54 protein-coding genes and 1 pseudogene are annotated in these 56,887 nt (G+C 63.1%); 31 read left to right on the top strand and 24 right to left on the bottom strand.

Features of this window, described 5'->3' with window-relative positions; all coding sequences use genetic code 11:
* Positions 1-39: 39 nt before the first annotated feature.
* The 9 genes from AC1TQG_RS25550 (at position 40) to AC1TQG_RS25510 (ending at position 9,052) form a co-directional block, all read left to right on the top strand.
* A complete protein-coding gene (locus AC1TQG_RS25550) occupies positions 40-1,089 on the top strand; it encodes an ABC transporter substrate-binding protein (protein WP_482141605.1) in 1,050 nt (349 codons plus the stop codon).
* A complete protein-coding gene (locus tag AC1TQG_RS25545; protein WP_482141603.1) occupies positions 1,089-2,012 on the top strand; it encodes an ABC transporter permease in 924 nt (307 codons plus the stop codon). The genes AC1TQG_RS25550 and AC1TQG_RS25545 overlap by 1 nt, the downstream gene beginning before the upstream one ends.
* Entirely contained in the window at positions 2,009-2,821 is an 813-nt protein-coding gene (locus AC1TQG_RS25540) for an ABC transporter permease (protein WP_482141601.1), read from the top strand. The genes AC1TQG_RS25545 and AC1TQG_RS25540 overlap by 4 nt, the downstream gene beginning before the upstream one ends.
* On the top strand, positions 2,818-3,918 hold the full coding sequence (locus AC1TQG_RS25535) for an ABC transporter ATP-binding protein (protein WP_482141599.1): 1,101 nt from the start codon (positions 2,818-2,820) through the stop codon (positions 3,916-3,918). Before AC1TQG_RS25540 ends, AC1TQG_RS25535 begins: the two co-directional genes overlap by 4 nt.
* Complete coding sequence (locus tag AC1TQG_RS25530) at positions 3,915-4,601, top strand: DUF1028 domain-containing protein (RefSeq protein ID WP_482141597.1); 687 nt, start codon at positions 3,915-3,917, stop codon at positions 4,599-4,601. The genes AC1TQG_RS25535 and AC1TQG_RS25530 overlap by 4 nt, the downstream gene beginning before the upstream one ends.
* A complete protein-coding gene (locus AC1TQG_RS25525) occupies positions 4,594-5,811 on the top strand; it encodes a M20/M25/M40 family metallo-hydrolase (RefSeq protein WP_482141595.1) in 1,218 nt (405 codons plus the stop codon). The genes AC1TQG_RS25530 and AC1TQG_RS25525 overlap by 8 nt, the downstream gene beginning before the upstream one ends.
* A gap of 38 nt (positions 5,812-5,849) precedes the next feature.
* Positions 5,850-7,226, top strand: a complete 1,377-nt coding sequence (locus tag AC1TQG_RS25520) for an MmgE/PrpD family protein (protein ID WP_482141593.1) — start codon at positions 5,850-5,852, stop codon at positions 7,224-7,226.
* A gap of 86 nt (positions 7,227-7,312) precedes the next feature.
* Positions 7,313-8,488, top strand: a complete 1,176-nt coding sequence (locus tag AC1TQG_RS25515; protein ID WP_482141591.1) for an acyl-CoA dehydrogenase family protein — start codon at positions 7,313-7,315, stop codon at positions 8,486-8,488.
* Between the two features lie 51 nt (positions 8,489-8,539).
* Positions 8,540-9,052, top strand: coding sequence for a flavin reductase family protein (locus tag AC1TQG_RS25510; protein ID WP_482141589.1), 513 nt, complete (start codon positions 8,540-8,542; stop codon positions 9,050-9,052).
* 62 nt (positions 9,053-9,114) lie between these two features.
* Here the strand turns inward: AC1TQG_RS25510 and AC1TQG_RS25505 are convergent, their stop codons facing one another.
* Together AC1TQG_RS25505 and AC1TQG_RS25500 are read right to left on the bottom strand one after the other, a co-directional pair.
* Positions 9,115-10,305, bottom strand: a complete 1,191-nt coding sequence (locus tag AC1TQG_RS25505; protein WP_482141587.1) for an NAD(P)/FAD-dependent oxidoreductase — start codon at positions 10,303-10,305, stop codon at positions 9,115-9,117.
* A 46-nt stretch (positions 10,306-10,351) separates the two neighbouring features.
* Entirely contained in the window at positions 10,352-11,587 is a 1,236-nt protein-coding gene (locus AC1TQG_RS25500) for an allantoate amidohydrolase (RefSeq protein WP_482141585.1), read from the bottom strand.
* Between the two features lie 146 nt (positions 11,588-11,733).
* Here AC1TQG_RS25500 and AC1TQG_RS25495 point away from each other — a divergent pair, with 146 nt between their 5' ends.
* A complete protein-coding gene (locus AC1TQG_RS25495; RefSeq protein ID WP_482141583.1) occupies positions 11,734-12,627 on the top strand; it encodes a LysR family transcriptional regulator in 894 nt (297 codons plus the stop codon).
* On the opposite strand, the gene AC1TQG_RS25490 is transcribed toward AC1TQG_RS25495, so the two are convergent.
* Positions 12,624-13,373, bottom strand: coding sequence for a glycoside hydrolase family 16 protein (locus tag AC1TQG_RS25490; RefSeq protein WP_482141581.1), 750 nt, complete (start codon positions 13,371-13,373; stop codon positions 12,624-12,626). The two genes, AC1TQG_RS25495 and AC1TQG_RS25490, sit on opposite strands and share 4 nt — an antisense overlap.
* Positions 13,374-13,623: 250 nt before the next feature.
* Between AC1TQG_RS25490 and AC1TQG_RS25485 the strand changes: the two genes are divergently transcribed.
* The 5 genes from AC1TQG_RS25485 to AC1TQG_RS25465 all read left to right on the top strand — a co-directional run bounded on the left by AC1TQG_RS25485 (position 13,624) and on the right by AC1TQG_RS25465 (position 18,541).
* A complete protein-coding gene (locus AC1TQG_RS25485) occupies positions 13,624-14,397 on the top strand; it encodes an SGNH/GDSL hydrolase family protein (RefSeq protein WP_482141579.1) in 774 nt (257 codons plus the stop codon).
* Between the two features lie 303 nt (positions 14,398-14,700).
* Positions 14,701-15,219 carry a hypothetical protein gene (locus AC1TQG_RS25480; RefSeq protein ID WP_482141577.1) on the top strand — a complete coding sequence of 173 codons (519 nt, stop codon included), beginning with the start codon at positions 14,701-14,703 and terminating at the stop codon, positions 15,217-15,219.
* Between the two features lie 151 nt (positions 15,220-15,370).
* Complete coding sequence (locus AC1TQG_RS25475) at positions 15,371-16,237, top strand: hypothetical protein (protein WP_482141575.1); 867 nt, start codon at positions 15,371-15,373, stop codon at positions 16,235-16,237.
* 1 nt (position 16,238) lies between these two features.
* A complete protein-coding gene (locus AC1TQG_RS25470) occupies positions 16,239-16,955 on the top strand; it encodes a hypothetical protein (RefSeq protein ID WP_482141573.1) in 717 nt (238 codons plus the stop codon).
* Positions 16,956-17,041: 86 nt separating this feature from the next.
* Positions 17,042-18,541: a protein adenylyltransferase SelO gene (locus tag AC1TQG_RS25465; protein WP_482141571.1), complete on the top strand. Its 1,500-nt coding sequence runs from the start codon at positions 17,042-17,044 to the stop codon at positions 18,539-18,541.
* Between the two features lie 106 nt (positions 18,542-18,647).
* Here the strand turns inward: AC1TQG_RS25465 and AC1TQG_RS25460 are convergent, their stop codons facing one another.
* Positions 18,648-20,000 carry a replication-associated recombination protein A gene (locus tag AC1TQG_RS25460; RefSeq protein ID WP_482141569.1) on the bottom strand — a complete coding sequence of 451 codons (1,353 nt, stop codon included), beginning with the start codon at positions 19,998-20,000 and terminating at the stop codon, positions 18,648-18,650.
* Positions 20,001-20,280: 280 nt separating this feature from the next.
* Between AC1TQG_RS25460 and AC1TQG_RS25455 the strand changes: the two genes are divergently transcribed.
* From AC1TQG_RS25455 to AC1TQG_RS25445, 3 genes and pseudogenes are all read left to right on the top strand, one after another.
* Positions 20,281-21,102 (top strand): alpha/beta fold hydrolase, encoded by an 822-nt coding sequence (locus AC1TQG_RS25455; protein ID WP_482141567.1) that lies wholly within the window; start codon positions 20,281-20,283, stop codon positions 21,100-21,102.
* Between the two features lie 659 nt (positions 21,103-21,761).
* Positions 21,762-21,896 (top strand): annotated as a pseudogene (locus tag AC1TQG_RS25450) (response regulator); the annotation flags it as partial.
* 164 nt (positions 21,897-22,060) lie between these two features.
* Positions 22,061-22,180: a hypothetical protein gene (locus AC1TQG_RS25445; protein WP_482141565.1), complete on the top strand. Its 120-nt coding sequence runs from the start codon at positions 22,061-22,063 to the stop codon at positions 22,178-22,180.
* A 139-nt stretch (positions 22,181-22,319) separates the two neighbouring features.
* Here AC1TQG_RS25445 and AC1TQG_RS25440 read toward each other — a convergent pair whose 3' ends face one another.
* Positions 22,320-23,150, bottom strand: a complete 831-nt coding sequence (locus AC1TQG_RS25440) for a TauD/TfdA dioxygenase family protein (RefSeq protein WP_482141563.1) — start codon at positions 23,148-23,150, stop codon at positions 22,320-22,322.
* A gap of 194 nt (positions 23,151-23,344) precedes the next feature.
* Here AC1TQG_RS25440 and AC1TQG_RS25435 point away from each other — a divergent pair, with 194 nt between their 5' ends.
* Positions 23,345-23,947 carry a TetR/AcrR family transcriptional regulator gene (locus AC1TQG_RS25435; RefSeq protein WP_482141561.1) on the top strand — a complete coding sequence of 201 codons (603 nt, stop codon included), beginning with the start codon at positions 23,345-23,347 and terminating at the stop codon, positions 23,945-23,947.
* A 73-nt stretch (positions 23,948-24,020) separates the two neighbouring features.
* Complete coding sequence (locus AC1TQG_RS25430; RefSeq protein ID WP_482141560.1) at positions 24,021-24,260, top strand: response regulator transcription factor; 240 nt, start codon at positions 24,021-24,023, stop codon at positions 24,258-24,260.
* 11 nt (positions 24,261-24,271) lie between these two features.
* Here the strand turns inward: AC1TQG_RS25430 and AC1TQG_RS25425 are convergent, their stop codons facing one another.
* Complete coding sequence (locus AC1TQG_RS25425; RefSeq protein WP_482141558.1) at positions 24,272-24,832, bottom strand: TetR/AcrR family transcriptional regulator; 561 nt, start codon at positions 24,830-24,832, stop codon at positions 24,272-24,274.
* Positions 24,833-24,959: 127 nt separating this feature from the next.
* Between AC1TQG_RS25425 and AC1TQG_RS25420 the strand changes: the two genes are divergently transcribed.
* Positions 24,960-25,904, top strand: a complete 945-nt coding sequence (locus AC1TQG_RS25420; protein WP_482141556.1) for an alpha/beta hydrolase family protein — start codon at positions 24,960-24,962, stop codon at positions 25,902-25,904.
* A 43-nt stretch (positions 25,905-25,947) separates the two neighbouring features.
* Here AC1TQG_RS25420 and AC1TQG_RS25415 read toward each other — a convergent pair whose 3' ends face one another.
* Positions 25,948-26,409, bottom strand: coding sequence for a MarR family winged helix-turn-helix transcriptional regulator (locus AC1TQG_RS25415; protein WP_482141554.1), 462 nt, complete (start codon positions 26,407-26,409; stop codon positions 25,948-25,950).
* A gap of 86 nt (positions 26,410-26,495) precedes the next feature.
* Here AC1TQG_RS25415 and AC1TQG_RS25410 point away from each other — a divergent pair, with 86 nt between their 5' ends.
* A complete protein-coding gene (locus AC1TQG_RS25410; protein ID WP_482141552.1) occupies positions 26,496-27,386 on the top strand; it encodes an alpha/beta fold hydrolase in 891 nt (296 codons plus the stop codon).
* Between the two features lie 88 nt (positions 27,387-27,474).
* Here AC1TQG_RS25410 and AC1TQG_RS25405 read toward each other — a convergent pair whose 3' ends face one another.
* Together AC1TQG_RS25405 and AC1TQG_RS25400 are read right to left on the bottom strand one after the other, a co-directional pair.
* Complete coding sequence (locus AC1TQG_RS25405; RefSeq protein WP_482141550.1) at positions 27,475-28,119, bottom strand: LuxR C-terminal-related transcriptional regulator; 645 nt, start codon at positions 28,117-28,119, stop codon at positions 27,475-27,477.
* Positions 28,107-29,357, bottom strand: a complete 1,251-nt coding sequence (locus AC1TQG_RS25400; RefSeq protein WP_482141548.1) for a sensor histidine kinase — start codon at positions 29,355-29,357, stop codon at positions 28,107-28,109. The genes AC1TQG_RS25405 and AC1TQG_RS25400 overlap by 13 nt, the downstream gene beginning before the upstream one ends.
* 108 nt (positions 29,358-29,465) lie before the next feature.
* Between AC1TQG_RS25400 and AC1TQG_RS25395 the strand changes: the two genes are divergently transcribed.
* The 4 genes from AC1TQG_RS25395 to crcB all read left to right on the top strand — a co-directional run bounded on the left by AC1TQG_RS25395 (position 29,466) and on the right by crcB (position 33,772).
* Positions 29,466-30,236 (top strand): ABC transporter ATP-binding protein, encoded by a 771-nt coding sequence (locus AC1TQG_RS25395; protein ID WP_482141546.1) that lies wholly within the window; start codon positions 29,466-29,468, stop codon positions 30,234-30,236.
* Between the two features lie 2 nt (positions 30,237-30,238).
* Positions 30,239-32,749 (top strand): ABC transporter permease, encoded by a 2,511-nt coding sequence (locus tag AC1TQG_RS25390; RefSeq protein WP_482141544.1) that lies wholly within the window; start codon positions 30,239-30,241, stop codon positions 32,747-32,749.
* A gap of 202 nt (positions 32,750-32,951) precedes the next feature.
* Positions 32,952-33,398 carry a fluoride efflux transporter FluC gene (locus AC1TQG_RS25385; protein WP_482141542.1) on the top strand — a complete coding sequence of 149 codons (447 nt, stop codon included), beginning with the start codon at positions 32,952-32,954 and terminating at the stop codon, positions 33,396-33,398.
* Entirely contained in the window at positions 33,395-33,772 is a 378-nt protein-coding gene (gene crcB / locus AC1TQG_RS25380; RefSeq protein WP_482141540.1) for a fluoride efflux transporter CrcB, read from the top strand. The genes AC1TQG_RS25385 and crcB overlap by 4 nt, the downstream gene beginning before the upstream one ends.
* A gap of 3 nt (positions 33,773-33,775) precedes the next feature.
* On the opposite strand, the gene AC1TQG_RS25375 is transcribed toward crcB, so the two are convergent.
* The 11 genes from AC1TQG_RS25375 to AC1TQG_RS25325 form a co-directional block, all read right to left on the bottom strand.
* A complete protein-coding gene (locus tag AC1TQG_RS25375) occupies positions 33,776-34,708 on the bottom strand; it encodes an urea transporter (protein ID WP_482141538.1) in 933 nt (310 codons plus the stop codon).
* A gap of 61 nt (positions 34,709-34,769) precedes the next feature.
* Entirely contained in the window at positions 34,770-35,816 is a 1,047-nt protein-coding gene (locus AC1TQG_RS25370; RefSeq protein ID WP_482141536.1) for an urease accessory protein UreD, read from the bottom strand.
* Positions 35,813-36,448 carry an urease accessory protein UreG gene (gene ureG / locus AC1TQG_RS25365; RefSeq protein WP_482141534.1) on the bottom strand — a complete coding sequence of 212 codons (636 nt, stop codon included), beginning with the start codon at positions 36,446-36,448 and terminating at the stop codon, positions 35,813-35,815. Before ureG ends, AC1TQG_RS25370 begins: the two co-directional genes overlap by 4 nt.
* 48 nt (positions 36,449-36,496) lie before the next feature.
* Positions 36,497-37,192 (bottom strand): urease accessory protein UreF, encoded by a 696-nt coding sequence (locus AC1TQG_RS25360; RefSeq protein ID WP_482141532.1) that lies wholly within the window; start codon positions 37,190-37,192, stop codon positions 36,497-36,499.
* 10 nt (positions 37,193-37,202) lie between these two features.
* Positions 37,203-38,927, bottom strand: a complete 1,725-nt coding sequence (ureC, locus tag AC1TQG_RS25355) for an urease subunit alpha (protein ID WP_482141530.1) — start codon at positions 38,925-38,927, stop codon at positions 37,203-37,205.
* Positions 38,927-39,340 carry an urease subunit beta gene (locus tag AC1TQG_RS25350; RefSeq protein ID WP_482141528.1) on the bottom strand — a complete coding sequence of 138 codons (414 nt, stop codon included), beginning with the start codon at positions 39,338-39,340 and terminating at the stop codon, positions 38,927-38,929. Before AC1TQG_RS25350 ends, ureC begins: the two co-directional genes overlap by 1 nt.
* A gap of 58 nt (positions 39,341-39,398) precedes the next feature.
* Positions 39,399-40,262, bottom strand: coding sequence for a sirohydrochlorin chelatase family protein (locus AC1TQG_RS25345; RefSeq protein WP_482141526.1), 864 nt, complete (start codon positions 40,260-40,262; stop codon positions 39,399-39,401).
* A gap of 2 nt (positions 40,263-40,264) precedes the next feature.
* Entirely contained in the window at positions 40,265-40,570 is a 306-nt protein-coding gene (gene ureA / locus AC1TQG_RS25340; protein ID WP_482141524.1) for an urease subunit gamma, read from the bottom strand.
* A 724-nt stretch (positions 40,571-41,294) separates the two neighbouring features.
* On the bottom strand, positions 41,295-42,338 hold the full coding sequence (gene dmpG / locus AC1TQG_RS25335; RefSeq protein WP_482141522.1) for a 4-hydroxy-2-oxovalerate aldolase: 1,044 nt from the start codon (positions 42,336-42,338) through the stop codon (positions 41,295-41,297).
* Positions 42,335-43,294 (bottom strand): acetaldehyde dehydrogenase (acetylating), encoded by a 960-nt coding sequence (locus tag AC1TQG_RS25330; protein ID WP_482141520.1) that lies wholly within the window; start codon positions 43,292-43,294, stop codon positions 42,335-42,337. Before AC1TQG_RS25330 ends, dmpG begins: the two co-directional genes overlap by 4 nt.
* Before the next feature lie 25 nt (positions 43,295-43,319).
* On the bottom strand, positions 43,320-44,108 hold the full coding sequence (locus AC1TQG_RS25325) for a 2-keto-4-pentenoate hydratase (RefSeq protein ID WP_482141518.1): 789 nt from the start codon (positions 44,106-44,108) through the stop codon (positions 43,320-43,322).
* A gap of 47 nt (positions 44,109-44,155) precedes the next feature.
* Here AC1TQG_RS25325 and AC1TQG_RS25320 point away from each other — a divergent pair, with 47 nt between their 5' ends.
* The 4 genes from AC1TQG_RS25320 to AC1TQG_RS25305 all read left to right on the top strand — a co-directional run bounded on the left by AC1TQG_RS25320 (position 44,156) and on the right by AC1TQG_RS25305 (position 49,937).
* Positions 44,156-44,914: an IclR family transcriptional regulator gene (locus tag AC1TQG_RS25320; protein WP_482141516.1), complete on the top strand. Its 759-nt coding sequence runs from the start codon at positions 44,156-44,158 to the stop codon at positions 44,912-44,914.
* A 113-nt stretch (positions 44,915-45,027) separates the two neighbouring features.
* Positions 45,028-45,690, top strand: coding sequence for a hypothetical protein (locus tag AC1TQG_RS25315; protein WP_482141514.1), 663 nt, complete (start codon positions 45,028-45,030; stop codon positions 45,688-45,690).
* Between the two features lie 22 nt (positions 45,691-45,712).
* Positions 45,713-47,485, top strand: coding sequence for a GMC family oxidoreductase N-terminal domain-containing protein (locus tag AC1TQG_RS25310; RefSeq protein ID WP_482141512.1), 1,773 nt, complete (start codon positions 45,713-45,715; stop codon positions 47,483-47,485).
* 76 nt (positions 47,486-47,561) lie between these two features.
* Positions 47,562-49,937 carry an FdhF/YdeP family oxidoreductase gene (locus AC1TQG_RS25305; protein ID WP_482141510.1) on the top strand — a complete coding sequence of 792 codons (2,376 nt, stop codon included), beginning with the start codon at positions 47,562-47,564 and terminating at the stop codon, positions 49,935-49,937.
* A gap of 34 nt (positions 49,938-49,971) precedes the next feature.
* On the opposite strand, the gene AC1TQG_RS25300 is transcribed toward AC1TQG_RS25305, so the two are convergent.
* From AC1TQG_RS25300 to AC1TQG_RS25290, 3 genes are read right to left on the bottom strand one after another with little or no spacing between them, the layout of a single operon-like run.
* Entirely contained in the window at positions 49,972-50,703 is a 732-nt protein-coding gene (locus AC1TQG_RS25300) for an ABC transporter ATP-binding protein (RefSeq protein WP_482141508.1), read from the bottom strand.
* Entirely contained in the window at positions 50,700-53,492 is a 2,793-nt protein-coding gene (locus AC1TQG_RS25295; RefSeq protein WP_482141506.1) for an ABC transporter permease subunit, read from the bottom strand. Before AC1TQG_RS25295 ends, AC1TQG_RS25300 begins: the two co-directional genes overlap by 4 nt.
* 54 nt (positions 53,493-53,546) lie before the next feature.
* Positions 53,547-54,791: an ABC transporter substrate-binding protein gene (locus AC1TQG_RS25290; protein WP_482141504.1), complete on the bottom strand. Its 1,245-nt coding sequence runs from the start codon at positions 54,789-54,791 to the stop codon at positions 53,547-53,549.
* A gap of 336 nt (positions 54,792-55,127) precedes the next feature.
* Here AC1TQG_RS25290 and AC1TQG_RS25285 point away from each other — a divergent pair, with 336 nt between their 5' ends.
* On the top strand, positions 55,128-55,826 hold the full coding sequence (locus AC1TQG_RS25285) for a TetR/AcrR family transcriptional regulator (protein WP_482141503.1): 699 nt from the start codon (positions 55,128-55,130) through the stop codon (positions 55,824-55,826).
* Positions 55,827-55,900: 74 nt separating this feature from the next.
* Here AC1TQG_RS25285 and AC1TQG_RS25280 read toward each other — a convergent pair.
* The coding region (locus AC1TQG_RS25280) for an HNH endonuclease signature motif containing protein (protein ID WP_482141501.1) at positions 55,901-56,887 on the bottom strand (987 nt) is incomplete at its 5' end.

Genomic DNA, 56,887 nt, shown 5'->3' with positions numbered 1-56,887 from the left:
CTCCAGTTGCTATATTGCCAACCTTTGAAAAGAGGGCTCATGCGCCGCAAGTTCTGGCGTCTACTTTCCGCGACCACCGTATGCGTGGCGCTCGGCGTCTCCCTGACGGCATGCGGGGAAGGGACGGACTCCGACACCGGAACCCTGAAGTTCCTCAACTACGGCGACTGGGTCGGCGCAACCGAGATCGCGGACTTCGAGAAGGCCAACCCCGGGATCAAAATCGAGCAGTTTGCACTGCCTGAAGGCGGTTCGTCGGCGTTGGCTGCCCAATTGGCCAAGGACAAGGGTGTTTACGACCTCGTCGCGGTCGGCAATGCCACGGCTGCCCGATTGGAGGCAGGCAAACAGCTCGCTGAATTCGACCCGGCATCGGTTCCGAATCTCGCAAACATGCCGCAGGAGTACGTCGACCAGTTCCCGTGGGGCATCCCCACGGACCTCGGCAAGACCGGGATCATCTTCGACAAGGCGAAGGTCCCGAATCCCCCGACATCGTGGAAAGACCTCTTCGACAGGGCCGAGCAGTGGTCGGGCAAGATCGTGCTCCCGGACTACGACCTCGACGTGGTGGCAATCGCTCTTCTCGCTCTCGGTTACGACATCAACACCACCGACAGTGGTGAGCTCGCGGAAGCCGAAGCGAAAATCAAGGAGATCAAGCCGCACCTGATGGCCTTCCAGCGGACCGGGCAGGCAAAATCGGTGATCGAAGGCTCGGCCTTGATCGCAGTGGCCCCTGACTATGCGTTCGCCGGTGCGAATAATGATGCGTTGGGCTGGGTTTCGCCAAAAGAGGGCACGCCGGGCTACATCGAAGGCGTCGCGCTCGTTCCGGGGAGCAAGAAGAAGGAAGAGGCACTCAAGTTCCTCAACTCCCGCCTCGACCCGCAGACGTATGCCGGGTTCATCAACAACACCGGTGCCTCGTACCTGATGCCGTCGGCCGAGCAGTTCATCGAGCCGCGCATCCTGGAGAACCCGGCACTCAAGCCGAGTGAGACCTCTCCGTTTGTTGCCGAGAAGTTCCTGTCGGCAGAGGACACCGAAGCGCGGGCCAAGATGTGGAACCGGATCAAGGCGAACTGATGTCCCAGGATCTACTCGACGCTCCACCCGGAGCATCGGTGCCGCGCGCGAAGGGCTCCCCACCCTCGCCGCGACGACCTCGCGGCTGGTCCGGAATCCTGCTCGCGGCACCGATGACCGCCTATGTCGCAGTCTTTTTCGTTGTCCCGCTGATAGTGCTCGCGATCTACAGCGTCTCCGAGTTCGATCTGCTGACCTTCGAGGTGAAGTCAGATTTCACACTCGAGAACTACCGTGAACTGTTCAGCGACACGTATATCGGAGCGGTGGTGCGGTCGCTGCTGATGACAGTCATCATGACCGTCGTCTGCGTGGTACTCGGATTTCCTGTGGCACTGACGATCTCCCGGGCCAGCGGCAAACTCAAGGCCATTCTGCTGGTCGCGGTCATCGTTCCGTACTGGATCAGTTTCGTGGTCCGCACCTACGCCTGGCTCGAGTTGCTGTCACCGACAGGCGCGGTCACCAAGCTCGCCGCGTTCCTTCATATCGTCCCCGACGGCACGCAGCTCGGATATTCACCCTTCGCGATCGGTGTCGGCATGGTCGCCGGCTACCTGCCTCTGATGATCCTGCCGATGTTCATGGCCTTGGATCGCATCGATCCGAGCCTGGGGGAAGCGGCGGCCGACATGGGACTGAGCAAGCGCCGAAGCTTCTGGAAGATCACCGTGAAGTTGGCCATGCCCGGCACCATCGCCGGTGTACTCCTGGTGGGCATCCCGGCAACCGGTGAATACACCATCCCGGCGATCCTGGGCGGCTCGAAGACCCTGTTGATCGGCAATGTCGAAACCGAACAGTTCCTCTCCACCGGCAACTACCCGTTCGGATCTGCCATCGCGACCACTCTGATGACCGTCATGCTTGTGGTTCTCTTTGTGTCCCGCAAGCGACTCGACCGATTGGGACACATCACATGACGCGCCGCATCAGCCCGGCAGCCATCGTCACCATTGTCGTTCTCGCATTTCTCTACCTGCCCATCGACATGGTGATCATCAACGCGTTCAATGCGAACGAGAACCTCATCGGTTGGGGTGGAACGACATTCAAGTGGATCACCGGGGCGTTCGCCGACGAACGTGTCCGAGAGGACTTCCTGACGAGCTGCGTGATCGCGCTGCTCTCGACGGTTGTCGCGGTGACCCTGTCGCTGGCCGCCGTGATGGCGGTGTCCCGTCTACCCAAGCGCGCCGGCGGGGTGTTGCAAACCCTCACCTACGCGCGATTGATGATCCCGGAAGTCGTCATCGCTGCAGGCATCCTCGTGGTCATCCAGCGCCTGGGGTTGAGCACGGGTATGTGGTCGGTGGTGGCGGGACACATCGTGTTCTGTTCGGCCTACGCGACGCTGGTGCTCCAGTCGCGGTTCGCCACCTTGACGGGCACGTATGACGAGGCCGCCGCCGACCTGGGCGCCCCACCATATCGGGTGTTCCTGCGGGTGCTGTGGCCGATGATGATGCCCGCCGTGGTGATCGCGGCACTGCTCTCGTTCACGTTCTCGTTCGACGACGTGGTCAGCACTGTCTTCTTGGCCGGACCGGAGACCGAGACGCTGCCGGTACTCATCCTCAGCCTCTCGCGCCACGGCACGTCCCCGGAAGTCAACGCGATCGCCGTCGCTTTCATGTTCGTCTCGCTCGTACTGATGTGTCTGGTCGGGTTGGCCTCGCGTCGGCCCAACAAGCAGTCACGTCGCGCCACCTCGGAAGAAGAAGTCTCATGACAACCACTGCCGATCGGGATCAGAGCCCCGCATCACTGCGGCTCGAGGATCTCGCCTGCGCCTTCGGCGACCACCAAGTCGTCAAGGGCATCAATCTCGACATCAAGGGAGGTGAGTTCTTCTCCCTCCTCGGCCCCAGCGGCTGCGGCAAGACCACCACGCTGCGGATGATCGCCGGCCTCGAAAAGGCCACCGCTGGACGCATTCTCGTCGACGATGCCGAGATCCAGAGCGTGGCGCCGCACAAGCGACCGGTGCACACCGTCTTCCAGAATTACGCCCTCTTCCCGCACTTGAACGTGTTCGAGAACGTCGCGTTCGGGCTTCGCGAGCGCAAAGAGAACAAGTCGGTCATCAAGGAGAAGGTCTCCCGATTCCTTGATCTGGTCGAATTGACCGGCAAGGAAGAACACCGCCCACGCGAACTCAGCGGCGGAATGCAACAGCGTGTCGCGCTTGCGCGCTCACTGGTCCTCGGCCCCCGCGTGCTCCTGCTGGACGAACCACTGGGTGCTCTGGACCTGCGGATGCGTCGCCAGATGCAGGTGCTGCTCAAATCGGTGCAACACGGGCTGGGCATCACGTTCGTCTATGTCACGCATGACCAGGAAGAGGCATTCGCGATGTCCGACCGCGTCGGGCTCATGCAGGACGGTCATCTGGTCCAGGTCGCCTCGCCCACCGATGTCTACCACCAACCCACCACCCGCTTCGCTGCCGGTTTCGTGGGTGCCTCGAACAGCCTCGACGCGACCGTCACGAGTCCAGGTCAAGGCTCTTTCGACGTGGTCATCCCCGGGATTGGCGAGGGCCATGTCGACGGAGTCGGCAACGTCGCCGCAGACGAGAAAGTCACCCTGATCCTGCGACCGGAAATGGTCAGTCTCCAGCCCGGCGCAGACACCGACTTCCGGGCCGAGGGCATGACGCAGGACATCGCTTTCCTGGGTGCGCGCACCTCGGTGCGGGTCGAACTGGAGACCGGACAGGTAATCACCGCCGACGTCGCCAGCCGCACCGTGCCCGCCGATGTCACGGTCGGAACTCCCTGTCATGTCTCCTGGCGCAGCACCGACATGTGGGCGGTGACCCAATGACCTATTCCATCGTTGCCCGCTGCGGGCGCACCGGCCAACTCGGTGTTGCCACAAGCACTTCCGACGTCGCTGTCGGGGCACGCGTGCCATGGCTGCGCACCGGGGTCGGCGCCGTCGTCACCCAGCACCGCACCGATCCCCGCCTCGGGCCCCGGATGCTCGACCTGATGGAGCGCGGAGCAACCGCCGCGGAAGCCGTTGACGGCGCACGCCATTCCAGTGTCCACGCCGATTGGCGCCAGCTCGCGGCCATCGGGACCACGGGGCCCGGCGTCGGCTGGACCGGTGCGCACGTCGATGCGACCGGTGTCACCGTCGTACCAGCGGCAGACCATGTGGTCGTCGGCAACATCCTTGTCGGCGACGTGGTGGGCCAAGCTGCGAGCAAAGCCTTCGACGCCGGCAGCGACCTGGAACTCGGCGAACGCCTGGTTCTCGCACTCGAAGCCGGGCTGGCGGCAGGCGGCGAGCCGGATCCGCTGCGTTCTGCATGCCTTCGGATACATGGACACGAATCGTTTCCGCTCGTCGACCTACGCGTCGATGAGCACCTTGAACCTCTGCGTGAGCTCCGCCGACTGTGGGAGTTGTACGGTCCCGCGGCCGGAGAATACGTCAGCCGCGCACTGGATCCCGATGCTGCGCGTGGCGTGGCGCCCGGCGCGGAGGATGCCGATGCCTGAGACGACATCAGCTGAGAGAACCACGCCCCCTTCGGTCGCCGAGCTCACCGCACTGCTCGAGCCGCGACTGCGGAGCATTCTCGAACTGGCCGAGCGGCTCACCGAGGTCGAGAGCGGATCGTTCCTGCCCGCAGGCGTCAACCGCGTGAGTAACCTTGTCGCGCAACGGCTCGAGCCCCTCGGGTTCGCTGCGGCCTGGCACACGATCGCGCCGGAACGGGGTCAGGCGTTCGAGGCCACCCTGGACACCGGGCAACCCGGACTTCGGCTGCTCGTGCTTGGCCACTCCGACACGGTGTGGCCTGCGGGATCAACTGACGACTGGCCGGTGGTGACCGACACCTCCGTCATGTCCGGACCCGGTCTCGGCGATATGAAATGTGCCCTGGCGATGGCCGTCCATGCGATCGAAGCCGTCCTCGAAACCTCGGCGCCGGGCGTCGCCTCGATCACCTACGCACTTGTGCCGGATGAGGAACTCGGCAGTGTCGACAGTCGCGAATGGCTGGCGAACCTCGGGCGACGCACGGACGTATGTCTGGCCCTGGAGGCTGGTCTGGCTGATGGTGGTGTGATCGTCTCCCGTGGCGCGGTAGGGGCCATGATCATCACCGCTCACGGAAAGACATCACACTCCACCGACAACAATGGTGTAAGTGCCCTTCGCGCATTGGCACCACTGGTGGCGAAGTTCGAATCGCTCACCGACCGGGATCGACGCACGATTTGCACCGCCGGGATCCTGCGCAGCGGCACCGCTCGCCAGGTCGTTCCCGATCATGCCGAACTCCACCTGGATCTGCGTGCCCCCGACAACGCGGCAGGTGAGTCACTGGTCGCCGAGGTTCGCCGCCTGGCCGAAGCGCGCTCCGGCAACGGCGTCTCCATCGAGATCTCAGGGGGCATAACAAGACCCGCACTCCCCCGTACCGTCACCGACCCTGTGTATTCACTCGCCGAAGATCTGGCGTCGGCAGCCGGACTGTCGCTGCGACGGATCGACGAGATGGGCGGCTCGGACGCCAGCCTTGTCGGACAGTTCAGTCCCCTCGCGCTCGACGGTTTGGGACCAACCGCCTTCGACCAGTGCAGCCGCGCCGAATCGGTGCTGCGCAATTCGGTTGTGCCCCACACGGCAATACTCGCCGCGCTCATCGCTCACGCAGGCGAACTCGCCCAACATCTACCGAACCAGGAGGACCACAAATGACAAGCGACTCGCTCACGTGTGTCCAGGGTGTTGCAAATATGACTAGTCAAGTTGTCGATACAACAACTGTTGATACGAGTGACGTTCTCGAGTTCATCGTCGGGCTCACCTGGCAGCAGGTACCGCCTGAGGTACGGCGCAGACTGGGCATGTTGTGCCTCGACGCCTCCGTCGCGGCCCGCGCCGGCACCGAACTGCTTGCGGCACAGATTATCACCGACTTCGTCACGACCACGATGCGCGGCGAGGAGGCCACCTGCCTGCTCGACGGACGTCGCGCATCGGCACCGGGCGCAGCACTGGCAAACGGCACGCTGATGAACGCCGTCGATTACGACGACGGGCATGCACTCGCCAAGGGGCACCCGGGAGCCGTGATCATCCCGGCCGCGCTGGCGATGGCCGAGGCAACCGGCGCGACCCACGAGGAATTCCTGCTGGCCACGCTGATCGGCTACGAGGTCGGTATCCGCGCGGCGATCGCCCAGCACGATCGTTGGCCGCTCTTTCACAGCAGCGGCACCTGGGGCGCCATCGGCGCCGCGGCTGCAAGCGCTCGACTTCTGAAGCTGTCGCCGAAGCAGGTTGACGCCGCAATCGGGTTGGCGGAATACCACGCTCCGGTCGACCTGATCATGCGGGCAGTGGCCGAACCCACGATGGCCAAGGATGCGATGGGGTGGGGCGCGCACGTCGGCGTGACCAGCGCCCAACTCGCGGCCGCCGGATTCACCGCTCACCGTTCCGAATTCGTCGCCGATCGTCTTCACGGCGACACCGCCGATCTGGGCAGCGAATGGCAGGTGATGCAGATCTACGTCAAGCCCTTCCCGTGCTGTCGCTGGGTGCACCCGGCGCTGGCCGCCGCCGAGCAGGTCCTGCGCGACCTAGGCCTCGAACGACTCGATCCCGCCGACGTGACCGGTGTCCGGGTCCGAACCTTCCAGGCCGCGGCCGACCTGGCCCGGCTGGTGCCGACCACCAGCGAAGAGGCCCAGTTCAATCTGATCTGGCCGCTGGCCACCTACCTGACCACCGGCGGTTTCGGGATGGAGTCGATAACACGCGACCTCGGTGATCCGACGATCGCCCGGATGGCCGATCTCGTGGAGATCGTCGTCGACCCCGAACTCGAAGCCGGGTTTCCCGCGGTTCGTCGCAGCGCGCTCCAACTGACCCTCGCAGACGGCCGGACAGTGGACAGCGGGCCGTACTCCGCGGCCGGGAACGCGGACGATCCACAGTGGGAGGACGTGGTGCGCGCCAAGTTCCCCACCGTCCCCGACGAGCGATGGGCGGCCTTCGATGCCACCCCATCACCTGTTGCCTTCCGAGACTTGGTGGACGGAGATCCATTGCACCCGTTGACCTATCCGCTGACCCCGATCGAAAAGGGGGACCTCGGCGCCGCCTGATCGACCTCCTCACCTCATGCGCGGGTACCGCGCCCATTTCCATGCCCTACACCTCACCGTCGTAATCCATCACTGAAGGAGAAATCATGACCTCCCCCGAACAGACCAAACGCCTCGCTGCCATCGATGCGCTCGCCACAGGTTTCCGTGACCGCGCTCGCCGCTACGACGAAGAGGCGATCTTCCCCACCGAGAACTTCACCGAACTGCACGAAGCGGATCTCCTTGCCCTGACGCTTCCCGAGAAGTGGGGTGGCGCCGGCCTGTGGAGTGAGGGTGGCTTCGCCGAGTATTACGAGCTCATCGAGCGAATTGCCGCCATCGATGCTCCGACGGCACAGCTGTTCCAGGTCCACTCCCACGCCATCGGCATGCTGTCTCACGCGGCCACCGATGCACAGATGGAAGAGTACGTCGCCCCGATCGCCAAAGCCGGCCAGCTTGTCGCTTCCGTGGGCAGCGAGGCAGTTCCCGGCAAGAACAACGTCGGCACGTCGAGCAGCCAACTGACCCGCAACGAGCAGGGCCAGTGGGTCCTCAACTGCACCAAGCACTTTGCCTCCCTCGGCCCCGGCGCCTCGCACTACATCATCTGGCTGGCGTTGCCGGGCACCGAAACCTACGACCACCGCACGGTCGCGGTGCTCGTCCCCCGCGACGTCCCCGAGGTCGAACTGATCGACAACTGGGACGTGCTCGGCATGCGATCGACGGTCAGCTGGGCGGTCAAGGTGACTGACTACGTGCTCCCCGACGACGCGATCTTCGGTGAGCCGGGCGCGTGGGAGACCGACGACACCCGCACATTCACGCTCGCTTTTGTGGCCAACCACCTCGGTGCTGCTCGTGGCGCGTTCGACTTCACCGTCAATTGGGTGCGCGAGCGTCCGCAACTCGCCGACAGTGAACTGATCCAGTTCCAGCTCGGTGAACTCGCAGCCAAGATCTCGACCGCTCGCGCCGGGATGTTCGACGCAGCAGCCGCGTGGGATGCGGGCCAGCGATCGGAGGGCGAGTTCCGCGGCGTCCACACCCTCACCGTCGCCAAGCAGGTCTCCCTCGAGGTCACGTCTCGTTGCCTGGACATCTGCGGATCGCGCTCGATGTTCAAGACCTACCCGCTCGAGCGTTTCTACCGCGATACCCGGGCGTTCTCGCTGCATTACCGCGTGGACAACTACACCCGCAATCTCGGTGCATCGCTGCTGACGCAGGGGTTCTCGGTCAACGGCAACGGCGGACTGACCCCGACCCAGGCCTGACGGCTCACCGCACAATCACCTTTCGGCCTTCAACATCACGGGAGCGCACTCATGCAATCGATGACAACCACCACCGATCCGTTGGCTCTCAAGGCCGCGTACGCGAGAATCCCGACCGGGGTCACCGCCGTATGCGGTGAGGTCGAGGGTGAGTTGATCGGCATGGCCGCAAGTTCTTTCACCGCGGTGTCGTTGGATCCGCCGCTGGTGTCGCTGTCCGTCATGAACGGCTCGCGCACCTGGCGGCGCCTGCAGGATGCTCAGCGGCTCGGCATCAGTGTGCTGGCGGCGGACCAGGGAGCTGTATGTGGAGCGCTGGCGGCGAAAGAGGGAGATCGATTCGCGGGCGTCGACACAGTTGTGACGCCCGGCGGTGCCGTGCTCGTGCAGGGAGCCGGCGTACGGCTGGAATGTGAGATTCAGAGCATCCAGCCCGCCGGCGACCATCTCCTCGTGCTGTTTCGGGTGGTCGGCCTCGATGTCGATGCCGAACACGAACCGCTGGTGTACCTCGCAGGCAACTTCCGCGGCCTGGTTCCCCACCTGCCGCCAAGCGTCAACTGACTGCATCAAATGCCACCGCCCGAATCGATTCCGATTCGGGGCGGTGGCATTTTGGCCGGGAGTCAGCGCATTTCGGCGGCACCCTCATAGGGGTTCAGACTCAGCAGCAGATCGTTCTCGGCAAAGCGGGAATACCGGAAGTCGCGGGGTTCGACATTCGGCAGTGTGGTTGTACCGTCGGTCACCAGATCGGCGACGAGCTTGCCGACAGCCGGAGAGATCTTGAATCCATGACCGGAGAATCCGGTGGCCAAGAACAAACCGTCGACCGGCGACGGACCGATGATGGGGTTGTAGTCCGGCGTGACGTCGTATGCACCTACGTATGAGCTGGTGACACGCGGGTCGGGCATATCCGGAAGACGATGGCCCATCTTCATGACGATCTTCTCGAACGTGTCGTCATCCGCCCGGTTGACGTAATTATCTGGATCGATGTATTCCGGGGTCTGGTGATCGGAGTTACCAACCAGCAGTTCACCGTTCGGCTCGCGACACACATAGGACAGTCCCGCGAGGTCGGAGAGCACCGGCACCACCGGGGTGGGCTCGCCTTGATCGATGAGTACCAGCTGGGCTCGCTGCGCCTTGACGTCGAGGTCGAAGCCCAGGGGTGCGGTCAGACGCGGGGCCCACGGTCCGGTCGCGAGGATGACTGTGCCGCTGTGGATCTCATCACCGCTCGCAAGCCGCACGCCGTATACCCGGTCATCGTCTCCGCGGAGAAGTTCGGTCACTTCAGTCGATTGCCGAATGGTGACGCCGCGACGGCGAGCCGCCACTCCGAATGCCATCCCGGACATCGACGCCTCGCCTCGGCCACCTCGGGGCTCATACGCGAACGCGGCGAAATCGTCGAGATGCAACTTCGGCCAGAGTTCACTCATCTTGTCGTGGCCGATCAGGTCGACCTCGACACCCAGGCCCTGCATCATCGCGACGTTCTTGTGCAGCGGTTCAATGTTGTTCTCCGCCACACCGACGACATATCCGCATTGCTGGAATGCCATGTCGTCACCGAACAATTCGGTCGCTCGTTCGAAGATGTCGACGCTGTACCAGGACATGGCGGCCAGCGACGGGGTGCCGTAGTGGGCACGCACAACCCCGCTCGATTTGCCGGTCATGCCGGAACAGATGGCGTGTCGTTCGACGACGACGATCCCGGTCTCGCCGCGATCGGCGAGCGACCACGCGATGGCAAGTCCTTCCAGTCCGCCGCCGACAATGACGTAGTTGGCTGTCTCGGTCATCTCTTTTGATTCCTTCGGGTTCGATGGTGGGTCATTGTTCGGGATATCAGCGACTTGCCAAGTCCTGTAGGACGTCGGCGAGGGCGACTGCACCCGCTTCGGCGTCGGAATTCTCGACGTATTCCTCTGGGGCGTGCGAGATTCCGGTGGGATTCCTGACGAACAGCATTGCGGTCGGCAATTGCGCGGCCAACACTCCGGCGTCGTGACCGGCGCCGGTCGCCAGGATGGGTGCGCTGGGCAGAACGCGACTGAGCCGGTCGCGCAACGTCGGATCAAAGGACACTGTCGGGGAGACGGATGCTTCGGTCAGCGAGACCTCGCATCCTTCGTCTGCACCAGAGCGACGGCCCGCGGCGGCGATGTCCGAGACGATCTCGGCCACAACAGCATCGGAGTCGTGACGGACATCGAGCCATACATCGACCCGCGACGCGATGACGTTGGTGCCACCCGGGATCGGGTCGAGCTTGCCGACCGTGGCACGGGCATCACGGTGGTTGCGCGCGAGCCGTCGAACATCGAGAACCGTCTGGGCCGCGGCGATCATCGGGTCGCTGCGGTCGGACATGAGTGTGGTGCCTGCGTGGTTGCCCTGGCCGGTGAACGACAGCCGCCACCGGCCATGACCGATGATCGACGAGCCGATGGCAACCGACTGACCGAGGTCGATCAGGCCCCTCCCCTGCTCGACATGCAGTTCGACGAATACGCCGATCCCGGCGAGCCGCTCCGGGTCGGGCCCGATGTGCCGGGGGTCGTGGCCGTTCGCGATGGCCAGTTCTGCATACGTGACCCCATCGGAGTCAGAGAGCGCGCGCACACGGTCCGGATGGACATCGCCGGTGAGCAATTGCGAACCGAGACAAGCAAGTCCGTATCGCGAGCCTTCCTCTTCCGGGAACACGGCCAGCACGACAGGGCGGCGCGGTACGACGCCTCGAAGCCGAAGTAGATCAATGGCCACCAAGGCAGTCGCCACACCGAGCGGTCCGTCGTATGCGCCGCCGCCCGGCACGGAATCCAGGTGACTACCGGTGGCCACGGCGTCGCGCAGGGGCAGGCCTGCAGGGTTCCACCACGCCCAAATGATGCCGTTACGGTCGGTTTCGACGTCGAGTGATCGACGGCGCGCCTCTACGATGAACCATTCGCGAAGCTCCATGTCGGCGCCGGAGTAGACGGGGCGGCTGTAGCCACCACGGGTGGGGTCGTTTCCGATGTCGGCGATGTCGGACATCAGTCCGGCCACCGAGCCCGGACTGACAGTGGAGTTGGTCATAGAGAGAGAATTCCTTCGTCGGGTCACGCGCTGTCGGTGCGCATCGACCAGAACCATCGATGCGGCCATTAAGTACATCAAGTCGATTGTTCTCAGTCCAATACCCAGATGCGCACCATTGATAGGGAATGCGGAATAATGGCGGCATGGAACTCAGACACCTGCGGTACTTCATCGCAGTCGCAGAGGAACTGCACTTCGGCAAAGCGGCTGCACGACTACATATGTCGCAGCCACCGCTCAGCGTGCACATCCGTGAGCTCGAGTCAGAGATCGGCACGCGACTGTTCGATCGATCGACGAGACGAGTCGCGCTGACGGCGGCCGGGGCGGCGTTTGCAGAACGCGTGCCCGCACTGCTTGCGACTCTCGAGGACGCAGTCGTCGAGGCCGCGGATATCGGTGCCGGAAAACGAGGCCGGGTGCGGGTCGGTTTCGTCAGCTCTGCCAGCGTCACCGTCCTACCGAGCGCGGTACGGCGATTCCGGGACGAGTACCCCTCGGTAGAGGTCAAGCTGGATCCGCTGACCACCCAAGAACAACTCGAAGCCCTCCGCACGAACGCACTCGATGTCGGCCTGCTCAGGACAGACGCGGTCCACGACGACATCGTCGTCGAGCCGCTGCTTGCCGAGGAGATGGTGGCAGTTGTACCCAAGGGGCATCCGCTGGCACGTCTGCGATCAGTCGCACCGGCTCAGCTGGCAAACGAGGCACTGGTGCTGTTCCCGCGCGAGATGATGCCGGGATTCGTCGCTCAGGTGTGGAACATGCTGCGACCACACACGGTTGAACTCACCGTCGTCCAGGAAGCGGTCCATCACGAAACCGTCGTGGGCCTGGTATCCGCCGGTGTCGGCATTTCGATACTGCCGGCATCGGTGTCACGAGTGCAGACCCCGGACATCGTCATATTGCCCATCGACGGTGCACCGCGCACGTCGCTGATGGTGGCGACCCGCGCCGGCGAGAACTCAGCTGCTGTCGGCAACTTTCTGCGTTGCCTTGACCCGGACGGCAGCCGCCGCGACCGAGACTAGATCCCGTACTCGGCCACTCGGTCCACGTACATCTGCCCCGCCGGGAATGTGAACCCTCCGAAGTTGTCGAGTTGCAGTGTCAGGTGCATCGGTCGCGGCGGAAGCCGGTCAACGATTGAGCTTGTGCCCCAGACATTTCCGTTTCTGAAGACCTTGATGTGTTGTGGCGTCCATTCGACCGCCCAACTGTGCCACTGCGTCGAATTCACGATCGCGTGGTGCTGCTCGATGGAGTCCTGGGCACCGTAGTGCAGGAAGTAACTGGCCGTCTGCCGCGTCCCGTCTGAAATCTCCATGAAGTCGACTTCACCACCTTCTGGCCAGTCCTCGGCATCAGGCCACAGGAGTGCCGCCGCAGTCCACGCCGGGCCTGCGATCGTCGCACGTGAACAGATCTCCCAGCGTCCGTACTTCCGGCCGTCCCACTTCGGCGTCAGCCCACCGGAATTCCCGGCGATGTCGGCACTGATCACCAAACTTCCACCGGAGACGCCGACTGCATCCGGGGTACGTCGCCCGTTGTTGTCGTGGCCCGGACCGTCGTACAACTCCCAACGATCCAACGAAGCGACACTGTCGAAATCGTCAGAGTGCTCCGCCGTCCCCCACCCGTACCGGTCTGCTGCAGTCGTCGTGCAACGTGCCGACTCCGGCGTCCCCAGAGACGACGAGCCCAGATCCAGTGCCGTCGCCGGCCCCACCGTGACCAGCCACAGGGAAACAAGTCCAATGGCCACCCCCGCCACGCGTCGAAGTGTGCGCAAGCCAGCCCTATCCGTCAGCCTCCAAGACTTTCCATAATCCCCGATTACATAGCCTACTTATTGCTGATCTCACTTCGACGAGCGGCTATCGCGTACGGGCCACGTCGTCGACCCTGACGAAGACGATTGGTGAGTCCGAACAACGCACGGCCAGAACGCACCATCGATAGCCTCAGCGACGCAGAGTGCTTCCACCACTCGCGAAAACGCCGCGAGCTCTACAGTTGGCCGCGTGAGTAGGACCGATCGCCAGAAGTACAATCCGGCTGCGCACCTGAAGAACGGCAGAGAGCCGTCGACCAGGCAGCTCGTGCTGTGTGCGGGTGACAGCATCACGCGCGGCGAGGTCAGCGCTGACTGGGTGGGCAGCCTGCAGTCCAGGTATGCCGATCACAACCATCAGTTCGTCAATGCCGGTACCAACGGTCATCTCGCCTGGAATGTATTGCAGCGCATGGACGAGATCATCCGGTGCGAGCCCGATGTTGTCACCCTCATGATCGGATCCAACGATGTGCAAGCTGCTTTCAGCAGCGCAGGGCCAAGTATCGCAAAGCGCGCAGGGATTCCGCGGGCTCCGACGCTTGATTGGTACGGCGAGTGTGTCGACGCGATCCTCGGACGCTTGACGTCCGAGACCAACGCGCGAATTGCGGTTCTGGAGATACCCATCCTCGGGGAAGACCGCGGCAGCGTGATCAACGAACACGTGAACACCTACAACGGAGCGCTCCGGGAAATCGCGAGCGCCCATGGTCTGGCCTGCCTACCTGTGCACCAACGGCTCGTCGATCTGTTGCCCGCCGTCCACAATCCGCCACCTTACGAGGGAAAAACGGGGCCGATCATCATGGCCACCCTGAGCCACCGCATCCTTCGACGTTCCTGGGATTCAGTGTCCGCGCGAAACGGTTTGGTGCTCTTGACCGATCAGATTCATCTCAACGACAAAGCAGCAGCCGTCGTTGCCGATTCCGTTGCGGAGTTCTTGGGCACACACCCCTGACCATTCTGGCTTGTGCGCCAGGCGCCATCAATTGCGAATCATAAAAGACACATTGCATTCGTCTACCCGCAGCGGTTTTCCTCCGCAGGGCGACCCATCGTGGGCGTGCAATTCATCCGGTGGGCGTTAAGCCCGATGATTTACCACCTGCTCTTTTGAGTTATCCGTGGTCACACATATGAAGAACTTCTTTCGGAAATTGCAATTTCTCAAAGTCAATGACACAAACTGTTTAGCGACGATTACCATGGTGTACGATCCATAAAATTGGGCCAATTGGCCCTCCCTCAAAGGACCCCTCAAATGCGCAAATCACATCTCGCCATTTCCGCCGCCGCCAGTGCCGTCGCACTGGCAATTCTCTCAACACCCGGGCTCGCCTCTGCTGCCGATACCAGCGCGACATTCACGGTCACGGGCGGCGCATTGGCAATCTCGGCGCCCGCTTCGCAACCGTTGACGGTAGACGGCAATGCTGGAGCCCTGCAGGTCGCGGGCGGAAACATTCCCGGCATCACCGTGACGGACGCACGACAAACCACTGGCGGCTGGATTGCTTCGGCAATCAGCACCGACTTCGCGAGTGCAGCCGGGACTGTCGCCGCCAGCGACGTCGACTACTTGGCCTTTGGCATCGATCCCTCGGGGACTGTGGCCGCCGAAGCTGTTGCAGCCAACCTGGCCACCGAAGTACCCGTGCTGAATGCAACCGGGGTCTCGGGAGCCAACACCGTCACGTGGGATGGCGCCATCACCATCGAACTTCCCACTGACGTCTTGGCCGGTACATACACCGGCACGATCACGCATTCGGTGGCGTGATCTGACCATGTCACCTCGACGGGGAGCAATTGCGACCCTTTTGGCGCTCTGTCTCACCGTGCTGGCGATGCTCGTTCAGGCGCCGGTTTCCGCTCAACCAACGGATTCTCCTCAATCCGGTGGAGTGGGGATCCGCCTGCTCGAGGCGCCGGTGACACTTCAAGACGACCCGCGAGCACGGTCCTACATCGTGGACAACCTGGCTCCGGGGACAAAGATCACTCGTCGGATCGAGGTGAGCAACAGCAGCGATATCGAGCGTGAGATCAGCGTGTACACCGGGGCAGCGTCAATCGGCGACGACGGCGGGTTCCAGGTCGCCGCGGATCGCACACCGAACGAACTCACCACCTGGATGTCGGTGTCTCCCAGCCCAGTCACCCTGGCTCCGAATTCCACGGCGGAAGCCATTGTCTCCATCGACGTACCTCGCGACGCCCCCGAGGGCGAGCAATACGCGGTTGTGTGGGCGCAGACTGCCGGCGAGCACACCTCGGCCGGCGTTCAGAGTGTGAGCCGGGCAGGAATTCGCACCTATTTGTCGGTCGGACCGGGCAACGGTCCTCCCACCGACTTCGGCATAGACCACATGCGAGCGCATCGATCCGAATCCGGCGCGCCTGAGGTGGTTGCGGAGTTGACGAACACCGGTGGTCGGGCACTCGATCCCACTGGGACACTGACTCTTACCGGCGGCCCGGGTGGAATCTCGACCGCTCCCGTCACAGGCTCGGGCAGCTCGGTCGCGCCAGGTAAAACGGGGACGGTGACGTTCACCCTCGACCCGGCGCTTCCCGACGGACCGTGGGAGGCAGCCATCGAGATCAGCAGCGGACTCACCACCCGGACGTCAGAAGGATCACTGACCTTTTCCGGCGACGGATCGACGGCAGCAGCCCCCGCCGAATCCAGCGATGGGACATCTGCCTGGATGTGGGTGACGATCGCAGTAGTAGTCGTGCTGGTCCTGTCGATCGCGGTGTTCGTGCTGATTGTGCGGCGGCGGAAGACGTACTGAGATGCGACAACGAATCCTTCGACTGCCGTTGCCGGTTGCCGCCGCGTTGATGATCGGATTCACCACTATCGGGACGCCGGCGGCAGGCGCGGAGCCCACTGACATCGACTGTGTGCCGGTTACGACGACCACCACGCCGACAGTGACCACCACCGCACCGATTGACCCTTGCCCAACCGAACCACCCAGCACCACAACGGCGGAACCCACGACACCGTCCGAGTCCACCGCTTCCCCGTCCTCCGAATCGACCCCAACGTCGACAACTGTGTTGTCCACGATCCCGACGATTGCAGTTGACGAGGCCGCACCCACACCGGCGGCCGGCCCCCCTACCATCTCCGCGGGTTCATCTCTGGTCGGACCGGCCACCATCGCGCCCGGACAGACATGGACCGCAACCATGGATGTGGCCGTCACGAATGCCGGAGACGATGGGTGGATTTCATCGATCAGCCTGTCGCCGCCCAGGGGTACGAACACCGGGTACCTCCTGATCCCGGTGGCGGCGACCTACAGCGCCCCGCCATCGGCCTGCAACCCGGGCCCTGATGTCGCGCCCGCAGCCACCGTGCAACTGACCGAACAAGCGCAAGTTGCGAAAACCGGTGGCCCGCAGTGCGTCACAAACTGGACGGCAACCGTGTCAATCCAGATTCCCGAGACCGGAGTGCTTGCCGACACCTACCAGGCGACACTCACACACTCGGTCTATTGACGACTGGGAGCGACAGATAGGGACCTTCCCGACCAAGCATTCGTCCTGCCCTCCCCTGCTCGCCGCACGGTGGTTACCCTCGAATGATGGCTGCACTCCCGAATTCCCCAGTAGGTACGAACACAGCGTTGACCGGCCTCGAGAGCACCTTCGCCGACGAACTTGGCGATCTGACGGTGCCGTGGCAGGGCGCTGCGGCGCCTGACCCCACATTGCTCGTCTTGAACGAGCCACTCGCGGTGTCATTGGGATTGGACGTCGAGGCACTGAGCAGCGCGGACGGGGTCGGTGTGCTGTCCGGATCAACGGCACCGGTCGGAGCCAAGCCGGTGGCGATGGCCTATGCGGGCCATCAATTCGGCGGGTACACGCCACTGCTCGGGGATGGTCGGGCACTGTTGGTCGGCGAACTGGAGTGCAGTGATGGTCGCCGAGTAGATCTGCATCTCAAGGGCTCAGGGCCGACACCGTTCTCACGGGGCGGCGACGGGTTCGCAGTTGTCGGTCCGATGCTGCGCGAATACCTGGTCAGCGAATCCATGCATGCGCTCGGCATTCCCACGACGCGCGCGCTGTCGGTGGTCGCCACGGGCCGGGACGTTCACCGAACCGGCGCCGAACCCGGCGCCGTTCTCGCCCGCATCGCGGCCAGTCACCTGCGCGTGGGCACCTTCGAATACGCGGTCCGCCGTGGTGAGGTCGTGCAGACACTCGCCGACTACGCAATCGCACGCCACTATCCGGAGCTGACCGAACTGCCGACGAGCAGTCGCTATCTGGAGTTCTTCAAGGCGGTGGTCGAGGCACAGGCGTCGCTGGCGGCGCAATGGATGCTCATCGGTTTCGTGCACGGGGTGATGAACACCGACAACACCACCATCTCCGGAGAAACCATCGACTATGGACCGTGCGCTTTCCTCGACGCGTTCGACCCGGCCGCGGTGTTCAGTTCTATCGACCACGGCGGTCGCTACGCGTTCGGCAACCAGCCTGCTGTCCTGAAGTGGAATCTGGCGCGGTTCGCGGAAACACTGCTGACACTGGTCGATTCCACTCCGGATGACGCGATCACCGCAGTTTCCGCAGTTCTCAACACCTTCGACGAACGCTACGACGGCCACTACGCGGCGGGTATGGCGGCAAAGCTCGGCTTGGCCGGCGCGTCCGTCGATCGAGCACTGATCGACGACCTGCTGACCCTGATGAACGAACACAGCGCCGACTGGACGGGCACCTTCCGCGCCCTCGCCGACGAACTACGCGGAAACTCTTCGCCTCTCGACAATCTCGTACCCCGCGAGCAAATCGGACCCTGGCTGGAACGCCGGCGCGCCGCCTTGACGAAACACGGGCGCGGAACAACCGAGACCGCGGACGCGATGGACCACGTCAACCCGCTGTACATCCCACGTAATCATCATCTCGATGCCGCCTTGCGCGCCGCCACCGACGGTGACCTCGCTCCGTTCGAGAAGCTGTTGGAAGTCGTCACGCATCCGTACGACCGCCGCGACGAGTGGTCCGACTACGCCACACCGGCTCCGGAGTTGTTCAGCGAGTCATTCCAAACCTTCTGTGGCACCTGAGTATCAACGTCGCGCCCACAAGCGTCCCCGCCAGAGGTGACCGAGGGGATCATGCCCTCGGAGGCAGCTGTCGGGCCCGACCATGGGGCGGTTCTGAGCAACAGCTCTACGTGTCGTTGCCTGACTCGACGGACTCGACGGACTCGTCGGACGACTGTCGGCGCTTGCGTAGCTGAGCCAAGCGGTGGAGACGTTCCCGGATGTGCCGTTCGTAGCCGCGATCTGTGGGTTCATAGAATGTGCGACGGTCCATGTTGGTTGGGAAGTAGTTCGCGCCGGAGAATCCGTCGTCGGTGTCGGGGTCGTACTCGTATTCCTTGCCGTACCCGAGATTCTTCATCAGCTTGGTCGGTGCGTTGAGGATATTGAGAGGTGGGGCGAGAGAGCCCGTCTGCTTCGCCGCCTTCGTGGCTGAACCGAAACCTCGATAGACGGCGATGGACTTCGGGGCGGTCGCCAGGTAGACCACGGCCTGTGCGATCGCTAGTTCACCTTCGGGAGAACCCAACCGCTCGTACACATCCCACGCAGCCAGTGCCTGATGGATCGCTTGCGGATCAGCAATGGCGATGTCTTCGTTCGCAAACCGGACGAGACGGCGGGCGATGTAGAGCGGGTCTTCACCACCGTCGAGCATGCGTGCGAGCCAGTACAGCGCGGCATCCGGGTCCGAACCTCGCATCGACTTGTGCAGAGCGGAAATGAGGTTGTAGTGACCCTCCTGGGACTTGTCATACAGCGGAGCCCGTTTTTGAACCACTGCGGCCAGCGCAGCCGTGTCCAGGAGTTGCTCAGTGTCAGGGAGAGCGAGGAGCTGTTCGCACATGTTGAGCAGGTACCTGCCATCACCATCGGCCAATGCCAACAACGCGGTCCGGGCTTCGGCGTCGACGGGTAGGGCTCTGCCGCTGAGCTGTTCGGCGCGCGTGACAAGAGCCTCGAGGGCGGGCTCGTCGAGACGCTTGAGGACAAAGACCTGGCATCGAGACAGGAGTGCGCCGTTCAGTTCAAAACTGGGGTTCTCGGTCGTCGCACCTACGAGAATGATGGTGCCGTCCTCGACGTACGGCAGAAAGCTGTCCTGCTGGGCCCGGTTGAATCGGTGGATCTCGTCGACGAACAGCAGAGTTCCCTGGCCGACCTCGCGCCGCTTTTGTGCAGCCAGGAATACCTTGCGCAGATCTGCGACACCGGAGAACGTCGCCGACAACGGCTCGAACACCAGATCGGTCTGCTCTGCCAAGAGACGAGCGATTGTTGTCTTCCCGCATCCGGGCGGACCCCACAGGATGATCGACACGAGCCGCTGCTGGGCGACCATCCGCCCGATCGGCGCATCCGACGCAAGGAGATGATCTTGGCCGACAACGTCTTCGAGCGAGGTCGGCCTCAGTCTGTCGGCGAGCGGTCGGGACGTATCGTCCACCTCGAACAATGACGGCGGCGGGTTCTGCTCCATGGCTATAACCTCGTTCCTGATCAGCTCTCAACGGTGCCACGGCACCGGGCCGTCCACAACATCGCTGGTGGTGATCGACGGCGCAGGTATGCCAGCCCAGCGACGGCGGTGGCCGAGAATTGACGCCGGTCCAGCGGTTCCGGTTCGACAGCGGGTTGCCTGCGTCGGTAACCATGCGTGAATGGACAGTCGTCGAGGCCAATGGGTCCTCGACGTACGCTGGAAACCTCCGACGGAATCAGGGAGAGATGAACCCAGACACCAAAACAGGAGGAGCCATATGACGTGGAGTTTGACCAAATCAATTGAACTCGCGGACGGAGTCGTGCGCTGGGAATCCTTCGGTGACGGTCCGCCGATCGTACTCGTGCATGGCACGCCGTACTCGTCGTTCCTGTGGCGCGACGTTGCGGTTGCGCTCGCCCGCCACGGACGACGCGTCTACGTCTTCGATCATCTCGGGTACGGACAATCCGATAAACACGACGGCCAGGACCTCACCCTCGCGGCACAAGGCCGCAACTTTGCAGAATTGCTGCGTCAGTGGAATCTGCACCGTCCCAGCATCGTTGCCTGCGACATCGGTGGTGCGATCGCGCTACGGGCACTACTGCTCGAACAGGCCGACTACTCGGATCTGACACTCTTCGATGCCGTTACCGGAGGAGACTGGGAGCGCGGTCTTTTCGCGCTGATCCGCGAACACCACGACGTCTTCGAACAACTCCCCGCCTACGCCCACGAAGCCCTGGTGGCTGCACACCTGCGCAACGGCACGCACCAGGGTTATCGCCCTGGTGTCCTCGAAACGTATCTGGAGCCGTGGCTCGGTCCCGACGGGCAAGCCGCTTACTACCGGCAATACCGGCAACTCAGCCAAAGTGACACCTCCGATTACGAGCACCTACTCAGCACCATCGATATCCCCGTAGCCCTGCTGTGGGGTCGCGAAGACCAGATCCTGCCCCCGCCATACGGGCACTGGATCGAAGAACGAGTCCCCAACCAGGGACTCACGTGGATCGATGATGCCGGGCACCTACTGCCCGAAGACGCACCGGCCCAACTGATCGAGCGATTGGTACAGGTTCTGGGTACGTGAGGGGTCAAGGATTGGGAGCGACAGGCGGCCGGGCAACGGCCATGCGGTTTCTCTGCGGTATCTCGCTCGTCTCCAGTATCGCGGCGCCGTCCATCGCCTGTTCAGCACCGCCGATTGAGCCTTCACCGACTTCCGAACCGCCACCGGCAGCATTCGTTGACCGTCAGCCACTGACAGACTGCGGACAGACATGGGCTGACGGGCCTGACTTCACATTTGAAGAGCTATATCCCCGAAGTGCCATCGACTGCCTCATGAGCGGTCGAGTTGACGGCGGCGGTGAATTCAGCGTCACGATAATCACCACGGAGGGCGACCCCATCACCACCTACTATCGCGTCGCCGAAGAAACTCTGACAGTCGATATCTTCATCGACCGAACAAGCGACCGGTACAGCGGTGGACCTGGTTGGACATCTCTGACTTGCCCGGTGAACACCCTGACCGCCGAGACACTTCGCGCCTGCACCAGCAACATTTAGTAAACTCGACATCACAAACGCACTCTCCATCGACACCCTCTCCACCCGGGCCGGTAGCGGATTGCGTGGTATCCATGAACGCGCGGAACTTCTTGGTGGCCAAGCCTTCACCGGTCCCGTCGACGACCACTGGCGGGTCTGCGTGACACTTCCCCTTGATGGACCACGGTGATCGCCATGGATGTGCGGATGCCGCTGATGGACGGGATCGACACGACGCGCGCGATCCTGAGGTCGGTACCGACACCGCCGAAGATCCTGATCGTGACAACCTTCGAGAACGACGAGTACGTGTACCGGGCATTGCGGGCCGGCGCCGACGGTTTCCTACTCAAGTGTGCCCGTCCCGCCGAGATCGTCAATGCCGTACGCACTGTCGCAGAGGGAGATTCGCTGCTTTACCCCGCCACTGTTCGGACGCTGACCGCTGGTCACGGAAATGCTTCTGCCCGCCGAATGCGGAAATCGCCACGCACATGTTCGTCGGCGGCGAAACCGTCAAATCGCATGTCATCGCGGTGCTGCCAAAGCTTGCTGTACGTGACCGGACACAAGCGGTCATCGTGGCCTACGAATCAGGTTTCGTCACAACCTGACTTCCGGCCGGTTCAGAAACCTGCAACCACCTCGGATAACCGCTACCGGGTGTTGATGGTGACGATCGCTGCATCATCCACTTCGACCTGGTCACCACGGCCACGCCTATCTTCGATGTCATCCTGATCGGTCATCTCGTCAGTACGGCCGCTCACCGCGGACGGTGACCCGCTGCATCTCTCTGGCACCTCCTGCGGTGTCGTGGCACGCGTAGTGCTGGGTGGTTCGGTTATCCCACATGGCGACCGAACCCACCCGCCAACTGAAACGGCACTGGTATTCCGGCCTTGTCGCCTGCTCATACAGAAGCCGCAGCAAAGCATCACTCTCTCGAATATCCATACCGACGATTCGACTGGTGAAAGGCTCGTTCACGTAGAGCAGCGCGCCCGTATCCGGATTTGTGCGTATTACCGGGTGCTCGACGGGAGGAAACTCTCCGGACATTGCGGCTCTTTTGTCCGGCCCGACGCCCGGCCCAAAAGCTCTGTCGAAATCGTGCACTGCGCGTAGCGGCATCAATGCCTCTTGCAGAGAAGAGCTCAAGCCCGCGTAAGCCGCTTCCATATCCGCCCAGAGCGTGTCGCCACCCATCGGCGGTACCTCGAGCGCACGCAGAATGGAGCACAACGACGGCTCCGCACGCCAGCTGACATCCGAGTGCCAGAAGTTCTCGCCATAGGGAAACTTCGCGCGTTGCGCGGCGGCATCGGCGGACCGCGTCAGGGTCATCAACTCGGGATACACCGGATCAGCGGCCACCGGATGCCGTTCCAGATCACCGAACAACCGCCCGAATGCAATGTGCGAGTCTGCCGTCAGGTGCGATTGGTCCCGGAAGAAGAGGACCTTGAACTCCACCAGCGCCTTCCGCAGGTCGTCGACCACGTCTGCGGGCAACTCGCCGGAGAGCTGAATGTTGGAGACCTCAGCACCGATACGGCTACTGAGTGGCCGGACTTGGATCATCGAAGACTCACTTTCGTGGTGTTGAAAGAGGAGAACAGGCTGAGAAGAGGCCTCTGAACTGGTAGTTCTAACATGTGTTTTAACTTAAACACTTGTAGAACCGGAGTGTCAACCATTCCGGAGCGCCATGAGATGATCTGCGGATGGACGGGGTAACTCCACCGCAGACGGTGCGCGAACGCACTCTCGTCGAAGTGATCGAGATCGCCGAACGCCTCTTCGCGAGTCGTGGCATCGACGGCGTTTCGCTGAGGCAGATCGGTAGCGCCGCCGGTTCCCGTAATCCGGCATTCGTGCAATACCACTTCGGCTCGAAGGCCGGCCTGCTTCAGGCGATCGTCGAACACCGCCTGCCCGCGGTGAATATTCGTCGTCTGGAGTTTCTGCAGCAGCTCCGCGATGAAGGCCGGGAGAACGACCTACGCGGTCTCGTCGAGGCATCCGCGCGCCCATTGCTCGACCTCGATCCGCAGACAAATTACTACGTACGGTTTCTCGCCAGGCTGATTTCCCGTCGCGAAGATCTCTTTCTCGCGTTTGCGGCGACCGATTCACATGAGAGCGCCCATGCCACAGCCATGAGGACCATGACCGCGATGCCCGATATGCCTACGCCTGCCCGACAGCAAAGGCATGCGATGGCGTCCGAGCTGATGCTTCACACAATTGCAAACCGTCACACACAAATCGCTGCGGGCGACGACGACGGACTCGACCGAACGGCGTTCGAGAGCGGGCTTTTCGACGCGATGGTGGGTCTGCTTGCCGCGCCCTATACGCCGGTCGAGCGACATTGACTTTGAGCAATTCCACTGAACTCGCGGACGAAGTCGTGCGCCACCATCCCAGCTGGGCACGGGCAAAAGCCGAGTGCCAGAAGAACCCGACAACGCTGGATCCAATGAAGTAAATGAGCCTGAAAAACGCGAGTCAACCGTGCTGCGGTTGATAACACGCGGCCCGCCGAATGCGGAAATTGCCACGCATATGTTCACCGGCGCCGAAACCGTGAAATCTCATGTCAGCGAGGTACTTTCAAAACTCGCTGCACGGGACCGGACACAAGCCGTCATCGTGGCCTCCGAATCCGGTTTCGTCACAACAACTTGAGACGCTATCGGTCACTCCAGCCCGGCGAGAAAATGCTCCGCAGCGTCGTGCACGCGTGTTTGATCGCCACTCGCGAGAAGGTCGAGAAGCAACCCCCGGATCGTGGCAATCACCAACGTGGCCATCCGGGTTGCCGTGGCCGGATCGGTACCTTGCCCCTGGGCTTCGCGTAGGGTCTGCATCCAGTCGGTGCCCACCTGCTCCAAGAATTCCGCGTAGGGCCCCGGCGCCTGCAGTGCGCTGCCATAGACAGCAAAGAACAGCCGAAAAGTGGCCCACTGACGCCGATCCGAGCTCCATGTCCACACCGCGCGCGCAGCGGCGGCGAGATCTGGCTGCTCGCCGGACAGCTCACCGGTGGCCACGACGATGCGCTCGCGCAGCCGCCCGAGGATGGCCTCGAGTAGGTGCTCCTTGGTCCCGAAGTGATGCACCAGCGTCGTCGTCGACACACCGAGCGCCGCCGCGATAGGACGCCATGACAAGTCGGCGAATCCCTGATCGGCGGCATAATCAACCGCTGCGTCAAGGAGTTTCGCTCGCCGGTCGTGGTCAACAGGTCGCCCGACCATGGTGTCCTCCATACTCATCCAACTTGACTTAATAGGACGATCGTTCTAGTAATAGTTATTAGAACGAACGTACAGGTAATCATGGCACAGCGATCGGCCGACACCGCCGCCCCGCGAGAGGAATTCGATGAACAACGCAGACCAGGCAATCGCAGACAACGGTCTCGCCCATCCGACGCCTGTTGTGTCAGTGAGCCCGATAGAGCTGCCCGCTCCAGAACGCGGTGCGGACCTGCAGCTACGCATCTCGGCTCCGGCCATCGGCGGCGATCTGCCCATCATCTTGTTCTCCCACGGCTTCGGATCGTCAATGCGGGCCTATGGTCCCCTGACCGACTTCTGGGCAGCTCACGGCTTTGTCGTGATCCAGCCGACGCACCTGGACTCTCGAATGGTCGGACTCGGACCAGACGACAGCCGACAAAGTCGGTTGTGGCAGTATCGAATTGAGGATATGAAGCGCGTCCTGGACAACATCCACGTCGTCGAGGCGGCGGTCCCGGGTCTCGCGGGACGCCTCGACCACACCAGGATCGCCGCAGCTGGGCATTCGTTCGGCGGCCAGACCACCGGCAGCCTGATGGGTTTGCGCGTTCTCGACGAGAAAACCCAGCAAGGTCCCGACATGTCCGACCCACGGGTCAAGGCCGGCGTGCTGATCGCGACCGCAGGTCGCGGCGGAACCGACCTCCGTCCCGAATACGCCGAGCACATGCCTTGGCTCAACCCCGGTTTCGATCACATAACCAGGCCGACCCTGGTCGTCGCCGGAGACGCGGATATCAGTGTTCTGTCCACACGGGGGGCGGATTGGTCGGCCGATCCGTACTGGCTCAGTCCAGGTGCCGAATCGCTGATCACCCTGTTCGGAGCTGAACATTCACTCGGCGGAATCCCCGGGTACGAGGCCGCAGAAACCACCGACGAAGACCCTGCTCGCGTGGCAACACTGCAGCGGTTGACCTGGGCATTCCTACGCAGCGCCCTCTATCCCGACGATCCCAGTTGGGCACAGGCAAAAGCCGAGTACCAGCAGAACCCGACAACGCCCGGTCGAATCGACTCGAAGTGAACGAGCCTGAAAGACGTTGGGCGAGTCCGACACTCACCCGGGTCTACTGAGGGGTCCAGCCGGGTGCGTCGATGCGTATCGCTTTATCTCCGACGAGGGCTGTCAGCGACTGCTCGAATCTTGCCAGTTCTGCTGCGCCGATCTGTTGTTCAAACTTCTCACGCAGCTCGTCGAACACAGCCTCCCCCTGTCGCAGGGCCTCGAAACCACGTGGCGTGACCTCGAGCCGCTTGCGGCGGGCATCGTCGGGATCGGCGTCTCGCGACACGTAACCACGGTCGATGAGGACTGAAATCGTCTTCGCTGCCGCCTGTTTCGACACCGACATACGGCGACCCAGTTCCGATGCACTGTCCGCGCCCGCGGCGATTGCGCGGATCGCGAAGTCGTGGACGGGACGAAAATCGTCGTATCCGCGACCGGCGAGGTCGCCCATCGCAGCGTCCACCAGCGTGCGGTAGCCACCGAGGAGAAGGAGCGCGAGATCGGCGCCAGAACGCGACATGCATACAGATTAGAGACAACGCCTGGACAAAGACAACCTGGTTGCCTATTGTGAAAGACAACCTGGTTGTCGACCGAAGGAAGTAAATGATCCAACCCACAGCCCCAAGCCCATCCGCTCCCGGGATCACCCATCACAACGCGCAGGTGAACGACGCGACGATCCACTACGTATCCGCGGGCACCGCCGGGTCCCCAATCCTGTTGGTCCACGGCTTTCCCGAGACCTGGTGGGCGTTTCACAAGGTCATTCCGATCCTTGCCGCGAAGCACCGTGTCATCGCCGTCGACTTACGAGGATTCGGCGACTCGAGCAACGACGACGGTGACTACGACAGTCCAACCTCAGCTGAAGACCTGCACCAACTCATCGAGCAGCTGGGACTGGGGCCCGTACACATCACAGGCCAGGACATCAGTGGAGCCACCGTCTTCCGTCTCGCCGCCATGCATCCAGATGACATTCGCAGCATCACCGCGATCGAAATGGGGCTCGCCGGCTTTGGCCTCGAGCAGTTGGGCGACATCACCCATGGCGGCTCCTGGCATATCGGTGTCCTCGCCGCGCCCGACATCCCCGAGATGCTGCTCGTCGGGCGCGAGCGGGAGTTCTTGGGAGGCTGGGCATTCCCGGCCATGACCGCGGCTGCGGGGTCGATCACCAGCACCGACATCGACGAGTTCGTTCGCACGTACTCCCGCCCCAACGGCTGGCGTGGCGCGGCCGGCCTCTATCGGTCGATGCTGGCCGAAGGCGCGGGACTCCAGCAACTGGCCTCCACCAGCCCGCTGACAATGCCCGCCTTGGCGATTGGCGCCGGTGGCGGATCGATCACCGCAGATACCGTCCGCCACATCACGGCGGGAACCATCGAGACAGTGCAACTCGAAGGGGTCGGCCACTACGTCGCCCTAGAGGCACCAGAATCTCTTTCGACAGCGATCCTTGATTTTCTGGCGCGGGTCGACGCCGGCTGAGCCTACAGATCGGCCCTGAAGTCTGGCGATGACGGGGCCACCGAGGGCAAATATCCCTCGCAGCCCTGCTATTCGCCAGGTTTCAGGGCTACGACCGCAGGTGTGCGAGTACCGCGAGCACGCGCCGGTGTCCGGTGTCCGTTGCCGTCAAACCCAGCTTGGCAAAGATGTTGCCGATATGTTTGCTCACCGCGGTGTCGGTGACAAAGAGTCTGCGTGCGATCTCGGCGTTCCCCACGCCTTCGGCCATCAGTTGGAGTACTTCCGATTCACGTGGTGTCAGGGACCGGATGGGGTCGTCGGCACGGCGTCGACTCATCAACTGCGAGATCACTTCTGGGTCCATCACAGTTCCGCCCGCCACCACGCGGTGCAGCGCGTCGACGAACTCCTCCACCTTGCCGACCCGCTCCTTGAGCAGATACCCCACACCGGACGCGCTGCCGGAGAGAAGTTCTCCGGCGTAGCGGTCTTCCACGTAGGCAGAGAGCACAAGCACCGGGAAGTTCGGGACCCGCCGGCGCGCCTCGATCGCGGCCTTGAGTCCTTCGTTGGTGAACGTGGGTGGCATACGCACATCCACCACCGCACCGTCAGGCGGGTCGGCGTCAAATGCGTCCAAGAACTGTTCGGCATCAGCGACCGCAGCGGTCACCTCGATGCCGACACTACGCAGCAAGAGCGCAAGCCCCTCACGCAGCAGAGCGTCGTCTTCCGCGATCAAAATCCGCATGGCAGCTCCACTTCGAGTTTCGTCGGTCCGCCGGGTGGGCTGTCGAGCGTCATGATTCCCTCGAATGCTGCCACACGCCGACGGATACCCGGCAATCCACTGCCCACTGCCTCATCGGCCCCGCCCCGGCCATCGTCGAGTACTTCGATGACCAAAATGTTGCCCGCCACACCGCTACGGGTGCTGATGGTCAAGTGCACCGTGTCCGCACCACTGTGTTTGACCACATTGGTCAACGCCTCGGCCACAACAAAATAGGCCGCGCTCTCGACGGCGGCGGGTGCACGGTGCAAATTCCGGGCGTCGAGTACGCAGGTCACCGAGCATCGGCCGGCCAGCGCTGCCACCGCGCCGTCAAGGCCCAGCTCATCAAGGATCGGCGGATAGATGTCGTGGACGAGTGTCCGCAGTTCCGACAGCGCATCCGTTGCGGCGTCCTGAGCTCGAAGGAGTTGTGGGAGGGCCTGTTCGGGGTCGACCCGCAGTGACCGCTCCGCGAGCCCCAACATCATGACGACCCCGACGAGCCTGTTCTGCGCGCCGTCGTGCAGATCACGCTCGATGCGCCGCAGTTCGGCGGAGTGTGCGTCGAGGGCAGCGGCCCGGCTGGCGGTCAGAGCCGAAACCCTCTCGGAGAGTTCGGTTTCGCGCCCTGGTGCCAACAACCCTGTCGTTATTGACGTGACCCCCCTGGCCAACATCGGATTGAGCCACCACGTCAGCAGCCCATAGGCGGCCGCGACCAACGGCATCGTGGCGGCCAGTGCCCACGAGGTGACCGGGTACGGGCTTCCTGCCGGACTGTCGGCCGGCATTGCCCACCAGTAGAACGGGGTCGACAGCGAATCCAACGCCGCCAGCGGCAAGACCACGGCAACCAACCCGGTGACCAGCGCCCCAAAGGCATGCAGGAACAACCACGCAAGGTCGCGACGAGTGGAAGGTGCCCACAGCGCCCTGCGCACATCACCGAATCCAGCGACCTCATCCAAGGGCGGATACCGCTCTGGGATCACAGTTCCCGTGTACCGCCCCGCGCGCAGCCGCGCCCTGCCCGCCCAGAGACGCAGCAGCCGCAGATAGGTCGGGGCCATCAGCCACCCGACGATCAGGATCATCAGTGAAACGACGAACAGTCCGGCAATCACCAGCGCCAACGACACCCACGCCGACACCCCTTCGACCATGAGATAGCGAGATGCCCGCCACCAACGTGCGGCTTGCCCGGTTCGCCTCATCGCTCCAGGATGCCGTACGGCGCGGCCGATGACGGTATAGCCCACTACACCATTGACCGGTAGGCAGCGGGATGGTTCACACCACCACAGATTCGTAGCGTTGCTGCCATGACCTCTTACGCCCCGCTACATCCAACAACCGCAGTGTCACCACCACCGGCGATCCGGCTCGATGATGTGACCAAGACCTACGGATCCGGAAGCAGTCAGGTGACCGCACTGGACGCGGTGAACCTCACCCTGCCCGTGGGCGGTTTCACCGCGATCATGGGCCCCTCCGGTTCGGGTAAGAGCACTTTCCTGCACTGCGCCGCCGGTCTCGACCAACCCACCCGCGGTGCAGTGTGGCTGGGCGACACCAAGATCAGCGCACTGAAGTCGCGCAGGCTGACCACCTTTCGACGTGACCACGTCGGGTTCGTGTTCCAGGCCTACAACCTCATGTCGGCGCTGACCGTGGAACAGAACGTGACATTGCCCTTGCTGTTGGCCGGACGAACCGCCGACCGCGCACACCTCGAACATGTCCTCGGATCGGTGGGGCTCGCCGGCATGCAGGGTCGCCGCCCGGGCGAACTGTCCGGCGGCCAGCAGCAGCGGGTTGCCATCGCACGCGCGCTGGTCAGCCGCCCCCGCGTGCTGTTCGCCGACGAACCGACCGGCGCGCTCGACGGCCGTACCGGTCAGCAGATCCTCGCCCTCCTGCACAGCGCCGGCACCGAACACGGTCAGACGGTGGTGATGGTGACCCACGATCCGGTCGCCGCCGCACAAGCTGATCGCGTGCTGTTCCTTGCCGACGGACGCTTCGCGGGTCAGATACACGCACCCACTGCAAGTGCCATCGCACAAACTCTGACCGACCTCGGGCAGTGGTGACCATGCCAAACACTCGCCTTGGCGGCCTCACCCGCGCGAATCTCCGCCGCCATCGCAACGGGTTTGTGGCCGTGTTCATCACGGTGTTCAGCGCCGCGTTGCTCGTCTGCGCTCTGGGGATCTTGTTCGAATCAGGTATTCGCGGCGGTGCCAAACCACATCGATTCGCCGACGCCGATGTTGTGGTGGGAGCACCACAGACACTCGACACGAAGGAAGACTTCGACAAGCCCTACATCGAGCGCGCACTACTGCCCGCGTCCGCCGTCGACGAATTGGCGAGTCTGCCTGACGTCCGTTCCGCAGTCGGTGATGTCAGTATTCCCCTCTCCGACGACAGCGGCCGACAGTTCGATGCCCACGGTTGGTCCTCGGCCATCTTGGCACCGTTCACCCTGACGGCGGGACATCCACCTACCGGTCCGGACGAGGTGGTGAGCACCGGCCCCGCGACGCTCGGCGACCGAGTGACGCTACGGCACGGCGGAATCGGAAGCGAATACACCGTGGTCGGTGTCGCCGCCGCGCCATCACCCGCAACCGTTACTCGTCCAGCGACACTCTTTATGGAAGATGCACGTGCGCAGCAGCTCTGGCCACATCCGGATACCGTGGCCGTCATCGGGCTACTCGGTCACGACGGTGTCGACTCCTCGGCGCTGGCCTCACAGGCCCATGCCGAACTCGGCGACCTCGATGTCACCACCTACATCGACGACGCCCGCGCCGACGCCGAATATCTTGATGTCGGAGCAGCTCGCGGCGAACTGGTCGCCCTGACCTCTGCGCTTGCCGGGGTGGCACTGATGATCGTCGTGTTCGTCGTGTCGAGCACTGTGTCGCTGTCCATTTCGCAACGTCGTCGCGACTTCGCCCTACTGCGATCAATGGGCGCCACACCACGCCAGATTCACAAGCTCATCGGATCCGAGGTGTGGGTGGTCGCCTGCGCGGCAGCACTATTGGGCGTCATGCCCGGATATCTTCTGGCACAGGTCATTCGCAGTGAGTTTGCCGGGGCGGGAATAATCCCCGGCGACTTCGACCTGGCCATCAGCCCCCTCCCGGCCCTCGCCGGCATCGCCACCGCGGTGATCGCCGCCCGACTCGCCGCCGCGATCTCAGCACGTCGTCCGGCCCGCCTCGACCCGATCGAGGCGCTCCGAGAGTCGGCAGTCGAGGCCGGCGCGATCAGTCGAACCCGCACCACCCTTGGCCTTCTCATCGGCCTCGGGGGCTTGGTGACCGCGTTCATGCCGCTGGTTGTTCCCGGGCCGGATGCGCTTGCCGGTGCCGGCGTCTCGGTGCTGCTGTTCATCATCGCGGTGGCACTCCTCGGACCGACACTGGCCTCGGGTGCGCTGCGTCTCATCGGTGGCCCCATGCGCCGTAGTCGCTCTGCCGCAGCGGTCCTCGCCGCCGCAAATCTCAATGCCAACGGACGTCGGCTCGCGACGGCGATAACACCCTTGGCTTTGGTGATCGCCTTCGGATCGGTCCAATTGGGAAGCCAGAGCACCCTGACCGCAGCGGCGCAGCAACAGGTCGAACAAGGAATGACGGCGGACCTGGTTGTAACCGGGCCGGGAGGTGTCGAGCCGACACTCATCAACACGATCGCATCGATCGACTCCGTCGAAGCTGCCAATCCGGTCACCCGAAGCCTGGCCTTTCACACCACGAGCAGGGCCGACGATCCCACCACCGAGGTCTACCCCGTACTCGGCATCGATCCATATGAGGCAGCCACCACCCTCGATCTCGACGTCCACAGCGGCGCACTGACCGAACTCCGCACCGGAACAGTGGCACTCAGCGACGATGCCGCTGCGACCATGGACGCCGGAATCGGCGACACCGTGCCGCTCCGGCTGGGCGAAGGCACCCTCATCACACCCACCGTCATCGCCACCTACAGTCGCGGACTGGGTTTCGGTGACATCACACTTCCAGACCAGCAAGTCCGCGAACACACCGCCACCGGACTGGTCGACCACATAGTGGTAACAGCAGCGGCAGACAGGATCGACGAGACCCGGATGGCCATCGAATCGATCGGCGGACTCACGGTGATGGACAGCAACGGTTTTGCCGTCGCGAACCGGCAGGAGCAACGATCGCAGGACACGGTGAATCGTGTTGCACTGTCGGTCCTTCTCGGGTTCCTTGCCATCGCGGTGGTCAACACACTGGTGCTCATGACCACCGAGCGCCGCCGCGAGTTCGCCCTGTTTCGCATGGTCGGCGCACAAACAGGCCAGATCCGCGGGATGGTTCGCTGGGAGGCACTGGTCGCCGTCGCAGTCGCAGTGGCCGCCGGGACGATCATCGCGTACCCGCCGCTGTTCGGGATCGCAATCGCGTTGCCGGGCATATCCTTTCCCACCGTCTCCCCCTGGGCCTACGGGTCTATCGTCGGCGTCACCAGCCTGCTGGGTTTCGGCGCGATCACCGGCACCGCATGGAAAGTGTTCCGCCACAATCCGGTCGATGCCCTCGGGTCGCAGGATTGAGCGACCTCCGACCATCCTCACTCCAGTCGCGTCTTCCAGCAATAGCGCGCGAAATGCCCGATATGCCCGTTGAGTTCGGGATCAATTCACCCAGTCCGGCCCGGTGACAGTACTTGCTTGACTAGCCTGAACCAATGGACACCATGTGGCTCGTCCTGGAGATCGAAGTATTGCCGGCGGGCGCGCACGAGGAGAAGGCTCGATGACGGCACCGACACGGCCCGCGTACTTGCAGGCACCCAACATCGGCCTTGTCCTCGTGGGCGGCGCCGTCGGCGCGGGCGCTCGCGAGGGACTCTCCCTCGGCGTTCCTGATCTTGACGGTGTCCCCGTGGTGATCACGGTGGTGAATGTGGTGGGCGCGTTCCTGCTCGGCTATCTGTACGAGGCACTCACACGTACTGCACCGGGACCGACCAGAACCTCGCAGCTCAAACTGCTGCTCGGCACCGGGTTCTGCGGCGGCTTCACCACCTATAGTTCGCTTGCGACAGATACGGCAGTGCTGATCGACCACACCCGCTGGGGCATGGCATTGCTGTATGCACTCGGCACCGTCCTCGTCGGCGCAGCCGCGACCATCGCGGGCATCGCCTCGGCAGCGAAGATTCACGAAGCGCACGGCACAAACGGTCAGCAGCGATCATGACATTCTGGTTGTTCCTGCTACTCGCTTTCGCCGGCGGCGTTGGCGCCGTGACGCGGTACGTCTTCGACGGATTCCTCCACTCCAAGATCAACTCGACGTTCCCGTGGCCCACCGGAATCATCAACATGACCGGTTCCCTCGTCCTTGGCTTTCTCACCGGCCTGATCGTGAGCAGGATTGCCTCGACGGACGTGGGCGCGGTGATCGGCACGGGATTCCTCGGCGGTTACACGACCTTCAGCACCGCAAGCTACGAGACGGTGCAACTTGTCCGCGACAAGCGGTATGGGCTCACCCTCGCGTACGGCCTCGGCGTGCTGGTGGTGTGTGTCGCGCTCGCGTTCGCCGGATATCGCTGGGGCGCTTCGATTTAGATATCATGTGCGTCGGAGGTAGGTGGGTACAAACGCTGCGATCACCAGCAGTACCCAGGTGGTCAGGATGTAAGGCCAGGTGTAGTGCGGACCGCCATAGTAATCGGTCATGAGGAGGGTCGCCACCGCCGTCAGCACTGTTCCGATTGCGGCATACACCCACGAGATCACGGTGTTCTGGAGGAATGTGACCGACAGGGCGATCGCTGTCAGAACGCCGGAATAGCCGGCGAGGCCCTCAGCGATTGTCCCGGAACTATCACCGTACGCCATCGCGCACAAGGTTCCGATCACGCTGCCCATCACCGCCGCGAGGCCGACTTTCCAGGACGCGACGAAGAGGCCCAATAGGATGAGCGCCCCGCTCCAGATGCTGTTGACCAGAACCACCTCGGAGACGTTCGTGAGCAGCGAGCGCATTATCGACTCGCCCGTCCCGTCGGCGACGTGGTGGGGTGCGGACTTCTCGTGAATACTCTTGGTCACGACGAACATGACGCCCGCAGTAATGCAGAATGGCGCAGTTGTCGAGGGCAAGTTGAAGCGAGCCAACGGTTTCGAAGCAAAGATCCACACCACGATCCAGGTGACGGGTGCACAGACGATGCCGGCGATCACAGTCACCAGATAGGACCAGCCCTGATCGCCGAGCGCGGTATAGACCGCAGCGCCGATGAGTGCGCCGTTGAAACCCTGCATCCCCATCCGGACGTTGTCGGCACCCACTTTCATCAGGGCACCGGTGACGGTGTTGCACACCGTGCCGATGACCACGAGGACTGCCATCTGCCAATCGGCGACCAGGAACGCGAGAAGGATCAGCAGGCCGGTCCAACTGTTGCTCTGGAAGAAGATCTCAGACACACCGCGGGGCAACGTCGCCGATAACTCAACCCATTTGTTCGGTGGCGCCGCTTCTTTACTGCTCGTCGACATGTCATCTCCCTGGTTCAGGGTCGGGTCGTGTGACGGGACGCCCCCGGCCTTCATCGCACTGTCAGGATTTTCGGATCGTCGGCGCTTCTCTTCCCGTGAGTAACAGACGTAGGGCGCTCCAGGCAGTCGTCGTGGCGCGCAGGATGGCCCGAGTGTCGTCGCCCAGCATCCGCACCCACACACCGGTGTCGCCGGGGAGCGCGCTGACACCGAAGACGACGCCCGCCTCGGTCGACGGTGACAGGACGCTGTGCAGGAGGTCGCTTATCTCGGTGACGGTTGCGCGCGGGGTGAACACGTAGAGCATGGAGAGCACGTCGTGGTCTGCGAGAACCGCCAGGCCGCCCGTGTCCTCATCGACCGGAGTCAGTCGCACCCGATCGAGCGCGACCATGGCCCCGTCCGGGCGACGGACCTCGAAGTCGGATGCGAGTGCGGTGTACCGATGACGCTCGTCGCGCGCCAAACGCCCGGCGATGAGGGTCTCGCCGGCGATGAGGGTGGCCGACGGCGCCAGTGTCACCCGCGTGCGCTGATACAGGCGCGCACCCGCGAACGCGATGACAGGGTCGGGAAGAAGCTCGACGTACGCGTCCGCATCGACGCGCAAGTTCATCTGCGCGACTGCGTAATCATGTTCCATCCGTAGGACTTTCGTGTACGCCGCGGTCGTCAGGTACGCGGACGTGCCAGCCCCGAACACGAGATCGGTCCGGAGCCGGTCACCCTGCATGACGCCGGCCCCTGTGGACATGAGGTAGGTATATGGCATGTCGGGACGCGCGAGGTCGTAGTACAGCGGACGCATGATCTGCAGCGGCGATTTCTGGTAGTGCCCGACAAGTTCCGTCCCGCGTTCGTTCCGGCCGAACTCCAACTCCAGTACGCCGACCTTTCCCGGGCTCCCGGTCGGCAACGTATCGGGTACACCTGCGAGACAGGCGATCTCACGCGGAACGCGGTCCGGCTGGTAGAACGCGGGGTCGAGTCGGTGCCCTCCATACCGTTTCGATTGCACGTCCACGGGTGGGACGACGGACATTCCGCCCGCCCGGCCGGTGCCAGGGGGCGGACCGGTGTCCGCCGCCTGGACTGTCGCTGCACTCACCGGGACATCGCAGCGGGGCGGGCATTCCAGAGCGCGAGGATGTGATCCTGCAACTCATCGATGCCTTCCCCCGTGAGGGAGTTGGTCAGTACCACGGGCTTGCCGTCGCGCACCCGCAACGCGTCGGACTCCATGACATCTATGTTCGTCCGTACATATTGGGCGATGTCGATCTTGTTGATCACCAGGATGTCCGACTCGGTGATGCCCGGGCCGCGTTTGCGAGGCATCTTCTCGCCTTCAGATGTATCGAGCACGAAGACGAAGACATCCGCGAGCAAGGGCGAGTACGTGAGCGTCAGATTGTCTCCACCCGACTCGTACACAAGGGTGTCCACATCGGGGAACCGCTCGAGCATCTCGGCCCCGGCCGCGAGGTTCATGGTGGGATCGTCACGTACGGCGGTGTGTGGACAAGCACCGGTCTCGACACCGACGACACGATCGGGGTCCAGCACACCCGCGAGTTCGCGGCGTACGTGCTGCGCGTCCTCCTGGGTGTAGATGTCGTTGGTGATGACCGCCGGTTGCCTGCCCGCGGCAATGAGCCGCGGCACAAGGGCTTCGGCAAGTGCCGTCTTGCCCGAACCCACTGGTCCGCCGATCCCGATTCTCAATACGCTGCCGCTCATTCGATCACCTCATCTGTTCTTGTTGGTCTGTGGATGGAGTCGGAGCCGTCAGCTCGCGAAGAGCCTCGCGTCCGCGCGCTCGTGTTGGGCGGACATGGCGTCCGCCATCGGGACACATCCCCCCATGTCCTCGAGGTCGCGGTCCATCGCCTCGGCTGTGGCCTGGGCTATCACCGGGCCGATTGCACGCAGCATCACCTGCATCTGCAGGTGATCAGTGAGCCGAAGCCGCAGCGCCGCACCGAGAAAGCTCACCGAGAACGCGAACATATCCGAGGCGACGGCTTGTTCGGCGCCCACACCCGCCGCGACGTAGGCCACAGCGGTCGCGACCGGCTGGCACCCGGGGGTCCGCTTGGACGCGATGGCCCGTTTCCATTGCTCGAGCTCCACACCTCCGATTGCCGCGAGGGCAACGTCCGTCATCTGGTGGCCGCTACGCACCGCTGCCCTACGCATCTCCGCATTCAGCTTGGCGGCGAACAGCATCTCATCCACGAGATACACACGTTCCCAATCACTTTCCCGGGTGGCCTCGTGCGCCCGGGCCAGCGCTGTCGCATCTCCCGGACCGACCGAATGGAGCAGCAATCCCCGCAGAAGATCCTCGACGCCGTCCTTGTCGACCGCGCGAGCCTGGGCGAACCCCTCCAACCCCTGCGACATGGTGAAGAATCCGCTGGGGAATGCGGAGTCGGAGAGTTGCAGGCTCACAAGAAGATTGCCCACATCGGTCGAGGTCATGTCAGGTTCCTCAAGCAAGGAAGAAGAGCTGGGCCATCGGCAGCGACTGCGCCGGGTCGATGTGTGCGGGCTTTCCGTCGAACGTCACCTTGTATGTCTCGGGATCGACGTCGATCAACGGTGCCTTGTCGTTGCGGACCATATGCGCCTTTCCTATTCCACGGCACCTCTTCACGGGCAGCACCTGACTCTCGAGCCCGAGCTTCTCGGGCACACCGAGGTCGATGGCCGCCTGCGACATGAAGCTGACCCGGGTGCTCTGCCGTGCCTTGCCGTACCCACCCCACATCGGGCGGTAGAGCACGGGCTGCGGGGTGGGCAGCGAAGCGTTCGGGTCACCCATGACTGCCCAGTTGATGAAGCCGCCCTTGATGACCATCCGCGGCTTCACCGCGAAGGCGTCGACGTTCCACAAAACGATGTCCGCGATCTTGCCTGCCTCGAGCGATCCGATGTAGTCCGAAACCCCTTGCGTAATAGCCGGGTTGATGGTCACCTTTGCCAGGTAACGCAGGACCCTGAAGTTGTCGTGACCTTCCGAGTCCTCGGGCAGAGGTCCGCGCTTGTCCTTGCTGTGGTGGGCGGTCTGAAACGCGCGGGTCACCGATTCGCCGATACGTCCCATTGCCTGGGAGTCGGACGAGAACATCGAGAGGACACCTTCGTCGTGCAGCACGGTCTCGGCAGAGATCGTTTCGGCGCGCACCCGCGAGTCGGCGAACGCAACGTCTTCCGGGATGTCGTGCGAGAGGTGGTGGCACACCATGACCATGTCGAGCAGCTCGTCGACCGAGTTGACCGTATATGGCAGGGTCGGGTTGGTAGACGAAGGAAGAACATTGGGGAGACCAGCAGCCTTCAGGATGTCCGGGGCGTGGCCTCCACCGGCACCCTCGGTGTGGTACGTGTGGATGGTGCGTCCGTCGATCGCCGAGATGGTGTCTTCGACGAAGCCTGCTTCGTTGAGGCTGTCGGTGTGTATAGACACCTGGACGTCGTACTTGTCGGCGACGGTGAGGGCATTACGGATCACCGCAGGAGTGGCCCCGAAATCCTCGTGAACCTTCAGCGACGAGGCGCCTGCTTTGATCTGCTCCACGAGGGCCTCGGGAAGGGAGCCGTTGCCCTTGCCGTGGATTCCCATGTTCACACCGACACCTTCTGCTGCCTCGAGCATGCGGTGGAGGTACCAGGCGCCTGGTGTCGTGGTGACGCCGTTGGTCCCGTCAGTGGGCCCCGTGCCACCCCCGAACAGCGTGGTGATGCCGTTCGAGAGGGCAGCCTCCGCCTGCTGCGGCGAGATGTAGTGCACGTGCGTGTCGATCGCCCCGGCGGTCGCGATGCAGTGCTCACCCGCGAGTAACTCGGTCCCGGGTCCGACAACAAGACGCGGATCCACGCCGCTCTGCAGGTGTGGGTTACCCGATTTCCCGATCCCGGCGATCTTTCCGTCCTTCACACCGATATCACCCTTCACGACGCCGAGGATCGGGTCGATGATGATCGCATTCGTGATGACCAGATCGAGCACACCCTGCGGACCGGTCGCCGCGGGGTCGGCGGCCATCCCGTCGCGTGCGGTCTTACCGCCGCCGTACACGACCTCGTCGCCGTAATACCCTTCGCTGTAATCCTTTTCGATCTCGATGACCAGGTTCGAGTCGGCCAGATGGACTTTGTCTCCCGTCGTCGGGCCGAAGAGATCGGTGTACTGCTTGCGTGAGATTGTGGCCATCAGCTTTTCCTCTTCTTGTCAGATCCGGTGCCCGTTTTCGGTTTCCCGTCTTTGAACCCGCCCTCGGTCATCCGCGCGAGCGCGTCGATCTTCGTCTGCTGCGAATCCAGGCCGCCGTTCACGAGTCCGTTGAAGCCCACCGCCCGGCGCGACCCGGAGTACGACGTCAATGTCACATCTCGTGTGTCGCCTGGCTCGATACGCACTCCGGTACCGGCCGGGATGTCGAGATGCATCCCGTACGCCTTTTCCCGCTCGAAGAGCAGCGCGCGGTTCACCTCGAAGAAGTGGAAGTGCGAACCGATCTGCACCGCCCGGTCGCCGGTGTTGCTGACCGAGATGGTGACGCTCTGATGGCCGGCGTTGATCTCGATGTCTTCGTCCTGGTGGTGATATTTGGGGCTGCCCAACATGGGTTGATCCCTCCACTATTTTTTCGGGGCGCCGCGATCTGCGTCGCCGGATGATGACTCAGTGAGGCGAGGTCAAGACCTCGACGTGAAACGGGTTGCCGTTGTCCGGCGTCTCGTGTCTGTGGGAATGGGGATGTGCGTGATGCCCGGGACCGTCGTCCTCGAAGCCGTGCGAGTGGGCGTACCCGTGGCCGTGATCGGCGAGCAGGCCGGCGGCGATCCCGTCTCGTCCGTGACCGAGCTCGTGCTGCGCCGCGGCCACCCGTCGACGGACGACATCAAGGAGCGCCCGTTCGGAGAGCAAAGGCCCGAAGAAGCTCGCATGGTCGGTGGGCAACCCGGCAGGCGCGGTGCGGGCAAAGCCCGCCGGTACAACAACCACGTCATCGGCACCCAGCAGCCGCGACCGCTCGATGGCGCGGGTCAGCTCGCCGTGCTCCCCGACGCACGCCACCTCGACCTGCGTTCCGGCGCCGTGGGTGCGAACCAGGTGGGCGATGCGGTGCAGCTCGGCGTCATCGAAAGGGTTCGATGACGGCGCGGCGATGATCATGCCCGCGCCCGGGCGCCGCCGGGCTGTATCTGCGGCGGCTCTACGGAGCCATGCGATCAGATGGTCGGCTGTGCCGAACTCCGTACACAGCGCGACACGACCCACAGCGCCCTCGGCGGCGCTCCACCGGAGCGTCTTCGCGGTCTCTGCCACCATGACCGGATCCCGGCCCCAGGTCATCGGAAGAACCAACACGGGGCCGCTGCCGTCGGCAAGGAGTCCGGTCACCGCGTCGTGTAGCGGACGTCCCGACGGGGTGATCACCGCATCGGGCAACATATCGAGCAGTGGAACCAGGTCAGCGCCGTGCGCGCTCTCGTGGCCGCCGACAAGGACGGTGGCCACTGCGTCCTGTCGCACGGCCGGCATGGCTAAGCACCCACGGGATCGTGACAGGAGACGAGCTTGCTGCCGTCCACGAACGTGGCTTCGACCTGAAGCAAGGAAAGGCGCGCTCGCACCCCCGGCATGCAGTCGGACTCCGCCACCACGTGTTTGCCCAATTCCATGCACTCGGCAACCGACTTGCCGTCGCGAGCCGCTTCCAATATCGCCTCCGAGACCATGGCCTGGGCTTCGCTGAGATTCAGCTTGGTGCCGCGGTCGCGTCGTTTTCGGGCAAGTTCTGCAACCTGGTAGATGACGAGCTTGTCCATCTCGCGTGGAGTTAGATTCATGGCCTCGACGACCTTCCTGCTGTTACGGCCGGCGCCCTGAAAAAACGCCGGCCTCGGAGTGCAGTACTTCGGACACTATTCGAAGTACAACGAACCCTCAAGAGTTTCCAAGAATTGCCGTGCAGTAGAGATGATCTCGACTGTGGGCGAATTCCATATCACCATCCGACATGCCCGAATAACCGCAATTCGCCTGTGGTGCAACACTATTCGAATACCCATTGGAACCGGACACTTCAACTCTGCCAACTCGGCTAATGGGTATTTACGCAAAGTCTGGTCACGCAGCCACCTCGGCGCATCGTCGATGACAACGTCACCGGAATCGTTTCAATCGAATTCCATGAATGATGTTTACCAATGTCCGAATTCCGGTTCCGGAGTCGTTAGATCTGCTATGAGAATGGGTTATGCCTCCTTCACCACGGGAAGGGCACTGTCCTTATGTGACTGAAGTTTCCGGTGTGCAGTCATTGACCAACGTCCGGGCAACACGCCTGACTCGGATGATCCTCGGCTCGATCTCATCCGGCGGCAACTGTGCTTACGGACCCGCTGCCGTTCACGCTCGGCCTGTCGATCATCGCACTGATCACGTCCGCGCCTGCCCAGAATCGTCCTCCTCGGCACAGGTCACGGACAAAAAACCAGGCGCCTTATGTGTGCACTCGTGCACACATAAGACGCCTGGTTGGTTCCGAGATGAACTCGAAAGCCCGCTGTCCTACTTCTTACCGGCCACCAGATCCAGCGCGATGTCGGTGATCAGGTCTTCCTGGCCACCGACGAGTCCGCGAGCCCCGACTTCGAGCAGCACCGTACGGGTGTCGAGTCCATATTGCTTGGCCGCAGCCTCGGCATGCCGCAGGAAGCTCGAATACACGCCCGCGTAGCCGAGCGTGAGGGTCTCCCGGTCGACCTGCACAGGCCGATCCTGCAGCGGACGGACGATGTCGTCGGCAGCATCCTGCAATCCGAACAGGTCACAACCGTGCTTCCAGCCCTCGATGTCCGCGACCGCGATGAAGGGCTCGATCGGGCAGTTACCGGCACCCGCGCCGTGTCCGGCGAGCGATGCGTCCACGCGGGTCACACCTTCTTCCACTGCCACAACCGAATTGGCCACGGACAGCGAGAGATTCTGGTGCGCGTGAATGCCGATCTGAGTGTTCTCATCGAGCACATCCCGATACGCACGGACACGCTGCCGAACACCATCCATCGTCAACCGGCCACCGGAGTCAGTGACGTAAACACAGTGCGCGCCATACGATTCCATCAGCTTTGCCTGCTCAGCCAACGCCGCAGGCTCGGAGAGATGCGACATCATCAAGAACCCGGACACATCCATCCCGAGTTCACGCGCCTTGCCGATGTGCTGAGCCGACACGTCGGCCTCGGTGCAATGGGTCGCGACGCGAACCGAGGTCACGCCGAGGTTGAACGCTCGTTCGAGTTCGACAACGGTACCGACACCCGGCAGCAGCAAGGTCGTCAGCTTGGCCCGGTGAACAACCGATGCCGCGGCTTCGATCCATTCCCAGTCGGTGTTGCTGCCTGCTCCATAGGTCAGGCTGTGTCCGGCGAGCCCGTCGCCGTGGGCGACCTCGATCGCGTCGACGCCCGCCCGATCGAGAGCGCCGGCAATCCGGGCCACATTTTCGGGTGAGATGCGGTGCCGGCTGGCGTGCATGCCGTCGCGCAGGGTCACGTCCTGGATGTACAGGGCCGCGCCATCGACCACGGACGCTCTGTTGTCAGTTGTCATCGGGCCATCTCCACTGTTGAATCGGTGAGTTTCGTTTCGGCGATGCGTTCGGCCACCTGCAGTGCCGCCGAGGTCATGATGTCGAGGTTTCCTGCGTAGGCAGGCAGGTAGTGAGCAGCACCCTCGACCTCGAGGAACACCGACACCTTCCACAGACCCGGACCGACATCGACACCGCCGGTCAGGGTGGCGACGGACTCCGCGTCATCGAGCTTGGTGAACTGCACCTCCTGCTTGAGGCGGTATCCGGGAACGTATGCCGACACCTTGGCGACCATGTCGAGGACCGACTGCCGGATCGCATCCTGATCCGGATCGGTGACCAGGGTCAGCACGGTGTCCCGCATGATCAGCGGCGGATCGGCCGGGTTCAGCACGATGATCGCCTTGCCGTAGGCGGCACCACCGACCATTTTGATCGCCTCAGAGGTGGTTTCGGTGAACTCGTCGATATTTGCCCGAGTTCCGGGTCCGGCCGACTTCGAGGCGATCGACGCCACGATCTCGGCGTAGTGAACCTTGGTCACAGCAGACACCGCCGCCACGATCGGGATCGTGGCCTGCCCGCCGCAGGTCACCATGTTCACGTCCGGTGCATCCAGGTGCTCTTCGAGGTTGACCGCGGGCACCACGTAGGGACCGATCGCGGCCGGGGTGAGGTCGATGAGCCGCTTTCCGTACGGGCGCAGCGCTTCTTCGTTGGCGACGTGCGCCTTGGCAGAGGTCGAGTCGAAGATGATCTCGATGTCGGCGAAATCCGGGTGGTCGATGAGACCCTGCACGCCGGTGTGCACGGTGCTGATGCCCATCCGCTTGGCGCGGGCCAGTCCGTCGGATTCCGGGTCGATACCGACCAGGACCGCGATCTCGACGTTCTTCGCCACTCGCTTGAGTTTGATGACCAGGTCGGTCCCGATATTGCCCGATCCGATGATCGCGGCCTTGACTGTGCTCATTGTGTTCTGCTTTCGGAGGGGTTGGTCAGGCACTGAAAACTGCGGTGGCGCTGCCGATGCCGGAGATGGTGGTGACGTAAGTGGAACCGGGCTTCGCAGGCACCATCGGCCCCAATGCGCCGGAGAGGACAACGTCTCCCGCATAGAGGACGGTTCCGTATTCGATCGCGGTGTTGGCCAGCCACGCGAGGGCATTCCACGGACTTCCCAGGCAGTCCGAGCCCTTGCCCTGCGAGACCTGCACGCCGTCTTCGGTCATGGTCATCTGGACGCCGGCCAGGTCAGGAGCACTCTCGCGGTCGCATCGGTCGCCGAGAACGTACAGTCCCGACGATGCATTGTCGGCAACGGTGTCGGCCAACCTGATGTCCCAGTTGGCAATTCGACTGTCGACGATCTCAAATGAGGCATAAATGTCGGAAACATATTGCGGCGCATCGGCTTCGGTGATCGGGGCCGTGATATCCCGGGACAGCACAAAGGCGATCTCCGCTTCGACCTTCGGCTGCAGCAACCGCGTGGAATCCACCTCGGCGTCACCGGTGCAGTCCATGTCGTCGAGCAATACCCCGAAGTCGGGCTGGTCGACACCGAGCTGCTTCTGCACCGCAGGCGAGGTCAGACCCGTCTTGCGGCCGACAATACGGCGACCCGAAGCCACCAGTGCCTCGATGTTCAGGGTCTGAACCCGATAGGCGGCTTCGATGTCGTCGCTTCCGATCAGGTCGCGCACCGGCTCACACGGTGTGCCCGATCGAGTCGCGGCAGCCAAACGCTCGGCAGCAGCCTCGATCACATTCACTTGCGTTGTCATGAGGACGAACATATGGCCAAGCCCAACCACTGACTAGGATTCATCCCATGCCACGGGACGGAAATATGTCGCAGCTCGAAAAGTCGGCGCTTCTGCTCGATTCTTTCCCGGGCGGAACCGCACTTACGCTGGCCGAGGTCTGCACCCGAACCGGTATCCCCCGCTCGACCACCCACCGGCTGCTGGTCGAATTGACCGACCTCGGCTGGATCCAGCGCAGCGGAAACAAGTTCGAACTCGGCATGACGCTGTTCGAGTTGGGCGAGCGGGTCTCGGTCAAACATCGCCTCCGGGTGGCCGCCATGCCCTTCATGCAGGATCTGTTCGCGGTCACCGAACAAACCGTCCACCTCGCGGTCCGCGACCAGTATGACGTGGTCTACATCGAAAAACTCCACGGTCACACCGCTCCGCCTTTGCCTTCACAGGTCGGTGGCCGGCTCCCCCTCACCTGCACCGCGGTGGGCAAAGCGCTTCTCGCATTCGAATCCGCCGAGTTCCAGACGGAGGTGCTCTCGCGCCCGCTACGGCGTTACACCGCGAACTCGATCACCGATCCGAGAACTCTCGAGCGCGAACTCGCCCACATCCGCGCCCGGGGTGTGGCGCTCGAACGGGAGGAAGCGGCGGAAGGGAGCTGCTGCGTCGCGGCAACGGTACTGATCCGGGACGAGCCGGTCGCCTCGCTGTCCGTATCGGTGCCGAAGGACCGGTTCAAACCCGAACTCCTGGCCCCTGCCGTACAAACCGCGTCGCTGGCGTTGAGCCGACTGCTGTCCCGCGCCGGAGCGAAGGGACAAAATTAGCCGGTGCCGCAAGGCACTCCTATTCGCTGCCGAACGCTCGCAACCTTGCTAATGTGTGCCAACCCACAGTCCAGGCGCGGCGCTGTGTCACCCCTCTACGGCAGGAGCGGAGCGTGCTCAGTCGTCGCCAGTTCTTCGTCAGGGCCGGTGTGGTCGGCGTGAGTCTGACCGCAGCAGTGGCACTCCCGGGCGCCATGTCACGAACCCGGGTCTACGCCAATTCACTTCCGCCCGTGCGGGATACGATCAACGGCATTCTTTCGTTCATCGTTCCGGGCGATGACGAATACTCTCGCGCGCAGGGTATGGCGACCAATCGGCCGGGTGGGGTGTCACCGGGAATCCCTGAATCGCTGGAGAAGACGCTCGACCGGGCAGTCCCGATTCCGGTCCTCGGACCGGCATTCGGGATCACACTTCCGGGTGCTGCCGCCATCGCTGCGCTGATCAACATCTTCGCGGTGACACTCAATCCGGGTTCGGTGCGCGGCCGTTTCGCGGCACCGTTCGCGAACCTCTCGCATCGGGAGAAGGCCCAGGTCTTCGAGATGCTCGACACCAACCCACTGTTACCGGGACTACCAATCAAGTTCGCGGTCAACGCAATACCCACTCTGGCCGCGTTCGCCGTGTATTCCGAGGTGTCCGCATTTGATGCCGGTACCAAGCGGCTGACCGGACGCCCGGTCGGCTGGGAGCTGAGCAAATATGAGGGTGTGAGCGACGGCTGGGATGAATTCCGCGGCTATTACCAAGGGGTTTCAACCATCGATTGACGTATCGGCATGAGGGGGTTTGATGACAGACATCATTGTGATCGGTGCCGGTGGCGGCGGACCCGTGGTGGCGAAGGAACTCGCCGCCCGTGGCCTGGACGTGCTCGTTCTGGAAGCGGGTCCTCGGCACGGCGATCCAGAGAATGAATGGACTCACTTCGAGGACGACGCAAACAATCCGATCACCGGATTCTTGCGCGAGGGTCCCGGCGATCGGTCCAAGGGGCCGTGGTTACGGGATCTGCCGCAGAGTTCATTCGTCTGGCAGGTCAGCGGCGCCGGAGGTACCACCCTGCACTATTTCGGCAACTGCCCCCGTGCGGCACCCGGTGTGTTCAACGACTACGCCGGGGCGGATCGGCAGATGTACGACACCGCGAATCTGTTCCCCATCGGCTACGAAGACCTTCGCCCCTACTACGAGTGGTGCGAGGCAACGCTTCCGATCCAGACCGCTCCGATGGGCACCAAGGAGGAGATCTTCCTGCGCGGGGCCGCGGCCATGGGACTACCGCACCAGACCTCACTCGACACCACCGGACCGGCACACCGAGCACAACAGAACGCGATCCTGCAGCCGGGAGGTACGGCGGGTCGCACTCGCGATCCGAACCGGCTGCGCTATCCCGAAGCGCAGGGATGCACGATGTGCGGGCACTGCTACGAGGGCTGCTACCTCCCCAAAGGCGCGCCCCGCAACCTCAAAGCCCGGCGCTCGACCGACAATTCATACATTCCGATGATGCTCACCGCCGACGCGTGGTCTCGTGGAGGCAAGGCAGCCCGCCTTGTCACCGACGCATTCGTGACCAGAATCCTCACCCGCGACGTGAACGGCGAAACCACCGCGCACGGTGTCCAATTCCGGACCTCGGACGGATCCATGCACGAAGAGACCGCCAAGGTTGTCGTGCTGGCGGCCGGTTGCATCGAGTCTCCCCGACTGTGGCTGCAGTCCCTGCTCCCCAACCCGAACGGCTGGGTGGGCCGGGGAATCACCGACCATCACATGGACTGTGTCTTCGGGGTTTTCGACGAGTACACCGGCGAGACCAAGGGCGCGGGTTCCAATGCCCGCGTCGATTTTCCGGGCTATGGCGGCATCGAGCAGGTCTGCCTGCCGCCGGCGTTGCAAGCGTATGCGATGAACTTCAGTGACTCGGGTATCGAAGGCTACGGCCGCGCGGGCAGCGTGGTCGATTCGGCGGGCGCCGACACTTATGGCCGTCTTGTCGGACGAGACCTTCTCACCACGCTCGACGACGCCAACAAAACGCTCGCCGCCCTCGTCATCACGGACGACGATGTCGAGCCAGGCAATACCGTCTCGGTACCGGGCATCCTCCCTCCGGACGAGAATGGCCTGGCACCGCGCGTCACCGTTCAGCATCGCAACCGGTCGGCCCGTACCAAACGAAACCGGAAGTACTGCGCCGAGAAGGCCGTGGAACTCATGCGGGCCGCAGGCGCCCACACAGTCCACCGCTGCGATTGGCCCCCGCTCATCCTGCATTCACAGTCGAGCATGCGCATGGGTGAGGACGCCAACACATCGGTGCTCGACTCAGACGCCCAGGCCAGATGGGTCAAACGTCTCTACATCGCCGACAACTCGGCCTTGGCCAATTCTCTCGGAGGCCCGAACCCCACGCTGACGACCCAGGCAATCGGGACGCGAACCGCGGAAAGGATCTTCCAAACCTACTTCGGCGGGGACAATTGGGTGACGAAGGAATCCCCGGTGTCGTCGATCGACGACCGCGTCACCGAGGCGGTCATCGCCCGAAACCTGTAGATGCCGCTTGAAAGCGACCCCGACGGGGTACCCGAGGACTGCGGTGCGAACGGACCGGTCTGCGAAGAGGGGTTACATGTCTGACGAAAACAATCGCGAGAACGAACGTGACCTCGCGAACCTCGACATCGAAAAGCCCAAAACCCACGCGGCGGGACCGACTGCGGTCGCGGTGTCCATGAAACGGGCACTGGGGCACATGGGGCCGGTCCGGACCGCGAAGACACTGCTGAAGCTGAATCAGGCCGAGGGCTTCGACTGCATGAGTTGCGCCTGGCCCGATCCTGAACCGGGCCACCGGCACACTGCCGAGTTCTGTGAGAACGGCGCAAAGGCGGTCGCAGAAGAAGGCACCACCACCCGCGCGACGCCCGAGTTCTTTGCCGCCCACAGCATCGAGGACCTGGACAGTCGCACGGAACACTGGCTCGGACAACAGGGACGTATCACCCATCCGATGGTCAAACGCCCCGGCGCTACCCACTACGAAGCCATCGACTGGGACGACGCGTTCCGCCTCATCGCCGAGGAGTTGAACGGCCTCGGTACCCCAGACGAAGCCACTTTCTATACGTCGGGACGTGCCTCGAACGAAGCGGCCTTCGTATATCAACTGTTCGCCCGCACTTTCGGCACAAACAACATGCCCGACTGCTCGAACATGTGTCACGAGTCCACGTCGATCGCACTGCAGGAGTCCATCGGTATCGGGAAGGCCAGCGTCACCCTCGAAGATGTGTACGAGGCTGAACTGATCGTCATCGCCGGCCAGAATCCCGGCACCAACCATCCCCGCATGCTCTCTGCCCTCGAGAAGGCCAAGCAGAACGGCGCGACGATTCTGACCATCAATCCCCTCCGTGAGGCCGGCCTGGTCAACTTCAAGAACCCTCAGACACCCCGCGGCATGGTCGGACCCGGTACCGATCTGACGGACATGTTTCTACCGATCGCACTGAATGGTGATCTCGCCCTTTTCCAGGCCTTTGGCTCGCTGCTCGTCGAATGGGATGCCCTCGACCACGAGTTCATCGACGCCCACACCAACGGCTTCGCCGCCTGGCGCGATCACGTCCGGAACGTGGACTGGGATGTGATCACCGCAACCACCGGTCTGTCGCGTGAGCAGATCACCGACGCCGCGAAACTCCTACGCGATTCGAAGGCCACCGTCTTCTGTTGGGCGATGGGCCTGACGCAGCATCGCAATGCGGTGGCCACCATCAAGGAACTCACCAATGTTGCTTTCGCACAGGGCAACATCGGCAAACCGGGCGCCGGTCTTTTCCCGGTTCGAGGACACTCCAACGTCCAGGGCGACCGGACGATGGGAATCTGGGAACGTGTACCGGAGCATTTTCTCGACGCTCTCCAGAAAGAATTCGACTTCGACCCACCGCGCAAGCACGGCCTGGACACCGTCGACTCCATCCGGGCTCTGCGGGACGGCAAAGCGCACTTCTTCATGGGTCTCGGCGGGAACTTCGCTCAGGCGACCCCTGACAGTGATGTCACATTCCGGGCGTTGCGCAACGCGCGGATGACCGTGCAGGTCTCGACCAAGATCAACCGTTCCCACCTCGTCTGCGGACAGACCGCACTCATCCTTCCCACGCTGGGCCGGACCGAACAGGACGTACAGGCCGGCGGATCCCAGTACGTCTCGGTCGAGGACTCCACCTGCTCTGTGCATTCCTCCCGTGGACCGCTGGCACCGGCCAGTCCACACCTCAAGTCCGAGGTCGCCATCATCACCCACATCGCCGAGGCGACCCTCGGTAACCGATACGGCATCGACTGGGCAGCGATGCGCGATGACTACCGCAACATTCGCGCCCACATCTCGCGGGTCGTCCCCGGATGCGAAGGGTACGAGGTCAACGTTCGCAAACCCGGCGGGTTCATACTCCCCCACCCACCGCGTGACTCTCGTACGTTCGAGACCGACTCGGGCCGTGGGGAGTTCGCGGTGTCACCGATCGACGTCCTTCAAGTGCCCGCCAATCACCTGATCCTGCAGACTCTGCGCAGCCACGATCAGTTCAACACCACGATCTACGGATTCAGTGACCGTTACCGCGGGATCGAGGGGGGCCGACGAGTGATCTTCATGCATCGCGAGGACATCACGGCACTCGGCCATCGCGACGGGGACATCGTCGACATCGTCACCCGCTGGGACGACGACGATCAGATCCGGTGTGCACCGGAGTTCCGGATCGTCGAGTACGGCACCCCGCGAGGCTGCGCGGCGGCCTACTATCCGGAGACCAATCCTCTTGTGCCGCTGGACTCCACCGCACTCAAGAGCAACTGTCCGACTTCGAAATCGATCATCGTCTCGCTGGTACCGGCGGGCCAAGGCCGCGTCGAGTCCCACACCGGCAGCCAGCAGGCGACCGGATCCGACTGGGATCACAAAACGCATCCGCAACCGCATCACCTGAGCTGATCAACGATGCCCGAGACGCCCGACGAAGGTCATCTCATCGGCTGCCGGCACCTGACTCGCCCAGATAGGCGCGTTCGATCCTGCCGACGTCACCGGAAAGCTCCGTCGCGTCGCCGGAGAGACTCACCTGACCGTGAACCAGGACAACGGCTCGGTCGGCGATCCCGAGGGCAAGCCGTACATGCTGTTCCACCAGCATCACCGCAGTCCGCTCGGTTGACGCGACGTCACGTAGGACGGCCAGTATCGATTCGACCACGACGGGCGCCAACCCCATACTCAGCTCATCGATGAGAAGTACCTTGGGTCGCTGCACAAGCGCCCTGCCGATCGCAAGCATCTGTTGCTCGCCGCCGGAGAGCTGACCTGCCGCGAGGTTCAGGCGAGGTTCAAGCGCCGGAAAGAACTGCAGCACTTGATCTATGGACGCGCGCGCCGTTCGTCCACGCTCCCGAATCGCAAGCCGGAGATTCTTCTCGACCGACAGTTTCTTGAACAATGCACGATCGTCGGGCACCAGGACCATGCCCCCGCGAACCGCGGCACGCGGATTCCCGGACCCGAGTTCGTCGCCTGCCAACAGCACCGAGCCGCCGAGCCTGGGAAGCAATCCGGCCAACGTCATCAGCAGTGTTGTCTTGCCCGCGCCGTTCGGCCCGAGAAGAGCAACGATCTCCCCTTCAGCGAGCGCGAGATCGAGACCACGCACACACGGACTCGACCGGACGTAGCCGGCATTCAGATTGTGACAGGACAGGACGCTCATCTTGACACCTCATCCGTTGCGGTGGAGCTCTCGGTCTCCGCCGAGTCGTCGAGTTGCCTGGCAGGAGAACCGAGGTAGGCGCGAATCACCGCGTCGTCAGACCTGATCTCGTCGGGCGTTCCGGTGGCGATCACCCCGCCGAGGTCGAGCACGATGACGCGGTCGCAGATGCTGAGTACCAGTTCCATGTCGTGATCGACAAGGAGCATCGTCGACCCCATCGAGCGAGCCGCTTGCAATCGTTCGCCCAGCCACCTGCTCTCGGTGGTGTCGAGACCCGCAGCCGGCTCGTCCAACAGGGCAACGACCGGTCTGCCTGCGAGCACTCGGGCCACCGACACCAACTGCCGCCTGCCCTGGGAAAGATCAGCTGCCGCAACGTCCGCCAGATGTTCGATCTGGAGCAACCGCAACACCGCGTCGACGGTCTCTGACGTTTCACCGCCGGCCCGGACCGCGCCGACCGTCACGTTCTCCGCGACCGAGAGTTCGTCATACAGCTCCAGGTCCTGGAAGGTGCGGCCCAATCCGAGGCGGCTACGCCGGTGAGGTGCCAACCCCTCGATCTGGTTACCGTTCAACGTGACTCGGCCGCGAGAATCGGCAAATCCACTGATCGCGTCGATGAGCGTGGTCTTACCTGCACCGTTTGGTCCGATCAAACCAACGATTTCACCGGACCGCAGATCAAAGCTGACGTCGTCTACGGCGAGCACAGGACCGTAGTGAACACTGACGCCCTGGACCGCCAGGACCACGTCGTCGCCGATACGGACCTGGGGTGCAAGAGCACTCTCCTTGTCGGCCGGTGACAAATCATCAGTAGCAGACAAGTCGCCTGTACTCGCCCGGGGCGCTCGACCTGCCAATCCCGGGATCCGGATCCGGTGCAGGTAGCCGGCGAGTCCATCCGGCGTGGTCACCACGACGACCACCAGCAGGATCCCACTCGAGAGCATGTAGTAGTCACCGAAATGCAGATACCGGTCGGAGACGTAGAACATGAGACCGCCGGGCGCCAGGATTCCGGCAAGGAGACCGCCGGACACCGAGGTCACCCCGGCCACGTAGAAGACGGCGAACAGGCCGATGCCGGCGAATACACCGAAACTGCCCGCGGTGGCGAGGGTTTGCTGATAGCCCAGGAGCGCACCACCGAGACCGGCCACAAAGGATGCGATCGCAAACGCAGCGAGCTTCGTCAGTCCGACGTTGATTCCCGCAGCCGCCGCTGACCGTTCGTTCGCACGGACAGCGAGCATCGAAGCACCAAGACCGCTGCGCCGCAGACTCGCAACCCCAAGTGCAACCAGTGCGAGGAAGACCAGACAAACAATTCCGAATGCCAGCCTCGGATAACCTTCACCGGCCCCGATCCCGAGGTCGATGCCGAACAGAGTCGGTGGCTCGATCGCTGCGCCCTGCATACCGCCGTTGAAGGTCGGGTTACGAAACCAGAAGGCCTCCAGGAAGACCGCAAGCGCGAGAGTCGCCACCATCAACGGCAGACCGCGGACCCGCAGCGCAGGCAATCCGACCGCGACTCCGATACCCATCGCGACCAGCGCCGCAAGGACAGGAGCGATGGGAAAGGGGATGTCCAGATCTGTGGTGAACCGGGTCAGGCTGTAGGCGCCAACACCGGCAAGGGTGAGCTGCGCCAGCGACACCTGGCCGGCATACCCGGTGATCACCACCTGAGAGAGTGCGATGACAGCGAAGATCATCGAGCAGACCACCGCCAACCGAATGCTCCCCGACGTCAGGAGCAAGGCGAGCATCCCGGCTCCCAAACCGGCTGCAGTTCCCAGCAGCAGTCGGCGTGGACGGGGCGATCGTCCGAGATCCTGACGGGTCACCGCACCACGTCCCGGAAGCGGCTGCCCACGAACGAGCAGGAAAATCATAATCAGCAGCAACGGAACGGCTTCGGCGACGCCCGCCTGAGGGAACCAGTCGATCGTCGCCTGAAGATTGGTGGCCTCGGACTGCACCATCCCGATCACCAGGCCCGCGCCAACGGTCAGTGCGACACTCGAAAAATTGCCCACCAGTGCGGCGGCGAGGGCGGGAACGATGAACATCGAATAGGCAACCGGATTGAGCGGGACTATCGGTGCGATGACCACGCCACCCACAGCAGCGACCGCTGAGGACAGGGCCCAGTTGCTCACTGCGATCCGGTCCGGAGACAGACCGGTTACCAGCGCACCCTTTTCCGACTCGGCCGCGGCCTCTGTCTCGAGCCCAAAACGGGTGTAGCGCAGGACAAGACCGGCGCACACGGCCAAGGACACAACAACAACGGCCAACCACAGCCGATCGGTCGGGACCACGGTGTCGCCGATCGAAATGGTGTCGAGTTCGAAGATGGGTCCCACGGTCGGCGTATCGGTACCCACTCGCAACGCGATCAGTGCCTGGATCACCAGCATCAGGCCGATGGACGCGACCGCTTTTGCCAGAGCCGGCGCGGCGCGCATCTGGCGAAACACGATGAGGTAGAGGATGACTCCCAAGATTGCCGCGATGACAACGGACAGCGCCATCGCGGGGATCACGCTCAACTCACCGCCGAGATCGATCCTCGCGGGCAGACCCGGAATCGGGTTGAGGAGTTCACCCTTTCGTAGGAAGGCGTAGGTGTACGCCGCGTAGAGGGCCACCGCGCCGGTGGCGAAGTTGACCACTCCGGAACTCTTGAAGGTCATCACGAGCGCGAGCCCCAGGGCGGCAAAGACAGCCCCGTTACCCAGGCCCAGAAGAAGAAACGAGAAGTGCTGTGTCATCAAGTGTCCTCGACCGGGGGCCGCAAACGAGACGCGACCCCCGGTCCGTTAGATCTAGCCGTTGTTGACTGGGACGGTGTTTATGAACGCCCCGTCACCGGTGACGTCACTGACGAGAATTGCCTTGCTGCACAGTGCACGAAGCGGTGGGAAAGCCTTGCCATCACAGGTGAAGGTCAAACCCGGTGCCGCGGGGAACGGAACGTCCTTTGCCGAGGCCAACGCCGTCGTGAACTGCTCCGGCGTGACCGGACCGGTGAGCGACTTGCCGACCTCACCCATCGACATGACGACCTGGTACCCGGTGTAACCGATACCTGCGGGATCGGTATCGGGTGCGTATTTCGCCATGACATCCTTGTAGAGCTTCACCGACGGATCATCGGAGCTCAGGTTGACGGTGGTGAATGCCTTGGCACCGGTGATCGCCTCCATACCAACGCTTTCGGTCACGCTTTGGTCGATGCACGTGGCAATCAGGTACTTCTGCACCGTCGGCGCCACCGTCTGCAAGGCTTTGAGAGACGTGATGCACTGCGATGAGTCGCCGAGAATCGTGACGGCGTCGGGCTTGTTCTGCAGGCCGGCGGTGATCTGGGGCGTGGGATCGGCCGTCCCGGTCGGGATGGTGACAACGTTCAGTTCGATGCCCGCCCGCTTGAACAGTGGGTCACCGAGCGCCTTCACCGACGCTGCCGCGTCGCCGCTGTCGCCGACGAAAACGGTGAACTTCTTCACGCCTTCCTGAGCGGCAACTGTTGCCTGGCCGGTCATCACCGCGATGATCCCGCCCGAGAGCATGAACGAACCGGGCGAGACCATTTCCACCTGCGAGACCGGAGCCTGCGCAACATACGGGATACCCGCGCCGGTGATGATCGGCAACATCACCGCACCCTGCGCACCCAGTGGCGTGACCACTGCGGCAACCTTCTGCTCGACCATCTCGTTCGCGCATTTCGTCGCCGACGCCGGCTCCTCCTGCTGCTTGCAGACGACGAGATCGACTTTGTGTCCACCGATACCGCCACCGTTGTTGTTCAGGTACTCCGCTGCGGCCTCACCACCCTCACGAACCATGGGCAGATTGACGGTCCCGCCTTCCGGCGCGATGAAACCGAGTTTGATCGGCTCACCCTCCGGCACATTCGATGGCAGTGAAACGTCGGCCGCAGCCGAGTTGGTCGATCCGGATGACGAGTCGCTACAGCCCGAAACCAACCCGAGTAGTAGTAGTGAAGCCGCGCCGCAAAGCGCAGCGTTGCGGACCTTGCGTCGTCGTGACTGTGTTGTTTTCAAGTGGGGTCCCTTCAGAGAATAGAACGCAGCTGACCAGGTCAATCTTCGAGTCGGCAAGAAATCGAACGGCCAATGATAGGGGCGACCATACGAGGTCTCGGCAAGACTGTAACGCGTTACAGAACACAGAAATCGCGATTCGGCCAAACCGGACCGACTCTTGTCGCAGCGGCACTTTGACGCCCTTTCGTCGGACCAGGGAGGTGCTACCGTTTTGGCGTCGCGGGACTTGGTCAGCGCTCACTCGCGCCGATCAACGATGGGCGGGCTTCGAGATGCAGTCCTTCTGCCCGAGGTTCTGAACATCGACGACCAGCGCGCGGATGAGAGAGAAAGATGGCTACGGCGAACTCCAGAAAGGCAGCAGGGATCCGCCGGCCGCGAGGATCGATCTCAGCAGAAGAAATCATCGCCGGGGCATTCGAAGTCGCCAACAGGACGTCGCTGAGTCAACTCAGCATGGCCTCGCTCGCCAAGCACCTCGATGTCGGTGTCGCCAGCATGTACTGGTATTTCCGCAAGAAAGAAGACCTCCTCGACGCGATGACCGAACAGGCGGGCGAGGAATACCACGCCGCAACGCCTTCGGTCCGGGCCGACAACTGGCAGGACGCCCTGCGTAAACATTTCCGGAAGATGCATCAGACATTCCAAAATCATCCGGTGCTGGTCGAGTTGTTCCTCTTGCGTGCCAGAACGGGACAACTGAGTCCGGTGTCGATCAGCGCGACCGCGAACAAACTCGACGCGGTGATCACCGAGATGGTGGACGCCGGATTCACCCCACCTGACGCCCTCGAGGTGTACCTGTCGTTGTTGGCACATGTGTGCGGCGCGGCAATGATCGATCATCACGGCGTCTTCTCCGGCGACGGGGGCGGCGGCCCGCACAGTGACACCAACAGTGCATTGACCGCGCCACTGTTCCAAGAGCTTTCAGAAAAGGGTCGTCGCATCGACGACGTCGAGGAGACGACCTTCGATTTCACATTCGAAGCGATTCTCGAGCACGCCCAGAAAATGATCGCGGGCTGACCGCGAACCGATACTATCCACGACTACCGTTCTGCCACTGATTGATCCGCACTGTTCGCACACCCGCGGTTCACCTAGTAGGTCGGCGGCGGGCTGTTCCGTCCCAGTTCCTCGCGGTGTTTCCGGATGAGTTGCTCATCTAGTTCACGTTGTCGACGGTTGGCGAGTCGTTCTTGTTGGCGGCGTGCATGTTTGGCAGCGGCGCGTGAGTTCTGCCGGGATGCGGGCGGCTGTGACGACGGCGTCGATGTTCGTGGTGGCCGGCCGGGTGAGCCGCGTTTGTTGTCGAAGACGACGTGCCTCAAGGTGGGGAACAGATCATCCCCGGTCCAGCCTGGGCCGTGGTAGTTGCGGCCTTCGGGTGTGGTGAAGATCAGCCGGGTCCGCCCGGAACGTGGGTCGGGGAATTGGTCGTCGAGCCAATCGGAGTACGTCTTCAACAGATGGTGAAAACGGCACAGCGTCTTCATCTCTGACGGATGGGTGCAACCACCGGCCTCAGGCTCGTTGTGGTTGTACTCGCAGGTGTGGTCGAGGTCGGCGCCCCATGCCTTGTGCTCACATCCAGGCCACATGCAGTAGACGTCCCGGATCCGGAGGTAACTGTCCAGGACAACCGAGGGCCGGTACTGGTCACCAGGCTGGGTGGCCGGGAGTGGAATGACCTGAGGGAACGGGGCGGTGACTATGCCGCTCTCGGCTGGTGGGTTCTGTGGTCCGCGCATGTATATCTTCGGCCGCTTTGTCTTTGGTGTCTCCGGTTCGGGCCGCTCGGGTGCAGGCTGCACTGGTTCGGGCTGCTCGGGTGCTGGTTGTGCAGGGGCGGCTGCAGACTGCGGCAGCGCGGGTTCGGGTTGAGGCTCGGGTTGCACGGTAGCGGGTGCGGGCTTGTTGCCCATCGGCCGCTGCACGGTTTCGGGGCGGGCAGCGATGTCACGAACGTGATCGCCGGAGATGACACCGTGTCCGTCCATGAATCCGGGGTTGGTTGCGGTTCCTTCGAGGGTCGGCTGGTCGGTGATCACGTGCAGCACGATCTTCACATCAACACCCGATATGAC

This window comes from Williamsia sp. Y844, assembly GCF_056786475.1.
The sequence above is the reverse complement of the archived record's forward strand: the minus strand, read 5'-3'. Positions and strand labels throughout refer to the sequence as shown.

What these genes read in the sequence shown, in the direction of transcription:
- AC1TQG_RS25480 (WP_482141577.1), top strand. Translation starts at nt 14,701, where the DNA reads ATGCGCAAATCACATCTCGCCATTTCCGCCGCCGCCAGTGCCGTCGCA.
- AC1TQG_RS25295 (WP_482141506.1), bottom strand. Translation starts at nt 53,492, where the DNA reads ATGACACAGCACTTCTCGTTTCTTCTTCTGGGCCTGGGTAACGGGGCT.
- AC1TQG_RS25345 (WP_482141526.1), bottom strand. Translation starts at nt 40,262, where the DNA reads ATGCCGGCCGTGCGACAGGACGCAGTGGCCACCGTCCTTGTCGGCGGC.
- ureA (WP_482141524.1), bottom strand. Translation starts at nt 40,570, where the DNA reads ATGAATCTAACTCCACGCGAGATGGACAAGCTCGTCATCTACCAGGTT.
- AC1TQG_RS25405 (WP_482141550.1), bottom strand. Translation starts at nt 28,119, where the DNA reads ATGCGGATTTTGATCGCGGAAGACGACGCTCTGCTGCGTGAGGGGCTT.
- AC1TQG_RS25415 (WP_482141554.1), bottom strand. Translation starts at nt 26,409, where the DNA reads ATGTCGCGTTCTGGCGCCGATCTCGCGCTCCTTCTCCTCGGTGGCTAC.
- AC1TQG_RS25500 (WP_482141585.1), bottom strand. Translation starts at nt 11,587, where the DNA reads ATGACCAACTCCACTGTCAGTCCGGGCTCGGTGGCCGGACTGATGTCC.
- AC1TQG_RS25540 (WP_482141601.1), top strand. Translation starts at nt 2,009, where the DNA reads ATGACGCGCCGCATCAGCCCGGCAGCCATCGTCACCATTGTCGTTCTC.
- AC1TQG_RS25385 (WP_482141542.1), top strand. Translation starts at nt 32,952, where the DNA reads ATGACGGCACCGACACGGCCCGCGTACTTGCAGGCACCCAACATCGGC.
- AC1TQG_RS25515 (WP_482141591.1), top strand. Translation starts at nt 7,313, where the DNA reads ATGACCTCCCCCGAACAGACCAAACGCCTCGCTGCCATCGATGCGCTC.
- AC1TQG_RS25470 (WP_482141573.1), top strand. Translation starts at nt 16,239, where the DNA reads ATGCGACAACGAATCCTTCGACTGCCGTTGCCGGTTGCCGCCGCGTTG.
- AC1TQG_RS25520 (WP_482141593.1), top strand. Translation starts at nt 5,850, where the DNA reads ATGACTAGTCAAGTTGTCGATACAACAACTGTTGATACGAGTGACGTT.
- AC1TQG_RS25305 (WP_482141510.1), top strand. Translation starts at nt 47,562, where the DNA reads ATGTCTGACGAAAACAATCGCGAGAACGAACGTGACCTCGCGAACCTC.
- AC1TQG_RS25325 (WP_482141518.1), bottom strand. Translation starts at nt 44,108, where the DNA reads ATGACAACGCAAGTGAATGTGATCGAGGCTGCTGCCGAGCGTTTGGCT.
- AC1TQG_RS25550 (WP_482141605.1), top strand. Translation starts at nt 40, where the DNA reads ATGCGCCGCAAGTTCTGGCGTCTACTTTCCGCGACCACCGTATGCGTG.
- AC1TQG_RS25545 (WP_482141603.1), top strand. Translation starts at nt 1,089, where the DNA reads ATGTCCCAGGATCTACTCGACGCTCCACCCGGAGCATCGGTGCCGCGC.
- AC1TQG_RS25510 (WP_482141589.1), top strand. Translation starts at nt 8,540, where the DNA reads ATGCAATCGATGACAACCACCACCGATCCGTTGGCTCTCAAGGCCGCG.
- AC1TQG_RS25300 (WP_482141508.1), bottom strand. Translation starts at nt 50,703, where the DNA reads ATGAGCGTCCTGTCCTGTCACAATCTGAATGCCGGCTACGTCCGGTCG.
- AC1TQG_RS25425 (WP_482141558.1), bottom strand. Translation starts at nt 24,832, where the DNA reads ATGGTCGGGCGACCTGTTGACCACGACCGGCGAGCGAAACTCCTTGAC.
- AC1TQG_RS25395 (WP_482141546.1), top strand. Translation starts at nt 29,466, where the DNA reads ATGACCTCTTACGCCCCGCTACATCCAACAACCGCAGTGTCACCACCA.
- AC1TQG_RS25420 (WP_482141556.1), top strand. Translation starts at nt 24,960, where the DNA reads ATGAACAACGCAGACCAGGCAATCGCAGACAACGGTCTCGCCCATCCG.
- AC1TQG_RS25535 (WP_482141599.1), top strand. Translation starts at nt 2,818, where the DNA reads ATGACAACCACTGCCGATCGGGATCAGAGCCCCGCATCACTGCGGCTC.
- AC1TQG_RS25350 (WP_482141528.1), bottom strand. Translation starts at nt 39,340, where the DNA reads ATGTTGGGCAGCCCCAAATATCACCACCAGGACGAAGACATCGAGATC.
- AC1TQG_RS25455 (WP_482141567.1), top strand. Translation starts at nt 20,281, where the DNA reads ATGACGTGGAGTTTGACCAAATCAATTGAACTCGCGGACGGAGTCGTG.
- AC1TQG_RS25525 (WP_482141595.1), top strand. Translation starts at nt 4,594, where the DNA reads ATGCCTGAGACGACATCAGCTGAGAGAACCACGCCCCCTTCGGTCGCC.
- AC1TQG_RS25495 (WP_482141583.1), top strand. Translation starts at nt 11,734, where the DNA reads ATGGAACTCAGACACCTGCGGTACTTCATCGCAGTCGCAGAGGAACTG.
- AC1TQG_RS25330 (WP_482141520.1), bottom strand. Translation starts at nt 43,294, where the DNA reads ATGAGCACAGTCAAGGCCGCGATCATCGGATCGGGCAATATCGGGACC.
- AC1TQG_RS25285 (WP_482141503.1), top strand. Translation starts at nt 55,128, where the DNA reads ATGGCTACGGCGAACTCCAGAAAGGCAGCAGGGATCCGCCGGCCGCGA.
- AC1TQG_RS25445 (WP_482141565.1), top strand. Translation starts at nt 22,061, where the DNA reads ATGTTCGTCGGCGGCGAAACCGTCAAATCGCATGTCATCGCGGTGCTG.
- AC1TQG_RS25390 (WP_482141544.1), top strand. Translation starts at nt 30,239, where the DNA reads ATGCCAAACACTCGCCTTGGCGGCCTCACCCGCGCGAATCTCCGCCGC.
- ureG (WP_482141534.1), bottom strand. Translation starts at nt 36,448, where the DNA reads ATGAGCGGCAGCGTATTGAGAATCGGGATCGGCGGACCAGTGGGTTCG.
- ureC (WP_482141530.1), bottom strand. Translation starts at nt 38,927, where the DNA reads ATGGCCACAATCTCACGCAAGCAGTACACCGATCTCTTCGGCCCGACG.
- AC1TQG_RS25440 (WP_482141563.1), bottom strand. Translation starts at nt 23,150, where the DNA reads ATGATCCAAGTCCGGCCACTCAGTAGCCGTATCGGTGCTGAGGTCTCC.
- crcB (WP_482141540.1), top strand. Translation starts at nt 33,395, where the DNA reads ATGACATTCTGGTTGTTCCTGCTACTCGCTTTCGCCGGCGGCGTTGGC.
- AC1TQG_RS25375 (WP_482141538.1), bottom strand. Translation starts at nt 34,708, where the DNA reads ATGTCGACGAGCAGTAAAGAAGCGGCGCCACCGAACAAATGGGTTGAG.
- AC1TQG_RS25410 (WP_482141552.1), top strand. Translation starts at nt 26,496, where the DNA reads ATGATCCAACCCACAGCCCCAAGCCCATCCGCTCCCGGGATCACCCAT.
- AC1TQG_RS25310 (WP_482141512.1), top strand. Translation starts at nt 45,713, where the DNA reads ATGACAGACATCATTGTGATCGGTGCCGGTGGCGGCGGACCCGTGGTG.
- AC1TQG_RS25460 (WP_482141569.1), bottom strand. Translation starts at nt 20,000, where the DNA reads ATGGAGCAGAACCCGCCGCCGTCATTGTTCGAGGTGGACGATACGTCC.
- dmpG (WP_482141522.1), bottom strand. Translation starts at nt 42,338, where the DNA reads ATGACAACTGACAACAGAGCGTCCGTGGTCGATGGCGCGGCCCTGTAC.
- AC1TQG_RS25465 (WP_482141571.1), top strand. Translation starts at nt 17,042, where the DNA reads ATGGCTGCACTCCCGAATTCCCCAGTAGGTACGAACACAGCGTTGACC.
- AC1TQG_RS25320 (WP_482141516.1), top strand. Translation starts at nt 44,156, where the DNA reads ATGCCACGGGACGGAAATATGTCGCAGCTCGAAAAGTCGGCGCTTCTG.
- AC1TQG_RS25360 (WP_482141532.1), bottom strand. Translation starts at nt 37,192, where the DNA reads ATGACCTCGACCGATGTGGGCAATCTTCTTGTGAGCCTGCAACTCTCC.
- AC1TQG_RS25400 (WP_482141548.1), bottom strand. Translation starts at nt 29,357, where the DNA reads ATGAGGCGAACCGGGCAAGCCGCACGTTGGTGGCGGGCATCTCGCTAT.
- AC1TQG_RS25505 (WP_482141587.1), bottom strand. Translation starts at nt 10,305, where the DNA reads ATGACCGAGACAGCCAACTACGTCATTGTCGGCGGCGGACTGGAAGGA.
- AC1TQG_RS25530 (WP_482141597.1), top strand. Translation starts at nt 3,915, where the DNA reads ATGACCTATTCCATCGTTGCCCGCTGCGGGCGCACCGGCCAACTCGGT.